This window comes from Kiritimatiellia bacterium, from assembly GCA_018001225.1.
In the GTDB taxonomy this organism is placed as follows: domain Bacteria; phylum Verrucomicrobiota; class Kiritimatiellia; order CAIQIC01; family JAGNIJ01; genus JAGNIJ01.
Map to the genome: position 1 here is coordinate 1 of JAGNIJ010000035.1, position 48,660 is coordinate 48,660.

Annotated in this window: 37 protein-coding genes, 2 pseudogenes and 1 riboswitch; of the genes and pseudogenes, 25 read left to right on the forward strand and 14 right to left on the reverse strand. The window is 67.6% G+C overall.

Annotated elements, in window-relative coordinates; translation table 11 throughout:
- Together KA248_11485 and KA248_11490 are read right to left on the reverse strand one after the other, a co-directional pair.
- A partial coding sequence (locus KA248_11485) for a mevalonate kinase (protein MBP7830530.1) occupies nt 1-818 on the reverse strand: 818 nt, incomplete at its 3' end.
- Nucleotides 815-1,987: a hydroxymethylglutaryl-CoA synthase gene (locus KA248_11490; protein ID MBP7830531.1), complete on the reverse strand. Its 1,173-nt coding sequence runs from the start codon at nt 1,985-1,987 to the stop codon at nt 815-817. The genes KA248_11490 and KA248_11485, both read right to left, overlap by 4 nt.
- A gap of 244 nt (nt 1,988-2,231) precedes the next feature.
- On the opposite strand from KA248_11490, the gene argJ reads away from it, so the two are divergent.
- The 3 genes from argJ to KA248_11505 all read left to right on the forward strand — a co-directional run bounded on the left by argJ (nt 2,232) and on the right by KA248_11505 (nt 5,661).
- On the forward strand, nt 2,232-3,437 hold the full coding sequence (argJ, locus tag KA248_11495; protein MBP7830532.1) for a bifunctional glutamate N-acetyltransferase/amino-acid acetyltransferase ArgJ: 1,206 nt from the start codon (nt 2,232-2,234) through the stop codon (nt 3,435-3,437).
- A 13-nt stretch (nt 3,438-3,450) separates the two neighbouring features.
- Entirely contained in the window at nt 3,451-4,323 is an 873-nt protein-coding gene (argB, locus tag KA248_11500) for an acetylglutamate kinase (protein ID MBP7830533.1), read from the forward strand.
- Between the two features lie 135 nt (nt 4,324-4,458).
- A complete protein-coding gene (locus tag KA248_11505; GenBank protein ID MBP7830534.1) occupies nt 4,459-5,661 on the forward strand; it encodes an aspartate aminotransferase family protein in 1,203 nt (400 codons plus the stop codon).
- A gap of 400 nt (nt 5,662-6,061) precedes the next feature.
- On the opposite strand, the pseudogene KA248_11510 reads toward KA248_11505, so the two are convergent.
- A pseudogene (locus KA248_11510) lies at nt 6,062-6,160 on the reverse strand (M23 family metallopeptidase).
- Nucleotides 6,161-7,136: 976 nt separating this feature from the next.
- Between KA248_11510 and KA248_11515 the strand changes: the two are divergent.
- From KA248_11515 to lysA, 4 genes are all read left to right on the forward strand, one after another.
- Entirely contained in the window at nt 7,137-7,376 is a 240-nt protein-coding gene (locus tag KA248_11515) for an antitoxin VapB family protein (protein ID MBP7830535.1), read from the forward strand.
- Entirely contained in the window at nt 7,364-7,762 is a 399-nt protein-coding gene (locus KA248_11520; GenBank protein ID MBP7830536.1) for a type II toxin-antitoxin system VapC family toxin, read from the forward strand. The genes KA248_11515 and KA248_11520 overlap by 13 nt, the downstream gene beginning before the upstream one ends.
- A 75-nt stretch (nt 7,763-7,837) precedes the next feature.
- Nucleotides 7,838-9,073: an argininosuccinate synthase gene (locus tag KA248_11525; GenBank protein MBP7830537.1), complete on the forward strand. Its 1,236-nt coding sequence runs from the start codon at nt 7,838-7,840 to the stop codon at nt 9,071-9,073.
- A gap of 56 nt (nt 9,074-9,129) precedes the next feature.
- Entirely contained in the window at nt 9,130-10,389 is a 1,260-nt protein-coding gene (gene lysA, locus KA248_11530; protein ID MBP7830538.1) for a diaminopimelate decarboxylase, read from the forward strand.
- A gap of 61 nt (nt 10,390-10,450) precedes the next feature.
- Here the strand turns inward: lysA and KA248_11535 are convergent, their stop codons facing one another.
- Together KA248_11535 and KA248_11540 are read right to left on the reverse strand one after the other, a co-directional pair.
- Nucleotides 10,451-12,079 carry a malonate decarboxylase subunit alpha gene (locus KA248_11535; protein MBP7830539.1) on the reverse strand — a complete coding sequence of 543 codons (1,629 nt, stop codon included), beginning with the start codon at nt 12,077-12,079 and terminating at the stop codon, nt 10,451-10,453.
- Entirely contained in the window at nt 12,076-13,020 is a 945-nt protein-coding gene (locus tag KA248_11540) for a carbon-nitrogen hydrolase family protein (GenBank protein MBP7830540.1), read from the reverse strand. Before KA248_11540 ends, KA248_11535 begins: the two co-directional genes overlap by 4 nt.
- A gap of 130 nt (nt 13,021-13,150) precedes the next feature.
- Between KA248_11540 and KA248_11545 the strand changes: the two genes are divergently transcribed.
- The 7 genes from KA248_11545 (at nt 13,151) to KA248_11575 (ending at nt 22,664) form a co-directional block, all read left to right on the forward strand.
- The gene (locus KA248_11545; protein MBP7830541.1) at nt 13,151-15,382 is read left to right on the forward strand and encodes a redoxin domain-containing protein; all 2,232 of its coding nucleotides are present in this window, start codon (nt 13,151-13,153) and stop codon (nt 15,380-15,382) included.
- A 31-nt stretch (nt 15,383-15,413) separates the two neighbouring features.
- Nucleotides 15,414-16,286: a methylenetetrahydrofolate reductase gene (locus KA248_11550; protein ID MBP7830542.1), complete on the forward strand. Its 873-nt coding sequence runs from the start codon at nt 15,414-15,416 to the stop codon at nt 16,284-16,286.
- A 40-nt stretch (nt 16,287-16,326) separates the two neighbouring features.
- A riboswitch (cobalamin riboswitch) is annotated at nt 16,327-16,513 on the forward strand.
- A gap of 28 nt (nt 16,514-16,541) precedes the next feature.
- The gene (locus KA248_11555; GenBank protein ID MBP7830543.1) at nt 16,542-18,119 is read left to right on the forward strand and encodes a DUF4465 domain-containing protein; all 1,578 of its coding nucleotides are present in this window, start codon (nt 16,542-16,544) and stop codon (nt 18,117-18,119) included.
- The gene (locus KA248_11560) at nt 18,116-18,967 is read left to right on the forward strand and encodes a prepilin-type N-terminal cleavage/methylation domain-containing protein (protein ID MBP7830544.1); all 852 of its coding nucleotides are present in this window, start codon (nt 18,116-18,118) and stop codon (nt 18,965-18,967) included. Before KA248_11555 ends, KA248_11560 begins: the two co-directional genes overlap by 4 nt.
- 271 nt (nt 18,968-19,238) lie before the next feature.
- On the forward strand, nt 19,239-20,348 hold the full coding sequence (locus KA248_11565) for a glycosyltransferase family 4 protein (protein ID MBP7830545.1): 1,110 nt from the start codon (nt 19,239-19,241) through the stop codon (nt 20,346-20,348).
- 46 nt (nt 20,349-20,394) lie between these two features.
- Nucleotides 20,395-21,540, forward strand: a complete 1,146-nt coding sequence (locus tag KA248_11570; GenBank protein MBP7830546.1) for a glycosyltransferase family 4 protein — start codon at nt 20,395-20,397, stop codon at nt 21,538-21,540.
- Nucleotides 21,537-22,664 (forward strand): glycosyltransferase, encoded by a 1,128-nt coding sequence (locus KA248_11575; protein ID MBP7830547.1) that lies wholly within the window; start codon nt 21,537-21,539, stop codon nt 22,662-22,664. Before KA248_11570 ends, KA248_11575 begins: the two co-directional genes overlap by 4 nt.
- On the opposite strand, the gene KA248_11580 is transcribed toward KA248_11575, so the two are convergent.
- Both KA248_11580 and KA248_11585 read right to left on the reverse strand, forming a co-directional pair.
- The gene (locus tag KA248_11580; GenBank protein MBP7830548.1) at nt 22,661-23,470 is read right to left on the reverse strand and encodes a 4-hydroxy-tetrahydrodipicolinate reductase; all 810 of its coding nucleotides are present in this window, start codon (nt 23,468-23,470) and stop codon (nt 22,661-22,663) included. The two genes, KA248_11575 and KA248_11580, sit on opposite strands and share 4 nt — an antisense overlap.
- Nucleotides 23,471-23,564: 94 nt before the next feature.
- Nucleotides 23,565-24,431, reverse strand: coding sequence for a 4-hydroxy-tetrahydrodipicolinate synthase (locus tag KA248_11585; GenBank protein ID MBP7830549.1), 867 nt, complete (start codon nt 24,429-24,431; stop codon nt 23,565-23,567).
- A gap of 192 nt (nt 24,432-24,623) precedes the next feature.
- On the opposite strand from KA248_11585, the gene KA248_11590 reads away from it, so the two are divergent.
- Entirely contained in the window at nt 24,624-26,108 is a 1,485-nt protein-coding gene (locus tag KA248_11590; protein MBP7830550.1) for a pyridoxal-phosphate dependent enzyme, read from the forward strand.
- Nucleotides 26,109-26,237: 129 nt separating this feature from the next.
- Entirely contained in the window at nt 26,238-28,055 is a 1,818-nt protein-coding gene (gene typA, locus KA248_11595) for a translational GTPase TypA (protein ID MBP7830551.1), read from the forward strand.
- A gap of 17 nt (nt 28,056-28,072) precedes the next feature.
- Here typA and KA248_11600 read toward each other — a convergent pair whose 3' ends face one another.
- On the reverse strand, nt 28,073-30,574 hold the full coding sequence (locus KA248_11600; GenBank protein MBP7830552.1) for a hypothetical protein: 2,502 nt from the start codon (nt 30,572-30,574) through the stop codon (nt 28,073-28,075).
- A gap of 214 nt (nt 30,575-30,788) precedes the next feature.
- Here KA248_11600 and KA248_11605 point away from each other — a divergent pair, with 214 nt between their 5' ends.
- From KA248_11605 to KA248_11625, 5 genes are all read left to right on the forward strand, one after another.
- Nucleotides 30,789-32,537 (forward strand): threonine--tRNA ligase, encoded by a 1,749-nt coding sequence (locus KA248_11605; GenBank protein ID MBP7830553.1) that lies wholly within the window; start codon nt 30,789-30,791, stop codon nt 32,535-32,537.
- Between the two features lie 67 nt (nt 32,538-32,604).
- Entirely contained in the window at nt 32,605-33,180 is a 576-nt protein-coding gene (gene infC, locus KA248_11610) for a translation initiation factor IF-3 (protein ID MBP7830554.1), read from the forward strand.
- A gap of 105 nt (nt 33,181-33,285) precedes the next feature.
- Nucleotides 33,286-33,483, forward strand: coding sequence for a 50S ribosomal protein L35 (gene rpmI, locus KA248_11615; protein MBP7830555.1), 198 nt, complete (start codon nt 33,286-33,288; stop codon nt 33,481-33,483).
- An 11-nt stretch (nt 33,484-33,494) separates the two neighbouring features.
- Entirely contained in the window at nt 33,495-33,851 is a 357-nt protein-coding gene (gene rplT / locus KA248_11620; protein ID MBP7830556.1) for a 50S ribosomal protein L20, read from the forward strand.
- Between the two features lie 106 nt (nt 33,852-33,957).
- The gene (locus KA248_11625) at nt 33,958-34,425 is read left to right on the forward strand and encodes a hypothetical protein (GenBank protein MBP7830557.1); all 468 of its coding nucleotides are present in this window, start codon (nt 33,958-33,960) and stop codon (nt 34,423-34,425) included.
- 96 nt (nt 34,426-34,521) lie between these two features.
- Here the strand turns inward: KA248_11625 and KA248_11630 are convergent, their stop codons facing one another.
- Both KA248_11630 and KA248_11635 read right to left on the reverse strand, forming a co-directional pair.
- Complete coding sequence (locus tag KA248_11630; GenBank protein ID MBP7830558.1) at nt 34,522-35,241, reverse strand: YdcF family protein; 720 nt, start codon at nt 35,239-35,241, stop codon at nt 34,522-34,524.
- Entirely contained in the window at nt 35,238-36,704 is a 1,467-nt protein-coding gene (locus KA248_11635; GenBank protein MBP7830559.1) for a trypsin-like peptidase domain-containing protein, read from the reverse strand. The genes KA248_11630 and KA248_11635 overlap by 4 nt, the downstream gene beginning before the upstream one ends.
- A 199-nt stretch (nt 36,705-36,903) precedes the next feature.
- Here KA248_11635 and pheS point away from each other — a divergent pair, with 199 nt between their 5' ends.
- Both pheS and KA248_11645 read left to right on the forward strand, forming a co-directional pair.
- Nucleotides 36,904-37,917, forward strand: coding sequence for a phenylalanine--tRNA ligase subunit alpha (pheS, locus tag KA248_11640; protein ID MBP7830560.1), 1,014 nt, complete (start codon nt 36,904-36,906; stop codon nt 37,915-37,917).
- A gap of 59 nt (nt 37,918-37,976) precedes the next feature.
- The gene (locus KA248_11645; protein MBP7830561.1) at nt 37,977-41,123 is read left to right on the forward strand and encodes a DNRLRE domain-containing protein; all 3,147 of its coding nucleotides are present in this window, start codon (nt 37,977-37,979) and stop codon (nt 41,121-41,123) included.
- Nucleotides 41,124-41,159: 36 nt separating this feature from the next.
- Here KA248_11645 and KA248_11650 read toward each other — a convergent pair whose 3' ends face one another.
- The gene (locus KA248_11650; protein MBP7830562.1) at nt 41,160-42,674 is read right to left on the reverse strand and encodes a response regulator; all 1,515 of its coding nucleotides are present in this window, start codon (nt 42,672-42,674) and stop codon (nt 41,160-41,162) included.
- 144 nt (nt 42,675-42,818) lie between these two features.
- Between KA248_11650 and glmS the strand changes: the two genes are divergently transcribed.
- Nucleotides 42,819-44,660, forward strand: coding sequence for a glutamine--fructose-6-phosphate transaminase (isomerizing) (gene glmS / locus KA248_11655; GenBank protein MBP7830563.1), 1,842 nt, complete (start codon nt 42,819-42,821; stop codon nt 44,658-44,660).
- Nucleotides 44,661-45,012: 352 nt separating this feature from the next.
- On the opposite strand, the pseudogene KA248_11660 reads toward glmS, so the two are convergent.
- From KA248_11660 to KA248_11670, 3 genes and pseudogenes are all read right to left on the reverse strand, one after another.
- A pseudogene (locus KA248_11660) lies at nt 45,013-45,618 on the reverse strand (nucleotidyl transferase AbiEii/AbiGii toxin family protein).
- Between the two features lie 463 nt (nt 45,619-46,081).
- On the reverse strand, nt 46,082-46,300 hold the full coding sequence (locus KA248_11665) for a hypothetical protein (GenBank protein MBP7830564.1): 219 nt from the start codon (nt 46,298-46,300) through the stop codon (nt 46,082-46,084).
- Nucleotides 46,297-47,094 (reverse strand): hypothetical protein, encoded by a 798-nt coding sequence (locus KA248_11670; protein ID MBP7830565.1) that lies wholly within the window; start codon nt 47,092-47,094, stop codon nt 46,297-46,299. Before KA248_11670 ends, KA248_11665 begins: the two co-directional genes overlap by 4 nt.
- 528 nt (nt 47,095-47,622) lie before the next feature.
- Here KA248_11670 and KA248_11675 point away from each other — a divergent pair.
- Nucleotides 47,623-48,660 (forward strand): hypothetical protein (locus KA248_11675; protein MBP7830566.1); only part of this gene is annotated, 1,038 nt, incomplete at its 3' end.

Here is a 48,660-nt window from a genome sequence, read left to right on the forward strand (position 1 = left end):
GGTGCGGGCACGACCCCGATGGCGTTGAGCAGCCGCTGGTTCTCGCGGACGCAGGACTGGATGTCCTTGAGGTTGTTCGTGACGACGGCCTTTTCCATGCTGCGCGTGACGGCCTCGAAGTCGTCCCAGATCCGGCTGTTCGCGTGCCGCGCCCGCACCTGCGCCACGCACTCGCCGGTGGTGCTCGCCGGCGTCCCGGTATTGACCAGGTGCAGTGGCATCCGCGGCAGGGGCAGGGCCTCGGCCTGGCCCTCTTGGAACCGCGCGCAGCCGCCGTTCAGGGAAATGTAGGTGTCCACCCCGCTGGCGTGGCCGTGCTGGAGGTTCTCGGCCTCGAGGCTGTACGCCTGGTACCACTCGGGCCGGAACTCGACGCGGAAATAGTGGCCGATGCTCCGCAGGACGCTCAACACCGTCGCCGCCGACGAGCCCATGCCGCAGCCGATCGGGATATTGGAGTGCAACTGGATCTTCATCCCGCCGGCCACCTTCAGGTGCAGCGCGTCGAGGAGGGTGATGAAGGCGTACTGGAAGAGCTCGATGGGCTTGTGCAGCACGTCGCGGATGCCGAGCTGGCCGTCCAGGAACATCCGGTAGTTCTTCACCATGCGGTCCTTCAGGTCCCGCAGGGCGCGGATGGTGAAGGATTCCATCTGCTGCAGGTCCTGGAGATCGATCGCCACCGTGTCGCCGGCCTCCGCGGACGGGAGCACCACGGCCTGGGCGCAGCGGTCCACGGCCATGGCAATGGCCGGCCGGCCATAAACCACGGCGTGCTCGCCGCTCAAGATCAACTTCCCGGGCGCGATGGCCTTCATAAGACCCTTTCGTACAAACGTTTATGCTGGCTCACCCCGGAAAGCCGGTACGGCCCCGTTCGATACTGGGCGAAGGCGTGGTCGCCGCCGTCCGTGGGAAAGCCCAGTTGAAAGATATCCTCGTACTGGCGATAGGTCAATGGCGTCCTGCCTTCCAGCATCGCCCGATGTGCCGTCGTGAAAAGATGTTGGCCATAGCCCGGCTGCGCGACGCCGCTGAAATACTCGCCCATGCAGCCCGACCCGTAGCTGAAAAGCCCGATCCGCTGGCCGGACAGGTCCTCGCCGGCGTGGTCGAGCAGCGAGGTCAGCCCCTCGTACAGCGACGCCGAGTACGTGTTGCCCGTGATCCGGTTGTACCGCAGCGAATCGCCGATCTCGGTCTCCAACTCCTCGCCGGTCAGTTCCTTGAGCGCCGCGAATTTCGCGAGCCGGATGTGCGCCTTCTCGGCCATGCGCGTGAACGGGAGGTGGTAGCAGTAGCGGGCGATATCGTGAAAGTGCCGGCCGGTGAGCGCGGCGTATTGCTTCCAGCATTCCTCCATCGCGGCCAGGTAGACGCGCATGGAATACTTGCCGTCCACGAGCGCCTCGTCGCGGTAATTCGGCCTCCAGAAATCCATCACGTCCTCGGCATAAAGGCCCGTCTCCGGGTCCAGCGCCAGCACGCGCGGGTTGACCGTGACCAGCAGGGCCACGGCGCCGGCGCCCTGCGTGGGCTCGCCGGGGCTGCGCAGGTCGTAGCGCGCGATGTCGGAGCCGACGATCAGCGCCCTGGTCCCTGGCCGCACCGCCACCGACGCGGCCGCCAGGTGCAGGCCCGCCGTGGCGCCGTAGCAGGCCTGCTTCAACTCGACGGCGCGGCAGCGCGTCGGCAGCTTGAGCAGCCCGTGCAGGAACATCGCAGCCGCCTTGGACTGGTCGATCCCGCTCTCCGTGGCGAACAGGAGGATCTCGATGTTCTCCCGCCCGACATTCTCGAGGATCGGGTGCGCCGCGCTGGCGGCCATGGTCACGATGTCCTCGTCCGGCGGCGGGATGGCCATCTTCTCCTGGCCGATGCCGATGGTGAACTTGTCCGGGTCCACCCCGCGCTCCTTGGCCAGCACGTTCAAGTCGAGGAAATACTGCGGCGTGTAGAAGCTGATGAGATCAATACCGACATTCATGGCGAACCCCAGCGTAATCCTGCAGGGGGGGGCTGGGCAAGCACGCAACGGCTCGCCGGAGGCTCCATGACAAGAACCGAATGCCCTGGAGGGCGAGCGTCCTCGCGAGCCGAAACTCGACCGCGTATGATGCGCCTGGCACGTCTATTCAGACAGCGCCGGGCAAAACGTGTTCACACGATTCGCGTGACGCGCGCCGCGGATGCGATATAGTACTCCCGTTTTTTCGCGAAGGAGCCGGACGATGACGGGAACGAAAAAGATCGTGTGGGCGGACGAGATCGCGCTGCCGCGTGGCTTCCGGGCCTCGGGCGTGGCCGCCGGGCTGAAGAAGGACAACCGGAAGGACATGGCCCTGATCGTGTCCGACCAGCCGGCAGCCGTGGCCGCAACGTTTACGACGAACCAGGTCCAGGCGGCCACCGTCAAACTGTGCCGGGCGCGGCTGGCGGGCCGGATCGGCCGGGGCGTGATCGTCAACAGCGGCAACGCCAACGCCTGCACCGGCGCCCAGGGCCTGCAGGACGCGGAACGAATGGCGCAGTTGACCGGCGAACTGGCCGGAATCCCGCCGGAGCATGTCTTCGTCAGCTCCACCGGCCGGATCGGCGTACAGTTGCCGATGGGCAAGATCGAAGCGGGCATCCGGGCCGCCGTGCCGGCGCTTTCCGCGGAGGGCGGAACCGACGCCTCGCTCGCGATCATGACCACGGACACGCGGCCGAAGCGGGTCACCGCGCGGTTCGACGTGGACGGCAAACCGGTCACGCTGTCCGCGCTCGCGAAGGGCTCGGGCATGATCGAGCCGAACATGGCCACGATGCTGGCCTACCTCCTGACCGACGCGGCGGTCGAGGCCGGAGCGCTGCAGGCCTGCCTCTTCGCGGCCGTCGAGCAGAGCTTCAACCGCGTCACCGTGGACGGCGACCGGAGCACGAACGACACGGTCCTCTTTTTCGCCAACGGCCTGGCGGGCAACCGGCCGCTGGAGCCCGGCCACCCGGACTGGAAAACGTTCGAGCACGCCGTGCGGGAGCTGACGCTGAAGCTGGCGCTCAAGATGGTCGAGGACGGGGAGGGCGTCACGAAGGTCGTTACCGTCAAGGTGCTGGGGGCGAAGACGGCGCAGGACGCCGAGCTGGCCGCGCGGTCGGTGGCGAACTCGCTGCTCGTGAAGACGTCGTGGGCGGGCGAGTACCCGAACTGGGGCCGGGTGATGGACGCGCTGGGCTATTCCCGGGCGCGGGTCGAGGAGGACAAGGTGGATATCACGTACGACCAACTCCCGGCCTGCCGGGGTGGCCTGTACGCCGGGACTCCGATCGACGACCTGAAGCGGATCGTCCGGCAGAAGGCCTTCACGTTGACGATCCATTTGAATCTCGGCACCGGCGAAACCGTGGTTTATACGTGCAACTGCACGGAGGAGTACGTGCGGATCAACATGTAGGAGCGGGGCGGCCATGCAAAAAGTCATCGAGAAAGCGGATGTCCTGATCGAGGCGCTGCCGTACATCCAGCGGTTCCGCGGCGACACGGTGGTCGTGAAGTTCGGCGGGAGCGCGATGGAGGAGCAGGACCAGGTCGAGACCGTGCTCAAGGACATCGCGTTCATGGAGTGCGTCGGGATGCGGCCGGTCGTCGTGCACGGCGGCGGCAAGGCGATCAGCCAACGCATGAAGGACGTCGGGCTGCGCCCGGTGTTCGTCAAGGGCCTGCGGGTGACCGACGCCGCCTCGATCGAGGTCGTGGAGCAGGTGCTCAACAACGAGGTCAATCCCGGCATCGTCCGCACGCTGGAGGAATTCGGCTGCAAGGCGCGCGGGATCCACGGCGAGCATATCCTGTCCGTGGTCAAGCACGCCGGCCACGACAAGGACACGGGCGAGGCGCTGGACTGGGGCTTCGTCGGCGACGTCACGGCCGTCGACGTGGAGCCGGTCAAGGCCTACCTCCAGGCCGACATCGTCCCGGTGATCACGCCCCTGGGGCGCGGCCCGGACGGCAAGCTCTACAACATCAACGCCGACGAGGCCGCGGCGGCGATCGCGGAAAAGATGGCGGCGCGCAAGCTGGTGTTCCTCTCCGACGTGCCCGGCGTGCTGATGAGCCCGGAGGACCCGGAGTCCATCGTGTCCACGCTCAAGTTGAGCGAGGTGGAGGACCTCATCCGGCGCGGCGTGATCAGCGGCGGGATGCTGCCGAAGATCGGCGGCGCGCTCAAGGCGCTCAAGGCCGGCGTGCGCAAGACGCATATCATCGACGCCGCCCTGCCGCACTCTCTGCTGCTGGAGCTTTTCACCGACAAGGGCGTCGGCACCGAGATCCTGCAGTAAGAGGGCTTGCCCGCAGATCACGCCGATTGTCGCAGATTGACTGTTCTGATCTGCGCGTATCTGCGTGCTCTGCGGGTTCTCTTCCGTCAGTTTCCGATTGCATTCCCGGCCCGAAAGTTGTTCCGTATCCGCGCCATGAATACTCAAGAAATCGCCGAACTTCACAAGCAGTACGTCATGCCGACCTACGCGCCGGGCCTCGCGCTCGTGCGGGGCAAGGGCACGCGGGTCTGGGACGCCGAGGGCAAGGAATACCTCGATTTCCTCGGCGGCATCGCCGTCAACGTGCTGGGCCACGCCCACCCGAAGCTGGTCAAGGCCATCCGGCAGCAGGCCGCCCGGCTGATGCACGTCTCGAACCTGTATTTCAACGAGAACCAGCCGCGCCTCGCGAAGGCGCTGTCCGAACGGTCGCTGGGCGGCAAGTGCTTTTTCTGCAACTCGGGCGCGGAGGCCAACGAGGGCATGTTCAAGCTTGCCCGGCTCTGGGGCCACGCCCAGGGACGGTACGAGATCATCGCCATGACCAATTCGTTCCACGGCCGGACGCTCGCCACCGTGGCCGCGACGGGCCAGACGAAGTACCAGAAGGGCTTCGAGCCCATGCCGGCGGGCTTCGTCCACGCCGAGTACAATAACCTCGACGCCGTCCGGGCGGCCGTGACCGACAAGACCGTCGCCATCCTGGTCGAGGCGGTCCAGGGCGAGGGCGGCGTCGTGCCGGCGAAACCGGAGTTCATGGCCGGGCTGCGGGCGCTGTGCGACGAGAAGAACCTGCTGCTGCTCTGCGACGAGGTCCAGTGCGGCGTCGGCCGGACGGGCCAATGGTTCGGCTTCCAGGCCTACGGGATACAGCCGGACGCCTTCTCCGTGGCCAAGGGCCTGGCCGGCGGATTCCCGATCGGCGCGATCGTGGCGGGGCCGAAGCTGTCGGATATCTTCCAACCCGGCAACCACGCCAGCACGTTCGGGGGCAATCCGTTGGCGTGCGCGGCGGCCCTGGCCGTCATCGAAGCCATTGAGGAGGAGAAACTGCTCGAACACGCCGCGCAGATGAGCGAGCTGTTCATGGCCCACCTCCGGAAGATCGCCAAGAAGTTCAAGTTCATCACGGAGGTCCGGGGGCTCGGCCTGATGATCGGCATGGTCCTCGACCGGCCGGCCAAGCCGCTGGAAGTGCTGCTGCGGGACAAGGGCCTGATCGCCATCGCGACGCACGACACGGTCATCCGGTTCCTGCCCCCGCTCAACATCACGGCGGGCCAGGTGCGGAAGGCCGCGCGCATCGTCAAGGCCGCCTGCGCGGAGTGGGCGGCCCGGGACTTCACGGGATGCTGACGCCGGCGTAGCAGTACTTGCTTTTGCCCGAAGCGTTGTATGCGCTGACCCGATAGTAATACGAGTACGATCCCTCTAGCAACCCGGGTTTGATCAGGACGCTGTCGATATACCCGACGCTGCCGGCCGGAAGCGTCGCTATTTTCACCCAGGACAGGGAAACCGCGCCCCCGCGTATGCGCCGCTCCACGAAATATCCCGCCTCGTCGCTGGCGTTGTCGGTCCAACTAAGCCGGATCCGATCGGTCGGCGGCACATACAGGGCGCGCAATCCTGTGGGCGGCGCTGGCACCAGCGAGTCGTTCCAGGGCGGGTTATATTTCCACAGGGAATCGGCGTATCGGGGCCCGCAGGGGCCGGCCCAGGGTTCGGTCAATCCGCCCGTGTAGAAGTTCGTGGCCCAGACCTCAAAATGTAAATGCGGTCCGGTCGAGTTTCCCGCACTGCCAACCTCCGCAATCTTCTGGCCCTGCACCACGGCATCGCCGGCTTTCACGAGGATGGAGTTCTTCTTGAGATGGTCGTAGCGCGTGGCAAAAACGTCCGGCGATTCGTAATGCCGGATGACCACCACGTTGCCGCCGTCAAAGCACCAGAAACAGCAGCAGTCGCCGGTGCTGCAGTAATTGCCCAGTTCCGTGCACACGCGATATCCGTTGGATTCGCCAGCCACGAACCAGCCGGATCCCGGATCCTGGCAATCGGGCTCGCTCGGATCGGGACAGCGGTCGTATTTGCCGTCAAACACCCACAGGACAATGCCATCCGCCGCCGCATACACCGGGACGCCCGCGTCCATTTGAGCCCAGGAGATATTGATGTCGGTTCCCTGGTGGCCTTTATAGCCTGGAACGGAGCAGTCATAGGCCACGCCATTGTTGTCGACGTCGGGCAAGCCAATGTCCGTGATGGCGATATCCTCTCCCGGGATCACGCCGACTGGCCAGATGAGATACTCGGCCCTCGCGAACAGGACAAAAAGGTTCCCGACAAGCAGGAACATCAGGGTCGCATATAACCCGGTGGAGAATCGCTTCATTCCTCAACCTCCTTAAGAAAACTACCCCCGTCGAACCTCCCAGCCTCCATTTCAGCCTGTAACGTACACCGCTGGCCTCCGTAGATTAAGCCGAACCATGGACGATGGGCCGACCAACCTGACTGCGATGTGCCGGAGCAAATGGTCGCTTACTGCGTATCCCCTTTGCTCTAGCGGCGAGACCTCTGCGGCCTTGTGTCGAAGGTGAATCAGTTTGGCCGTCCATATCTCGGGCTTCCCCCGGCCCTTTGCCGCTGGCGCGTCCCCGCGCCAGCGGCAGAAGAGATGCGGCGCGAGCTGGGCGCTGTTCGTTAGCTGCCAATCTGACTCACCCGCCAGACAAGCTGGCGGGGGTTGGGATCATGGGTGGGATCATGGGGACGGACACTATATTTTCATGTTGACATTGCTTGTGTATTCATGTATTCGTGTTAGCATGAAAACGATTACATTGACTGATCCGGCCTATGAGAGGCTGGCTTCGTGGAAAATGAAGCCTAAGGAATCGTTTTCCGCTGTGGTTCTTAAAGTCGTTCCGCAGCGCGGTACGCTAGGGGACATGGTGGAGTTCGCCAAACAGGTGCCCGCGCTGCCGGACGGCTTCTTTGAAGCCGTGAAGGAGGCGCGCGTGGCGGACCATAACCCGGCTTGGGACAAGGATCCGTGGACTGCCTAGCGGATACCACCTTTTTCGTGGACTTGTTCCGGGGCCGCGGCTCATCCGGGCCCGCGGCGAGGTTTGCGGCGGACCATTCGTCCCTGTCGGTGGGCATTCCCTGGATCGTCCGCTATGAATTCCTTCGTGGCGCGCATCTCGCCGGGCAGGATCCCGCCCCGCTCGCGGCGTTCATGGACCGCTATCAGATCGTTTTCCCCGACGTGGAGACGATAGATGCCGCGTGCGCCCTGTATGCGCGGCTGAAAAAGGCCAATCGGTTGATCGGGCCGCACGACCTCTGGATCGCGGCCTCCGCCTTGCGGTTCGGGCTGCCGCTGCTGACGCGGAATCGCGATGAATTCGGGCGCGTGCCGGATCTGAAAGTCATTGATTACAACCGCTAATTAACGCTAATTAACGCGAATGCGGATTCTTCTGGAATTCGCGTTATTTCGCGTCAATTCGCGGTTGCAAATGGAATGGGAGAAGAAGCCATGAAAATCGTTCTCGCATACTCCGGCGGGCTGGACACGTCCGTCATCCTGAAGTGGCTCTCGGAGACCTACCACGCCGAGATCGTCGCCTTCGCGGCGGACATCGGGCAGGAGGAGGAGCTCAAGGGCCTACGGCAGAAGGCGCTCAAGACCGGCGCGAGCAAGATCTACATCGACGACTTGCAGGCCGAGTTCGCGCGCGATTTCATCTTCCCGATGTTCCGCGCGGGCGCGCTCTACGAGAACCAGTACTTCCTCGGCACCTCCATCGCGCGGCCCCTGATCGCCAAGCGCATGGTCGAGATCGCGAAGAAGGAAAAGGCCCAGGCCATCGCCCACGGCGCGACGGGCAAGGGCAACGACCAGGTCCGGTTCGAACTGACCGCCGCCGCGCTCGCGCCCGAGCTGCAGGTGATCGCCCCGTGGCGCGAGGAGCGCTACCGCGAGCAGTTCCCCGGCCGCGCGGAGATGATCCGCTACTGCGAAAAGCACGGCATCCCCGTGCAGGCGACGGCGAAAAAGCCGTACTCGACCGACCGGAACCTGCTCCACATCTCCTACGAGGCCGGCATCCTGGAGGATCCGTGGCTGGACGCGTTTGCGCCGTCGAACAAGGACATGTTCCGCCTCTCCGTCGCGCCCGAGGACGCCCCGGACAAGGCGGAGCTCGTTGCGCTGGATTTCGTCCGCGGCGACTGCGTGGCCGTGAACGGAAAAAAACTCGATCCGCTGGGCGTGATGAAGACGCTCAACCGGATCGGTGGGCGGCACGGGGTGGGGCGGGTGGACCTCGTGGAGAACCGGTTCGTCGGCATGAAGAGCCGCGGCGTCTACGAAACACCCGGCGGCGCGATCCTGCACTTCGCGCACCGGCAGGTCGAGACGCTGACGATGGACCGCGAGGTGATGCACCTGCGCGACTCCCTGATCCCGAAGTACTCCGAGCTGGTGTACTACGGGTTCTGGTTCGCGCCCGAGCGGCTCGCCCTGCAGGCGCTGGTCGAGGAGAGCCAGAAGAACGTCACCGGCACCGTCCGCGTGCGCCTGTACAAGGGCGGGCTCTACGTCGCCGGGCGCAAGAGCCCGGTCAGCCTCTACAACCCGCAGATCGCGACCATGGACGCCGACCCGACCCGCGCCTACAACCAGGGCGACGCGACCGGGTTCATCCGCCTCAACGCGCTGCGGCTGAAGGTGGGGGCCCGCAGATCACGCCGATAGACGCCAATGCCGTTTGAATTGGCCAAGTCGCGCGCCGTTGCGTACAATCACACTCCATGACAAACGCTTTCCCCATGGTTCGCGGGCGGTTGATGGCGGAGGGGGTGCCGGTGGAAGCGTTGGCTTCGCGGTACGGGACGCCGCTGTACGTGTACAGCCGTTCGCATATCGAATCCCAGTTCGCGGCGCTGGCGGAGGCCATGGCGCCGGTCGAGCCGCTGATCTGCTACTCGGTCAAGGTCAACACCAACGCGGCCGTGATCGGGACCTTAGCGGAGCTCGGGGCGGGGGCGGACGTCGTGTCCGGCGGCGAGCTGTACCGCGCGCGCCGCGCGGGCGTGCCGCCGTCGCGCATCGTCTTCGCCGGCGTCGGCAAGACCCGCGAGGAAATCGAGTACGCCCTGCGGGCAGGCATCCTGTTCTTCACGGTGGAATCCGAGCCGGAACTGTACCGGATCGCGGACTGCGCGCGGCGGCTGGGCCGGAAGGCCCGCATCGCGCTGCGCGCGAACCCGGACGTGGACCCGGAGACGCACCACTACATCAGCACGGGCAAGGCGGAAAACAAGTTCGGCCTCGACCTCCGGCGCATCGAGCGGGCCTACCGCCGCGCGGCGGCGCACCCGTCGCTGGAGATCGCCGGGTTGCACATGCACATCGGCTCGCAACTCCTGAACCCCGCGCCGTACGGGCATGCCCTGGAGCGGGTGGCCGATTTGTGCCGCCGCCTGCGCGCCCGCTACCCGACGTTCCGCCATCTCGACCTCGGCGGCGGGCTGGGCATTCAGTACAAGCCGGGCCAGCAGCCTCTGGACCCGGCGCGGTTCGCGAAGACCGTCCTGCCGTTCCTGAAGGAGTCGGGCCTGCGGATCGTCCTGGAGCCGGGCCGGTTTCTCGTCGGCAATGCGGGGCTCCTGGTGATGCGGGTTCAGTACGTGAAGGACGGGCCGTCGAAGAAGTTCATCATCGTGGACGCGGGGATGAACGACCTGATCCGTCCGCCCCTGTACCAGGCCCATCACGAGATTGTCCCCGTCCGCGCCGCGCGGGGGACCGTGCGGGGCGACGTCGTCGGGCCGATCTGCGAGTCCGCCGATTTCCTCGCGCAGGATCGCGAACTGCCGGCCGTACGCGAGGGCGACCTGCTGGCCGTGTTGAGCGCCGGGGCCTACGGGTTCGCAATGGCCTCGAACTACAACAGCCGTCCGCGCCCGGCCGAGGTGATGGTCAAAGGCCGCCGCCATGCCCTTGTCCGCCGGCGCGAGGGCCGGGAAGACCTGGTCCGCGGGGAGCAACTCCCGCGTTGGATGCCGTAAGTGTGGCGCGGCCGTCCCGGCCGTGAGGAAAACGGACGGGACGCCCGTCCCGCTGTTCCCGTCACCCCGTGCAGCCCGGCGGCACCTGGTAGAGGCCTTTTGAGATTTTCACCAGGTCCTGGAGGCTCCGCGCGGCCAGCCGGTCGGGCGTGGCCTGTTCCAGAGACAGGCCCAGGTCTTCCGGCGTTTTCACCACGCCTGCGCGGCGCAGGCGGTCGGCCTGGTCCGCGTGGATCGTCCGGCCCACGGGTGTGTCGCCCGCGACGGCGGCCACGGCCAGCCGGCGCGATTCGAGGTCCGGGGTCTTGTCCAGATAGGCGATGCCGCGCTCGGTGACGATATGCGTGACCTGCTCGCCGGCGATCATCACCGGCGGAAACGCGAAGACGCCCTGCCGGTGCAGTTCCAGCGCGTCGAGCTGCTCGACGAACACCGGGATCTGTTTCTTCTCGCTGACCGTCGGTGTCATCTGCACCACGAGCTTGCGGCCCTGGAACAGGCCGTTCTCCCACCGGCCGGCTTTCGCCACGGCCGGCGGATAGTTCCGCCGGCCCGGCGGCGAGCCGCCCAGGTTCGGCGCGCCGCCGAAGCCCGCGATCATGCCCTTGATCGCGGTCGAGCTGTTGCCGTCGCGATCAATCTGCAGCGTCGCGCCGATGAACAGATCAATCGCATAGAGCCCGGCGATGTGCGCGAAGCAGCGGTTCGAGCGCAGGTGGCCGTCGGGGCCGATGGAGAACACATCGCTCCGCGCCTGCACGTACTTCTCCATGCCCGGCTCGCCGCCGAACGAGAAGACGTGCTCGACGAAGCCCTTCTCGATCGCGGGGATCAGGGTGGGGTGGGGATTGAGCACCCAGTGCGTGCAGCACTTTCCCTTGAGGCCCAGTTCTTTTCCGTACGTCGGGAGCAGCAGTTCGATCGCCGCGGTCGAGTAGCCCAGCCCGTGGTTCAGCGCACGCACGCCGTACTCGGCGTAGATGCCTTTCAGGGTCATCATGGCCATCAGGATCTGCTGGGGCGTGATCTTCGCGGGGTCGCGCGTGAAGAGCGGCTGCAGGTGGTACTCCTCGCCCGTGACGACGATGAAATCCACCCAGCCCGCGGGGATATCCACCCGCGGCAGGCGCTTCAACTGCTTCTTCACTTGCACGATCACGACGCCGGCCTTGAAGTGCGCCGCCTCGGCGATGAGCGCGGTATCCTCGGTGTTGAAGCCGGTGAACAGGTTGCCCTCCGCGTCGCAGGCCTCGGCGACGAGCAGGGCGACCTGGGGGCAGAGGTCCACGACGTAGCGCCCGTAGAGCTCGAGGTAGGTGTGGATCGCGCCGATCTTCACCTTCTTCTCGTCGGCGAGCTGGTAGAGCGCCTTGGACTGCGGGCCGGAGTAGGCGAAGTCCAGCCGCGAGGCGATGCCCTTGCGGAACAGCTCGATATGCTCCGGCAGGGCGACGGTGGACTGGACCATGTGCAGGTCGCGGACGCGGCGCGGGTCGAGCTGGAGCAGTGCGCGCGCCAGGAAATCGGCCTGTTTCTGGTTGTCGCCCTCGATGCACACCCGGTCGCCGCGCTTCAGCACGGCGGCGAGCAGCGCGGCCGCCTTCTCCTTCGGCACCCGCTTGCCTCGCGCGAGCCGGCGGCCGCGGCGGAGGCGCTCGAGGTAATCCTTTTTCCGGCGCTCGAAGTTCATGGTTTCCTCCGGGGCTTGTGGATGCTGTAGCGGCGCGCCGGCTCGAACAGGCTGCGGGCCTGCCGCGAAAGGACCGAGCCGTACGAGGCCACGTTGCGGTCCTCGAGGTGGTCGAAGTGCATGGGCGTGTCGGACCCGATCCCGAGCCGCTTGAGCGGCTCGGGATCGAGCTCGGAATAGATGATCTCCTCCGTGCCGCGGGCGAGGGCGAGGGTCTGGGCGATGGGCGAGACGATCATGCTGTGGCCGAAGTAATTCGTGCCGGCGGCATCGGCGCCCACGGCGTTGACGGCGATCATGTAGACGTGGTTGTCGTACGCGCGCATCTTGTTGGTCAGCTCCCAGATATCGAAGGCGCGCAGCAGGGCCGAGGGGCGGGCGATGATCTGTGCGCCCTTGATGGCCAGGATGCGCGAGACCTCGGGGAAGTCGCCGTCGTAGCAGATCATCATGCCGACCGCCCCGAACTCGGTCGGGATCACGGGATAGCTCACCCCGGGCGTCGTCCAGCCGCCGGCGCCGAGCCGCTCGGCCGGGAAGGGGTGGGTCTTGCGGTACACGCCGGCGACGTCGCCGCGCGCGTCGATGAGGAACGCGCTGTTGTAGATCGTCCGGTGCTCGCGCCCGCGTTCGTAGGTCGGCAGGACGCAGTAGGCGCGTTCCTCGCGGCAGACCTTCCGGATCGGGTCCAGGATCGTGTCGATCCGCGGCGGCAGCAGGACGTGGAAGGCGTCCAGCGGCAGGTTGGGATGAAACCCCGTGGTGATGCTCTCCGGGAACACGACGAGTTTCGCGCCGGTCTCGCGGACGGCGCGGCGGAACCAGGCGATCACTTTCTCGAGATTATAGAGAATGTCGTTGGGCTTCGGCGCGATCTGAACGCCCGCGACGACGACCCTCTTGACCCGGCTTTTCAGCGACGCGCTCTTCCTGCTGGCCATGGCTGCCATCCTTTCCGATTCGGCAAAACGCGGGAATTGTTCCCGATTCGCGGGAATTGTCAGCAACAATATGCAAGCGGTTTTTGCTTCCCCGCCGCGCGCCCCTGCGCTACACGTGCAGGAACGGGAGATGATGACCATGAATCCGCTCAATGCCTTGCTCTGGGTCTTCCTGGCCGGCGGCGCGGCGTCCGGCCCGGCCGGGAGTGCCGTCGAGCCGTCGGGCTTCCACCTGCAGGCCGGTCGGTTCGGCATGCCGGCCGCGTCCCTCCGCGGCTTCGTCTTCGTGGCGGGCGGCTGCTCCGACGACGGGCTCTGCGACGACATCGAAGGCATGGACCCGCGAACGGGCGTGGTGCTGTCCATGGCGCCCTCCGTGCTCCCGCGGTATTTCCACGGCGGCGCGGCGTACAACGACCGGTTCATCCTCGTCGGCGGGGTGCCGGAGGAGGGCGGGGTGACGGGCGAGGTGGAGGAATTCACGCCGGACGGCGAGGGCTCGGTCCGCCGGCTTCCGCCGCTGCCCGTGCCGGTGTCCCGGGCGGGGGTCGCGGTCCACGGGGACCGGCTGTACGTGGTCGGCGGGGAGACGGGCGATCGCACACGCACGGCGAAGGTGCAGATCTTCGATTTCAAGTCCGGGACCTGGTCGGCGGGCGCGGACCTGCCCGTGCCCCGCGAGGGCCTGGTCCTGGAGAAGGACGGCCGGCTCTACGCGCCCGGCGGGTACGACGGGGTCAAGGCCATCACGGATTTCCAGGTGTACGACATCGCCGCCGACCGGTGGGAGCGCCTGACGGACTTGCCGATCAAGATGAGCGCGCACAGCGGCGTGATCGTCGGCGACACGCTCTACACCTTCGGCGACTACGAGGTTCTGAACCGGACCGCCGCCTGCGACCTGAAGACCGGGGAGTGGTCGCTGATCGAGGCCGGCTACCGGTCGAGCCGGCACAATGCGGCCGTGGTGCACAGCAACGAGGTCCTGGTCATCGGCGGCAACTTGAGCCCGAGCGGCCCCTTCGTGAACGGCATCCAGCGATTCCCCGTGGATGCGCTGGCGGCCGCGCCCCGGCGCCCGTGGACGGCGGAGAACGAGCCCAAGCCCGAGCGGGCGCCCGCTCCCGCCGTGAGGGATCGCGAGGAAGCCGAGGCGGCCCCGGCGCCCGTGTCGGCGCCGAAGGGACCGGAACCGTCGGGCTTCGAGCTGTCCGGAAAGCCGGCCCCGGATTTCGAGTTGGAGTTGCTCGACGGCTCCGCGTTCCGCCTGGCCGACCACAAGGACAAGATCGTCGTCCTTGATTTCTGGGCGACCTGGTGCCCGCCGTGCCTGAAGGCCTTGCCGCACATGGCCGCGCTGGCGACCGATTACGAGGGCAAAGACGTCGTGTTCCTCGGCGTCAGCCGCGACCGGCCGGGCGACAAGGATAAGATCGCGCCCCTGCTGGCCGAACACAAGGTCCCGTACCCGACCGGCCTGGACCTTCAGGGGCTTGGCCTGGACTACTCCGTGGCCGGGATCCCGTGCGTCGTGCTGATCGGGCGCGACGGCCGGGTACAGGGCCGGCAGGTCGGTTTCTGGGATGAAGGGCCCGCGGAGTTACGCAGGGCCATCGATCAACTGCTCGCCGGCGAGACCCTGCCCAGCGCCAAGCCGCCGCCCAAGGCCGCCGTGCCGAAGGAGGAGCGGAGCCCCCGCGCGGCGATCCGGAGGAGAGCGATGGAATCGGTGGAGCCGGACGAGCGGTTTTTCACGCTGAAGTGGCGGCGCGAGATCGAGCGGCCCTCGCGGGAGGTCTCGTCGAGGACGCGGCTGGACCTCCATGTGCCGCCCGATCGCCTGGTGGTGGCCTCCGATGACACGCTTCACGTGCTCAAGGCCTCGGACGGCGAAATCCTGCGGACGATCCCGCTGCCCGAGGCGGCCGTGGAGCCGGACGAGATGGACCGGCGCCCGTTCCTGGTGTACCTGCAGGACGGGACCCATAGCGTGGTGGCCGCCGTCCGGACGAAGTACGAGGTGACGGAGACCGGCCCCTCCAGCCGCTCTTTCCGGACCGTGCGAACGGATGTCTTCGGCTTCACGGAATCCGGCGGGACGATCTGGACGAACACGCTGGATGAATCGTCGAGCGTCATGCAGGTCCTGGCGATCCCGGTCGCGGCGGATCGCGATTACCTCCTGGTCGCCGGCTGGAACCAGTTCCTGCTGATCGACCCGAAGGGCGAGATCAAGCTCGACCAGGCCGTGGGCTTCCAGGATCAGTGGACGATCCGGCCCGGCGCGGACGGCAAGCTGGCGGTGGTGATCCGCGGCGACGACGTGGCCGCCTACGAGTGGAACCCGCTGGCCGGCGATTGACCTCCGCCGCAAAACCGCTAGGGTAGGCGCCATGCCGGACCGGACCATCGCCGAATTGCTGCAGCGCGCCTCGCGCCCCTTGCTTTCTTTTGAATTTTTCCCGCCGAAGGATGAGAAGGGGTTGGACACGCTGCGGAAGGCCGCGGGACAGCTCGTCGCCGCGCGCCCGGATTTCGTGACGGTCACCTACGGTGCGGGAGGCTCCACCCGCGAGCGCACGCTGGAGGTGTGCGAACTCCTGCGCGCGATGGGTTTTGCCGTCGTCATGCCGCACCTCACCTGCGTCGGGTCCAGCCGCGCGGAGCTGGTGGAATACGCCGAGGAATTGTACCGCCGCGGCTACCGCAACATTATGACCCTGCGCGGCGACCCGCCGAAGGGCGAGACCCTCTTCCGCGTGGCGAAGGACGGTTTGGCGCACGCCTCCGACCTCGTCGCCCTGCTTAAGGGCCGGCATGCCGATTTCTGCTGCGGGGTGGCGGGTTATCCGGAGAAGCATCCCGAGGCCGCCAGCCTGCCCTCGGATATCGCGAATCTCAAGGCCAAGCTGGCCGCCGGGGGCGACTTCGTCACCACCCAGCTTTTTTTTGAGAACCGTTTTTACGCGGACTATGTCCGGCGCTGCCGGGAGGCGGGCCTCGCGCAGCCAATCCTGCCGGGGATCATGCCGGCGCTTTCGCACAAGCAGATCCAGCGGTTCACGGCGGTCTGCGGCGCGACCTTCCCCGGCCCGCTGGCCACGCAACTGGCCGCGGCGGCGGACGACGCGGCCGCCGCGCAGGTCGGCATGGCCTGGGCGCAGGGACAGGTGGAGCAGTTGCTCCGGGACGGCGTCCCGGGGATTCATCTCTACGTCCTCAACCGCGCCCACGCCGCGCCGCTGATCGCCGCCCTCCGGCGGTGATCGGCGCCCTTGACACGCCGCCTCCCCCGGACGTACCCTGCGCGCAGTTCTTTGCTGAAACCTGTGCGCGGGAAAAGCGAACGGAAGTCCGTGCGAATCGGACGCGGTCGCGCCGCTGTAACCGGCTACAAACCCCGACAGCCACGGAAGGCCACATCTCCTTCCGGAAGGCGGGGCGAGGCCTGATGCCGGGAGCCAGAAGACGAGTTTTTCCCGCTGCCCAAACGCTCCCGCACGAGGAGTGGAAAGGCGTCCGTGAACAACAGTATCGCCCGTGGTCTCCTGGCCGGCCTGATCGCCGGCTTGCCTGTATCCCTGCCCGCCCTCGACGTGGATTTTGGCGATCATCCGCTGCCCCCGCAGTCGTCCTGGAACGGCTCCGATCTCTCCGGCGGGGTCACCAGCCGCACCGTTTTCTTGCGGAACCGCTACGATCCCGCGTGGGGCAACTGGAGCGGGTTTGCGCTCTCCAACATCCACGACACCAATACCGCCGGCTGGCTCAACCAGTATGCCGTCTTCGGCGGCACGGGCATGGGCGGCGCGGGCACGTACGCCGTGGCCTACGACGACACGTACGGGGAGGAGGCGGACATCGTCACGCTGCCGCTCCCCGCCTGGGTGCGCGGTTTCTACGTCAACAACACCACCTACGCCGCCCTGACCATGCGCGACGGAGACGCCTACGGATTCTCTAAAAAATTCGGCGGGGGGACGGGCGACGACCCGGACTGGTTCCAACTCACCGTCACCGGCCGCGACCTCGACGGCCAGGTCGTCGGGGTCACGAATCACTTCCTCGCCGATTATCGGTTCACGAACAACGCGCAGGATTTCATCCAATCCGACTGGCGGTGGGTGGACCTCTCCGCGTTCGGCGCGTCGGTCAAGACCCTCCATTTTTCCCTCTCGTCCAGCGACGCGGGCGCGTGGGGCATGAACACGCCCGCCTATTTCGCGCTGGATAGCCTGGTCTTCACGTATGGCCCCGCCGCCGGCCAGGAGCATTCCCCGGCGATCGGCATGGGCGACCGCCGGATCGTCTCCTGGGCCGGCGGCTGGACTAACTACACGGTGGGGGGCGGTTGCGACCCGGAGTGGCAGATTCCGGCCAACGCCCTGGGCCCGGCCTCGGGCGACTCGTTCGGGATCGTCTGCCTGGGCGACGGCGGCGCCATCACCATGACCTTCGATCTCCCCATCGCGGACGGGCCCGGTCCCGACTTCGCGATTTTCGAGAACGCGTTCGGCGACGATTTCCTGGAACTGGCCTGGGTGGAGGTTTCCAGCGATGGCACGAATTTCTTCCGCTTCGTGAACCATTCCCTCACCGCCAGCGCGGTGCCGTTCTTCGGCGCGAGCATGCAGGCGACCAATCTCGCGGGCCTGGCCGGGAAATACCGGCAGGGCTTCGGCACGCCGTTCGATCTGCGCGAACTGGACGCCGTTTCCCCGCTGCTTGATGTCATGAGCGTGGGTTGGGTGCGCCTCGTGGACATTGTCGGCGACGGCTCCTGCACGGACTCGTTCGGGAACGCCGTCTACGATCCCTATCCCACCGAGAGCTCCGCGGGCTTCGATCTGGACGCCGTGGGCGTGTTGAACTACCGGATGGACTGCGCGCCCGCGGCGCTTTCGCCCGAAGCCCGGCAGTTTGAATGCCTGGCGTTCACGAACTGGCTCTACGAGCTGCAGGCCGCGGACCGGTTGGATGCAGAGGCGTGGGCGACCGTGCTCTCCGTCACTGGCCGTAACGAGCGGGTGTTGCTGGAGGATTCCGGCCCGCCCGCGCCCGGCCGGTTCTATCGCCTCCGGAGGTCGCCCCTGCCGTGAAAAAGGATTTTTCCAATACGCCTTCGCCGGACTTCCGGCAGGCCAGTGTTTGGGAAAAGCATCTCCTTAGCTTTCCAATCATTGGAAAAATGGGTTTTTCCCTGGTCGAGTTGCTGGTGGTGGTCGCTATCCTGCTTGTCCTGGTGGCCGCGCTGGTGCCGTTTGCGGCCCGGAGCATCGAGGCCGGCCGGCGGGCGCAATGCGGCTCGAACCTCCGGCAGCTTTTCCTGGCCAATGCGGCTTACGCGGCGGAGACTGGAAGTTATGTGGCGGCGGCGCCGGACATCATGGGCCCCAACCGCCGGCGCTGGCACGGGGTCCGGTCCGGCGGATCGGGCGCGTTCGACGGGACGCTCGGGCCGCTGGCGCGGTTCCTGGAGGACGGGCGGGTGCGTCGATGCCCCTCGTTCCCGGACTACCGGTGGGACGCGGCGGCCAACGCGTTCGAGGCGGCGTGCGGCGGATACGGCTACAACGATCGCGGGGTGGGTTCGCGGGTGTATCTCCTGGGATACGCGGCGGTCGCGATGCGGCAGGGCATGCCGCCCGGGGCGATTCGAAGCCCGGCGCACACGGTGATGTTCGCCGACGCGGCGTTCGGCCAGCCGTACGACGACCCGCGTTACTTCATCGAGTACTCCTTCGCGGAGGCCTACTACTTCGTGGGGCGCTCCTCCGGGCAGTTGTACGGGCCCTCGCGCCCGTCCGTCCATTTCCGGCACGGGGGCCGCGCGGGCGTGGCCTGGTGCGACGGGCATGTAAGCTGGGAGGCGCAGTCGCTGGGGAATCCCGCCTCCGGCCTGGGCTGGTTCGGCCCGGCGGACAATTCGCTCTTTGACCCCTTCTGATCGGCCCTAGCGGGTTTCTCGGTCCGTACAGCGGATTCCACACATTGCAAGGTGTGGAATAGCTTTCCAGCCCGATAAAATCCGCCGCATGATGTACATTAGGCCTGATAACAAATAGTGAAATCGTGATTCCTCCGTATCACCCATTCCACACATTGCAAGGTGTGGAATGGGGTTCCGGACACGGTGTGTCGGCGGCGGAAGGATTCGCCGTGCTGTCTCGCGGCCGTGCTTGACGCTGCGATTCCATGTGCGTCATGATCTCCGCCACATGATGAAAGTATGCGTGGATATCCAGGCGGCCGTTGCGCAGCGGGCCGGCGTGGGCCGCTATGCTAAATCCCTCGTCGAGCATCTCGGCCCGCTGGCCGGGAATGACGAGTTGTCGCTTTTCTATTTCGATTTCAAGGGAAGAGGAGATCCGTTTCCCGTGCCGAACGCGACACGGAAGGCGGTCCGCTGGTGCCCCGGGAGGCTCGTCCAGCAGGCGTGGAAGCGACTGGGGTGGCCCCCCTTCGACTGGTTCGCCGGCCGCGCGGAGGTCTACCACTTTCCCAATTTCATCATCCCGCCCCTGGCGCGCGGAAAGGCCGTCGTGACGATTCACGACCTCGCCTTCAAGCGGTTCCCGGAGACCACCGAGCGGCGCAACCTGGACCACCTGACTTCGCAAATCGGGAAGACCGTCGCACGGGCCGACGCCATCATCGCGGTCTCGGCCTTTGTGGCCCGCGAAATCCACGAACTGCTCGGGGTTCCCGCGTCGCGGATTTTTGCCATCCCGTCCGGAATGGCCGGCGCCTGGGCGGCGCCCTCCGCCGACTCCGTGACCGCGATGCGGCGCGAGTTTGGACTCGACCGCCCGTACCTGCTGACCGTCGGGACGCTCGAACCCCGCAAGAACGTCGCGTTTCTCGTGGAGGTTTTTGAGCGGATGAAGTTCGACGGCGACCTGGTGATCGCCGGGGCCCCGGGCTGGAAATACGAACCCATCCTCGATCGCATCCGGCGATCGGCCCGCGCGCCGCGCCTCCGGCACCTGCGTTACGTGGCGGAAAAGCACCTGGCTGCCCTCTATGCCGGCGCCGAGCTTTTTGTCTTCCCGTCGCTGTACGAAGGCTTCGGCTTTACTCCGCTGGAGGCCATGGCCTGCGGCGTTCCCGTCCTGGCCGCCGCCACGGGCTCCCTGCCGGAGGTCCTTGGCGTCGCGGCGGAAATTGTGCCCGGTTACGATGCCGCGGATTGGGCGGACCGGGCGGATCGTCTGTTGACTGATACCGCCCGCCGCGCGGAGTTGAAGGAACGGGGATTCCTGCAGGCGCGCCGCTTCAGCTGGGACGAAACGGCCCGGAAGACCTGGCAGGTATACCGCGGACTGTAGTCTTCCCTTTGCCGAGCGTTTTCTGTATGTCGGGAACCGGTGATTTATGCGCATTGGACTGGACGCGCGGTGGATTTTCCCGGAATTGAGCGGGATCGGGACCTACACGACGGAACTGATCCGCGAATTCGCCCGCCTGGAGACGGGGCACGAATTCGTGCTCATCTTCCGCGACCCGGCGATCCGCGACCGGGTCTGGAGCGCCGCGGGCCTGGAGGGGCATCCGCGCTTTCGCGGGCACATGGTTCCGTGGGGGGTGTTTTCCCCGTGGAGCCAACTGCGGCTGCCCGCCGTACTCCGCCGGCTGGAGATCGATGTCTTCCACTCGCCCAACTACATGATCCCGTTCCGGGCGTTTCCCCGGAACCGCGCGCACGCGGTGAAATGCGTCGCCACCATCCATGACCTGATCCCGTTGCTGTTTCCCGAGCATACGCCCCGGGCGCTGAAGACCCGGCTGTTCCCGCTCTTCAGGCGGGTGATGTTCGAGGTCGGCGCGCGGGCGGATGCCATCCTGACCGTCAGCGAGACCTCGCGCGCGGATATCCTGCGGAGCCTGCGCATCCCGGGCGAACGCGAAGGGCGCGTGCGCGCCGTGTACAACGGCGTGGCCCCGGAATACCGCCCCGCGTCCCGCCGGCCCGCGCCGCACAAAACCCTCCTCTGCGTCGGCCGCTTCGATCCCTATAAAAATGTCGGGGGGCTCCTGGAGGCCTTTGCCCGCCTCCGCGCTCGCGGCGGGCCGGACGTGCGGCTGCGGATCATCGGCCCGCCCGACCCGCGCTATCCCGAGGCGCCGCGCAAGGCGCGGGAACTCGGCCTGGAAGGCGCGGTGGAATGGGGCGGTTACGCCGGCGGGGCGGACCTGTTGGACGCGTACCAGCAGGCGGACGTCTTTGCGCTGCTGTCGCACTACGAGGGCTTCGGCCTGACCGTGCTCGAGGCGATGGCCTGCGGCACGCCCGTCGTGTGCAGCGATATCGGCGCGCTGCGCGAGGTGGCCGGCGACGCGGCGCGGCGGGTGGACCCCTGCGATCCGGAGGCCGTGGCGGACGCCTTGGGGCGGGTCATGACGGAGCCCGGCGTAGCGGAGGAGATGAGGCGCAAGGGCCTGGCGCGCGCGCGGGAATTCACCTGGGCGCGGACGGCCGCCGAGACCCTCCGCGTTTACGAGGAGGTCGCCCGGTCGTGAGCATGACCTCCCCCGTGGTTTTTCCGCCCGGTTGGCGCGACCTGCGTGTCGTGCTTTCCCACGACTGGCTCAACGGCATGCGCGGCGGCGAGCGGGTGCTGGAGTGGCTGTGCCGGGGCTTCCCCGGCGCGCCCGTCTACACGCTGCTCTGCAAGCCGGACGCGCTGTCCGACGTTATCCGCGCCCACCCCCTTCGCGCGAGCTGGCTGCAGCGCGTGCCCGGCATCCAGCGATGGTACCGGTATTTCCTGCCGCTGTTTCCGGGCGCCATCGAGCGCCTGCGCGCGCCGGACGCCGACCTGCTCGTCAGCACGAGCCACTGCGTGGCCAAGGGCTTGGTCCCGCCGGCCGGGGCCAAGCACCTGTGCTATTGCTTCACGCCGATGCGGTATGCCTGGGTGTTTTACGAGGAGTACTTCGGCGGCAGCCGGTGGAAGCGAAAGCTGCTGGAGCCGCGCCTCGCGAAACTGCGCGACTGGGACCGTCGCGCGTCGGACCGCGTGAACCGCTTCGTCACCTTGAGCCGGCACGTCCAGGACCGCATCCACCGCTTCTACGGCCGCGAATCGACCGTGGTCTACCCGCCGGCGGACACCGGCTTTTTCACGCCGGCCGCCGTCGAGCCCGGCGGCTTTGACCTGGTGGTTTCCGCCCTGGTGCCCTACAAGTGCCTCGATCTCGCCGTGCGCGCCTACACGCGGCTGGGGTATCCCCTCAAGATCGTCGGCACGGGCACGGAGTTCAACCGCCTGCGCCGGCTGGCGGGACCGTCCATCCAGTTCCTCGGTTGGCGCCCGGACGAGGAGGTTCGCGACCTGTACCGCCGCTGCCGGTTCCTGGTGTTCCCGGGCGAGGAGGATTTCGGCATCGTCCCGGTAGAGGCCCAGGCCTGCGGGCGGCCGGTGATCGCCTTCGCGCGCGGCGGGGCGCTGGAAACCGTGCGGGAGAACGTCACGGGCTTTTTCTTCAAGGAGCAGGCCGACGCCGCCCTTCTGGCCGCCGTCGAGGAAGCCGCCGCGCGCCGGTGGGATCCGGCCGCGATCCGCGCGCACGCGGAGCAGTTCTCCCCGCAGGCGTTCCTGGACGGGATGGATCGCGAGATCCGGCGCTGCCTGTCCGACTAAACGCCCAGCACGTCGCGCATGGAGTAGAGGCCCGGGGCCCGGCCCGCGAGCCACGCCGCCGCGCGCAGCGCGCCTCGGGCGAACGCCTCGCGGCTCGTCGCGCGGTGCGAAAGCTCGATGCATTCCCCGTCCGCCGCGAACAGGACCGTGTGGTCGCCCACGATGTCCCCGCCGCGCACGGCGTGGAACCCGATCTGCTCCGCCGGCCGCTCGCCGACCAGGCCGCTGCGCCCGTCCACGGCGGTCTTCTTCAGATCCCAGCCGTAGCCGGCCGCCGCGGCCTCGCCGAGGCCGAGGGCCGTGCCGCTCGGCGAGTCCTTTTTCTTCCGGTGGTGCCGCTCGATGATCTCGATGTCGTAGCCCTTGCCCTTGAGCGTCTCCGCGGCCTTCCGGACGAGGGCGAACAGGAGGTTCATGCCGAGGCTCATGTTGGGCGAGACGACGACGGGAATCCTCCGCGCCGCCTCCTCGACGGCTTTCTTCTCCTCGGTGCCCAAGCCGGTCGTGCCGATAACCAGGCCCTTGCCGGAGGCCGCGACGCGCGGGGCGTTGCCCGCGGTCCCGTGGTGCGCGCTGAAATCGATGACCGCATCGCAGCCCGGCAGCAGGGCCGCCAGGTCGGACGTGATCTTGATGCCGAGTTCACCGACGCCGGCGGCGAGGCCCGCGTCCTTGTCGCGATCCGGGCAGTCCCAGAGATCCACCGCGCCGAAAAGCTTCAGCCCCGGCTCCGCGCCGCCTTGCAGCAGGCGGATCATGATCTTGCCCATCCGTCCGCCGGCACCCACGATGACCACGTTACTCATAATGCCTCGGAGTTTTTTAACCACAGAGGACACGGAGGTCACGGAGGGGATAACCTCCGTGTCCTCTGCGCCCTCTGTGGTTCAATCTTCTTTCTTACAGCAGCTTCAACTGCTTCAAGGTTTCCCGCAGCGTCGCCTTGACCTTGTCCGACGTCTCGCACAGCGGCAGGCGGTAGGTTTCCTCGCACTGGCCCATCATGGCCAGGGCGGCCTTGACGGGGATGGGGTTCGTGTCGAGGAACAGGTCCGTGAACAGCCGGTAGTGCTGCCGGTGCAGCCGGCGCGCGGTCTCCCAGTCGCCCCGGAGCGCGGCGTGGACCATGTCCGCGACCGCCTTCGGCGCGACGTTGGAGGCGACGCTGATCACCCCGTGCCCGCCCACGACCATCATGGGCAGGGTGAGCGAGTCATCGCCCGAGAGCACGGTCAGGTTGCAGCGCCCTGCGATCTGGCTGACCCGGTCCACGCTGCCGCCCGCCTCCTTGATGGCGACGATCTTCGGGTGCTTCGCCAGTTCGACGACGGTGTCCACCGGGATCTCGCGGCCGGTCCGGCCGGGGATGTTGTAGAGCACCGTCGGCAAGCCGAGGTCGGCGACGGCCGTGAAATGTTTGATCAGCCCGGCCACGCTGGGCTTGTTGTAGTAGGGGGTCACCTGCAGCGTCCCGTCGGCGCCCGCGCCGATGGCGTGCCGGGTCAGCTCCAGCGCCTCGGCGGTGGAGTTGGCGCCCGTGCCCGCGATGACCTTGAGGCGGCCGGCGCCGGCCTGGATGCAGGTCTCGATCACCTTCTCGTGCTCCGCGAAATCGAGCGTCGGCGATTCGCCGGTCGTGCCGACGGGGACGATCCCGTCCACGCCGCCGGCGACCTGGCGCTCGATCAGGCCGCGGAGCTTCCCGTAATCCACGCCGCCGTCGCGTCCGAACGGCGTGACAATGGCTGTATAGGCGCCTTCAAACATAACATCCTCGTTGGTTGTCCGTCCCCGGGGGCGGTCCTTCCGCCGCCGGGGGTTGGTATAGTAGCAGGGGCGCGGCCCCCGGCAAGCGCGGAAAAGCCGGCCTATCCCGTGATGGACAAGCGGGGGGCAAGGGGCTACTGTGTCCGGTTGCCGCGCGAGGGGTGGGGCCTGAATGCCGCGGCGGAGAGAAACATGAAAATCATCGAATCCATCAACCGCGACGTTTTGAAGAAGTCCGTGCAGCGCGCCCGCGAACGCGGCGTCATCCTGCCGACCTTCGCGCAGCAGAGGAATCCGAACCTTGTGCCGCAGAAGATCGTGGACCGGCTTAAGAATATCGGGTTATGGGACATCAATCCCCTGAACCTTTTCCGTATCACGTGGAAGAACGAGCCGAAGGCGAAAGGCGGCGGGTTCGGCGAGGGCAACTGGGTCGAGTTCCCGCCGGAACTGACCGGCGTGCCGGCGAAGATCGTCGGGTTGGCGGGCAAGTTCTTCCCGACGGGCGCGCACAAGGTGGGCGCGGCATACGGTTGCCTGGTACCGCGACTGGTCTCCGGCAACTTCGACCCGACGACGCAGAAGGCCGTCTGGCCGTCCACGGGCAACTACTGCCGCGGCGGCGCCTACGACTGCGCGCTGCTGGGCTGCCCGGCGGTCGCGATCCTGCCGGAGGGCATGAGCCGCGAGCGCTTCGAGTGGCTGAAGCAGATCGGCACGGACGAGATCATCGCGACCCCCGGCACGGAATCCAACGTGAAGGAAATCTACGACAAGTGCTGGGAGCTGCGCCGCGAGCGCGGCGGCAAGATCGTGATCTTCAACCAGTTCGAGGAGTTCGGCAACTCGATCTGGCACTACAACATGACCGGCGGCGTGATCGAGGAGATTTACCAGAAGCACTACCGCACCGGCCGTAGCCGGCTGGCGGCGTACATCAGCGCCACGGGCTCGGCGGGGACGATCGCCGCGGGCGATTTCCTGCGCACGAAGCACCCGTTCCTGCGCGTGGTCGCCACCGAGGCGCTCCAGTGCCCGACGCTCTTCCAGTACGGGTTCGGCGCGCACCGGATCGAGGGCATCGGCGACAAGCACGTGCCGTGGATCCACAACGTGCGCAACACGGACGCCGTGGCGGCGATCGACGACGAGCAGGTGATGCAGATCCTGCGCCTGTTCAACGAGGCGGCGGGTCTGAAGTTCCTCGAGCAGCGCGGCGTGAAGCGCGGGGTGCTGGAGCGCCTGTCGTGGCTGGGCATCTCGTGCATCTGCAACCTCGTCGCGGCCATCAAGACGGCGAAGTACTACGACATGGGCCCGAACGACGTGATCTTTACGCCGCTGACGGATTCCATGGAGCTGTATGCCTCGCGGAAGCAGGAGATGGAGGAGCAGCACGGGAAATACGACGCGGTCAAGGCGGCGGTGCACTATGCCCGCTACCTGGAGGGCGCCGGCGTCGATTACTTCCGCGAGCTGACCTACTTCGACCGCAAGGCGCTGCACAACTTCAAGTACTTCACCTGGGTCGAGCAGCAAGGCCGGGACTCCGACGAGCTGCGCCGGCTGTGGGACGACGACTTCTGGAAGGAGCTCTTCGCCCAGGCGCAGGTGGACGAGTGGGACCGGCTCATCACCGAGTTCAACGACGCCACGGGCGTACTGAAGGCGATGTAGGGAATACGGCTCGCGGGGACGCTCGCCCTCCAATCCTCTCCCGCTCATGGAGGGCGAGCCTCCGGCGAGCCGTATGATCCGCATTCCGATTGTGTTTCCCCGCGAATCGCGTAGAGTGTCCCGCCTTTCATGAGCATCGCCATTCGAAATATCGGCATCATCGCCCACGTGGACCACGGCAAGACCACGCTGGTGGACGGCCTGCTGCGCCAGGCGGGGACCTTCCGCGACAACGAGGAGCTCGTCGAGCGGGTCATGGACTCGATGGACCTCGAGCGCGAGAAGGGGATCACCATCAAGGCCAAGAACGCCTCGATCGAGTGGGGCGGGGCGACGATCAACATCGTGGACACGCCCGGCCACGCGGACTTCGGCGGCGAGGTGGAACGCATCCTGACCATGGTGGACGGTGTGCTGCTGCTCGTGGACGCGGCCGAGGGCACGCAGGCCCAGACCCGCTTCGTCCTGCGCAAGGCGATCGAGCAGGGGCTGGCCGTCGTCGTCGTGCTCAACAAGGTGGACCGCCCGAACGCGAACGTCGCGCGCGTCCACGACCAGGTGCTGGAGCTCCTCCTCGAGCTGCACGCCAGCGAGTCCCAGTTCCACGCCCCCTTCCTCTATGCCAGCGCGCGCGACGGCTACGCCGTGCGCGACCTGGCGGACGAGCGGAAGGACATGACCCCGCTGTTCGAGACCATCTTGAGCCACATCCCCGCGCCGAAGGCCGACCCGGACGCGCCCTTCCGCATGGTGATCAGCAACCTCGACTGGAGCGACTACATCGGGCGCATCGCCATCGGCAAGGTGCTGGCCGGCTCGGCGAAGATGGGCGATTCGCTGGTGTGCATCCACAAGGACGGGAAGCGCGAGCGCGCGGCGATCACGCGGGTGATGACCTTCCGGGGCTTGAAGACGTCGGAGTCCGCGGTCGCCGTCGCGGGGTCGATCGTCGGCCTGGCGGGTTTCGAGGACGCGCACATCGGCGAGACGGTTTGCGACTCCGAGGAGCGCGAGCCCGAGCCGGTCCGGCAGATCGACCCGCCGACCATCCAGATGCAGTTCGGCGTCAACGACGGCCCGCTCTCCGGCCGCGAGGGCCGCTACCTGACCGCGCGGCACCTGCGCGAGCGCCTGGTCAAGGAGACCCGGCTGAACGTCTCGATCGAGCTGTACGACACGGAGCAGCCGAACTTCTTCGGCGTCCGGGCGCGCGGCGCGCTGCAGATCGCGATCCTCGCCGAGACGATGCGGCGCGAGGGCTACGAGCTGCTGGTCTCCCGCCCGGAGGTGATCTACCGCGAGGAGGGCGGCGTCCGGCAGGAGCCCTACGAGACCCTGTGGATCGAGACGCCCGACGACATCCTCGGCGACCTGCTGCAGCATCTCGCGGGCCGCCGGGCGATGGTGACGAAGATGGAGCACCACCCGCACGGCGTGCAGATCGAGGCCGAGGCGCCGACGCGCGGGCTGATCGGGCTCGAGAGCGCGCTGGCCAACCTGACGAGCGGCCGGGCGGTGATGAGCCGGCTGTTCAAGGGCTACGGGCCGGTCACCGGCGACATCCGCGCGCGCGGCGCGGGCGTGCTGGTATCCATGGAGGGCGGCGTGGCGACCTCGTACGCGCTGGACACGCTGCAGCTGCGCGGCCGGATGTTCATCGGGCCGGGCGAACAGGTCTACGAGGGCATGATCGTCGGCGACAGCGCCCGCAGCGGCGACCTTCCGGTGAATCCGACGCGGACCAAGCACCTGACGAACATCCGGGCGGCGGGCAAGGATGACGCGATCATCCTCGAGCCGCCCGTCGAACTGACGATCGAGAAGGCCATCGAGTTCATCGCCGCGGACGAGTACGTCGAGGTCACGCCGGGGCACATCCGGCTGCGCAAGAAGATACTCAACTCCATCCAGCGCAAGCGGGCCGGGCGGGCGGCGGCCGAGCTGTAGCGCGAAGGCCGCTCCGGCTATGGACCGGCGAGCGGCTCCGGGTTGCAGCGCAGGCGATAGAAGATGCCGGTGCCCGGGGTCACGGTATCCACCCAGTTGCTCTCCGGCCCGGTCGGGATGAACCGGTGCTGTTCGGTCCAGGCCCCGGGATCCGTCAAGGTCCGGGCGCGTTCCACGAGCGTGGTGGAATCCAGGATCAGGCGGGCCATGTCCACGCGGACCTGGCCGCTGCTTTCCCGGATGGCTGAAAACTCGGGCTCGGGATCCCAGGCCTCGCGGTAGAACAGGTAGGCCTTGCGGCCCTCCTGGACGTCCGTGCCGACGATCGCGTAGTCGTCCGAGAGGTCGCACCGCGAGCCGAACGCCTCGCTGGCCTCGAGGTCGCCGCCCTGCAGCCGGGCGAGCAGGTTCCAGTTGGTGCCGTCCTGCTTGAAGATGTACGCGCGGCTCGCCGGCGTGCCGTTGGCGCAGGCGAGGAGGTAGGGCTTCTTCAGCGCCACGGCGGAGCCGAAGTAGCCGTTTGTGAACGGTTCGGGCGCCGGGATGCGCAGTTTCTCCGTCCAGGTCGCTCCCGTGCGCTGGAAGAGATGGACAGCGCCGAACTGGTTGGTCGGCGCGTCTTCGGTGGGCGCGCCGCAGGCCGCCCAGTCGTCGTCGATGTCCACGGCCGAGCCGAGTTGCATGAAGAACGACGGCGCGGCCGCCGCGATGCGCTGCTCGAAGTTCCAGTTGGTGCCGTCGGTCGCGTAGATGTACGCCGCGCCGGCGCCCAGGTGCGGGCCCTCGTACTCGTTCGGCGCGCCGAAGATGGCCCGCGTGCCGTCGAAGCCGATGTCCCAGCCGAACTGGCCCGTGTCCATGGCAGGATCGGGCAGGGTGGGGCCTTCCACCCAGTTCGTGCCCGCGCGGCGGTACGTCACGACCTTGCCGTCCGCGCTGTCGAAGAACGGAGCCCCCACCAGCACCTGCCGCCCGTCGGTCTCGATGGCGGCGCCGAACTCCTGGTCGGCTTCCTCGCCGGAATCCGTCAGCTTGGCCTGCTGGAGCCAGTTGGTGCCGTCGAACCAGTACACGTAGGCGGCGCCCACCTTGCCGCCCGCGCCGTTGGTCGCGCCCTTCGCGCCGACGGCGGCGTAGTCGCCGGCCAGGGCCGCGCCCGAGCCGAAGTCCATGCCGTTCGTGTCGTCGCCGGGGATCAGTTGCGTGTCCGAGAGCCAGTACTGGCCGGTGTGGACGAAAACCCCCGCGTAGCCCCAATCCTGCGGCACGCTGCCCCCTTCCGCGCCGACGAGGGCCCGCTCGCCGTCCACCGCGACGCCCGAGCCGATGGACCTCAGGCCCCTGGAGGTCGCGATCCGCCCGCTCTGGCGATTGCGGTCCTGCACCGGCAGCATCCAGGCCGCGCCGGCGTTTTCGCCGAGCGCATCGTCGTCGTCATGTCCGGTCAGGATGTTCCAGCGGTGTACCGCCAGGCGCGTGTCGGAGAGGTTCCAGTCGTCGGCGGAACTACCCACATAGATTTGCTTGAGCCAGTTGGTGCCGCTGCGCTTCCAGAGGATGGCGTGCTCGCCGCCGCCGACGACGGCGTAGGGATCGGTCAGGGCGACATCCTCGCCGTAGAAGTCAAACCGGCCGTAGATATCCGGCAACCCGGTGTGGAGCAGCCAGCCCGCGCCGTCCAGCCGGTACAGGTAAGCTCCCTGGAATCCGTCGTGGCGGAGCCCGACGATCGCCCAGCCGCCGCTGATGTCCACCGCGCCGCCGAAGAAGTCGTTCAGGTCGTCGTCGGGACTGTTCAGCACCGCCACCTCGCTCCACACGGTTCCGCTGCGATGGAAAAGGTAGGCGCCGCCCGTGAAGTTGCTGCGGCCGGTGGCCCCGACGATGGCGTACGGATCGTCGATCGCGACGGCGTGGCCGAACCAGTCCCCGTTGGCCCCGTCGGACGGCGTGAGCGTGGCCTCGGGAGCCCACAGCAGGCCGGTCCGTTTGAACACATGCGCCGCGCCCGTGCCGACGCCCGCGGCGTTGGTGCCCAGGCGGGCGCCGACGATGGCGTAATCGCCGTCGATATCTGCGGCCTCGCCGAACGACGAGAACTGGCCGCCGTCGGTGAGCGCGGCCTGTTCCGTCCACGTCGTACCGGAGCGAACGAAGACGTAGGCCTTGCCGGCGAAGTCGGGAAAGATCGGACGGGTGGCCCCGACGATGGCCGAATCGCCCGAAAGGGCCACGGCCTGGCCGAAGCCGTCGTTGGGCGCGCCGTCCGACGCCGCCACGCGGTCGCGCTCGACCCAGTTCGTGCCGTCCCACTGGTGGAAATAGGCCGCCCCCGCGTTTTCGGCCTGCTTGTGCGCCCCGACGACGGCCCACTCGCCGTCCACGTCCACGTCGCAGCCGAAATTATCGTTGGTCGTGCCGTTCGAGGCCGTGATTTTTTCCTTGTAGCGCCAGTCCACGGCGGCCGCGAAGCTCGCGCACAGCAGAAAGACCAGTCCCGCGATCCCAAGTCTGTTCATGCCGACCCCCTCCTTTTTCTTTCAGCAGGGCCTTTCCGGCCCGGTGGAAAAAACCGCCTGCCCGCACTCCTCTTGACGGCACCTTGGCAAAAAGAGGGGAGGGAGTCAAATCCCGGGTGAGGCGGGCAGCTCGGACGGCGGGTTGACAGGCCCGGGCCGCATCGGGTAAGTTGCGCCGTGTACTGCGGTAAAGAAAGGAATGAATCGAGCCTGAATGAAGGATGAGAGTCTGTCCCCCCTGGACACCATGCGCCACAGCGCGGCGCATGTCATGGCGGCGGCGGTGTGCCGCCTTTTCGAAAACGTCCAGCTCGATATCGGTCCCGCCACCGACGACGGTTTCTACTACGACTTCGACCTCCCGCACCGCCTTGCGCCCGAGGACTTTCCGCGGATCGAGGAGGAGATGCGGAAGATCATCGCGGAGAACCATGCCTTCGAGCGCCTCGAGGTCTCGCGCGCCGAGGCCGAGCGCCTGATCCGGGAGCGCGGCCAGCACTACAAGGTCGAGCGCCTCGCGGATATCCCCGAGGGCCAGCCGATCACGTTTTTCCGGAGCGGCGACTTCATCGACCTCTGCCGCGGCCCGCACCTGCCCTCGACCGGCGGGATCAAGGCCATCAAGCTGCTTTCCGTCGCGGGCTCGTACTACCGCGGCCGCGAGACCAACCCGATGCTCCAGCGCCTGTACGGCACGGCGTTCGAGACGGAAAAGAACCTGGAATTCTATCTCAAGCAGATCGAGGAGGCCAAGCGCCGCGACCACCGCGTGCTCGGCCGGGACCTGGACCTGTTCAGCATGCAGGAGGCGGTCGGGCCGGGCCTGATCCACTGGCACCCGCGCGGGGCGCGCATCCGTTCGATCATCGAGGAGTTCTGGAGGCAGGAGCATTTCCGGAACGGCTACGACCTGCTCTACACGCCGCACATCGGCCGCAGCGGGCTGTGGGAGACCTCCGGGCACCTCGGGTTCTACCGCGAGAGCATGTACGCGCCGATGAAGATCGACGAGGTCGAGTACTTCATCAAGCCGATGAACTGCCCGTTCCACATCCAGATCTACAAGACGCACAAGCGCTCGTACCGCGACCTGCCGCTGCGCTGGGCGGAGCTGGGCACGGTCTACCGCTACGAGAAGGCCGGCGTGCTCGCCGGGCTCTTCCGCGTCCGCGGCTTCACCCAGGACGACGCGCACATCTATTGCACGCCCGACCAGGTCGAGGCCGAGGTCCTGCGGGCCATGCAGTTCGCCATCCGCATGTGGAAGACCTTCGGGTTCTCCTCGATGTCGGCGTACCTCTCGACGCGGCCGGACAAGGCCGTCGGCGAGCCGGAGCGCTGGGAGCAGGCGACGCGCTCGCTGGAGCAGGCGCTGAAGGAGGCCGGCGTCCCGTACGAGGTGGACCCCGGCGGCGGGGCGTTCTATGGGCCGAAGATCGACATGCGCGTCAAGGACGCCATCGGCCGCGAGTGGCAGATGAGCACGATCCAGTTCGACTTCAACCTGCCCGAGCGGTTCGACATGGCCTACACGGGCGCGGACGGCAAGGACCATCGGCCCTACATGGTCCACCGCGCGCTCTTCGGCAGCATCGAGCGGTTCTTCGGTATCCTGACCGAGCACTATGCCGGGGCGTTTCCGCTCTGGCTGGCGCCCGAGCAGGCGCGCGTGCTGCCGCTGACGGACAAGCAGACGGACTACGCCCGCTCGGTGGCCGTCGCGCTGCGCGACGCGGGCTTCCGCGTCGGCCTGGACGAGCGGCCGGAGAAGCTGGGCGCGCGCATCCGCGACGCGCAGTTGATGAAGATTCCCTACATGCTCGTCGCCGGCGGCCGGGAGGCCGAGGCGAAGACCGTCGCGGTGCGGAGCCGGACGGAGGGCGACCGCGGGGCGGTGGACCTCCCCGCGCTGATCGCGATGTGGAAGGCCGAGGAGGACAGCCGGGGCCCGGCCCCGGGGTGAGCGAAGCACAGGCGCGGAGAAACAACCAGGGGCCCGGCGGGGCCCCGTTAAAACGCAGGAGGCCGCTATTCAGACATTCGTTCGCGTAAACAACCGGATCCGGGTGCCCGAGGTGCGGTGCATCGGGCCGGACGGCCAGCAAATCGGCGTCATCACCACCCGCGAGGCCTTGGAACGGGCGTCCCGGGAAGGCATGGACCTGGTGGAGATCTCGCCCAACGCGCAGCCGCCCGTCTGCCGGATCATGGACTACGGCAAGTACAAGTACGAGCAGGAGAAGAAGGACAAGCAGGCGCGCCGCCACCAGTCGGCGACCCGGGTCAAGGAAATCCAGTTCCACCCGAACGTCGGCGACCACGACTACCAGACCAAGGTGCGCCACACCCGCGAATTCCTCCAGGAGGGCCACCGCGTGAAGATCGGCCTGTTCTTCCGCGGACGCGAACGCGCCCACGAGGAGATCGGGTTCAACGTGATGAACCGGGTCCTGAAGGATTGCCAGGACCTCGGGACGCCGGAGCAGATGCCCCGCTTCATCGGCCGGGCCATCTTCATGCTCCTGTGCCCGAAGCCCGGGGCCAAACCCCGGGGCGCGGAGGCCAAGCCGGCCCCCGCGGCGCTGGCGGTTTCGCCCGCACAATAGGACTGGACTCCCGGATCGTTCTCGCGTATAAACCCCCGCTTTCCTGCTTGGAAGCGCCGGGGACGGAAGGGCGCGCGCGCCGGGCGGACGAACATCGAGGGTATTATGGCCGGAAAATATAAAACCAGGAAGGCCGTCGCGAAGCGGTTTCGCAAGACCGCGGGCGGCGTCATCAAGCACGCGTGCGGCAGCCGGAGCCACCTGCTCGGCCACAAGAGCCGCAAGCGCAAGCGCCAGTTGCGCGCCGGGAGCACCGTCTCGAGCGCCGACTACGGCCGGATCAGCCGCAGCCTGCCTCTCTAAGGAGAACGACCATGTCCAGAGCCACGAACGCGCCGGCCTCGCGCCGGAGAAGGAAACGCCGCCTGGGTCTAGCCAAGGGATTTTACGGCGGGCGCAGCAAGCGCTTCCGCATGGCCACCGAGGCCGTGGACCGCGCCATGGTCCAGGCCACCAAGCACCGCAAGCTCCGCAAGCGCGAATTCCGCAACCTGTGGATCGTCCGCCTGTCCGCGGCCTGCCGCGAACTCGGGATGACCTACAGCCGGTTCATCGAGGGCGTCACCAAGGCCGGCATCCGGCTCAACCGAAAGATGCTCTCCGAGATCGCCATCCGCGACCCGGACGGGTTTGCCTCCATCGTGGACATGGCCAAGAAGCAGTTGGCCTGATCCCGGAACGGCTCGCGGGAAAAAGGCTCGCGGGGACGCTCGCCCTCCATCTAACATTGAATAGCGAACTGGAGGGCGAGCGTCCCCGCGAGCCGAAGAACCAAGCATGAGCCCGGGCCATCCTGAACGGCATCACCCGGTGCATCCGCCGCCCGTGGAGCGGCACAACATCCCGGTTATTCTGTTCCTGACGTTGGCCGTGAAGCCCCGCGGCCCGCACCTAGCCCATGGGGCCTTCCACGACGCCTTCCTGGCCGGCGTCCGTGCGGCCAACGCATGGAGCGTCGGATTCTATGTGATCATGCCCGATCACCTTCACTTGTTCTGTACCCCCGCGACGATACCTTCCATTGGAATCAAGCCGTGGTCGTCCTACTTGAAGCGCTGTATTACCGGGAGCCTGGAGGCTCGCAGGTGGAGGTGGCAAGCCGATGGATGGGATACGCAGATGCGAAGCCGCGAGCACTACGAGGAGAAAAGGGCCTATGTTCGCATGAATCCCGTGCGCGCCGGGTTGGTGGAGCGGCCGGAGCTATGGCCCTGGCAGGGCGAGTTGAGCGAGATCCGGTGGTGATGGGCGGCTCGCGTACGGCTCGCGGGGACGCTCGCCCTCCATCTAACATTGAATAGCGAACTGGAGGGCGAGCGTCCCCGCGAGCCGAAGGAGCGGTCAGATCCAACCCTTCGCCCAGTAATATGCCAGCGCGGCCAGTTCGCGAAGCGACCGGCCAAGGTACCCGAGCTGGTTCCAGAATTCGTATCGCAGCGGCGAGTCGCTCTCGATGTGCACGGGCAGCCGCGCCTCGCCGCCCAGTTCTTCCCGGCCGTAGGCCAGGGCCGAATCGAGCGATTCGCCGTAGACGGCCGAGCCGGCGATGGCCGTGAGCCCCGCCCTTCGAAACGCCGCCAGGCTGCGCCTCAAGTGCTCCGGCGAGGTCACCAGCAGCACGGGAACGTCGGGCGGGTCCTCCTCCAGCAGGCGCCGCACGTTCAGCGCCTGCTCGCGCGTGTTCCGGCCTTCGGGCTCGATGAGGATGCGTTCGGCCGCGATCCCGCGTAAAACCAGTTCGGCCTGCATGCGGCCCGTACCGCTGGACGCGAATTCGCCCTCGACCGGCAGGGCCAGAATCACCGCCGCGCCGGGGAAGCGCCGGGCCTCCTCCGCGGCCCGGTAGGTGCGCATCAACCCCGACTCGCTCGGGATGCCGCCGCCGCCCAGGACCACGATGTACCGCGGGTCGGCGGCCAGCGTGAACTCGTCGGACCCCAGCCAGCGATAGCAGCGCCACGGCAGCGACGTGAATCCCAGCAGCAACACGGCCCAGGCCGCCGCGCCCGGCCCCGCCAGCGCCGCAAACAGGACCCGCCGAAACCGGGGAGCGGAGATCATGGGGCCGGCGTCGCCAGGTCCAGGGACCGGTCCTGCGGGATCCGGTAGGTTTCCAGTATCCGCGGGCCGGTCCGCTCCGCCTGCTCCCGGTCCAGCACGAGCTTCTGGCCCCACTCGTTCTCCAGGACGATGAACGGATCGTCCGCCGCGCCCTCGATCCGCCCGATCAGGTGCTTCAGGTTCCGGACCTTCTCGCCGTTGACCGTTTCGACGGTCCACGACGACACGGTGTGGTAGCCCTCGTTGACATCCGCGGCCAGGACGCGCAGCGCGAGCACGACCTCGTCCTGCTCGGGGGTCACCATGTTGAAGCCCAGGCGGGCCACAAGGTCGCGCGGGGCCTTCTCGTACCAGTTGCCGCCCCACGCCTGCAGCAGGTTGACCGTCAGCGGGCTGAACACGATGCCGCCGTAGATGTAGTAGGTGGGCAGGATGTCGTACTGGTCGAGCGGCACGAGCCAGTCCTGCTCCATGCGGCTGGTCAGCCGGACCTGCACGGGCAGGACCTCCCCGTCCCGCAGGATTTCCAGGTTGGCGGTTTCCTCGAGCTGGTGCTGCTGGATCCAGTAGGACACGCTCGTCCGCTCGCGCGGGCGGTATTCGACCGTCCCGTCGTTGGCGATGGCGTGGCCGTCCACCGAGAGCAGCACGTCGCCCTCGCGCAGGAGGGCCTCCGTCGGCGAGCCGTGGGCGATCCGGACGATCAGGACGCCCGTCCGGTCGTCCGGCAGCTTGTACTTCTTCCGCAGGCCGGGATTCTCCATGTCCTCCAGCATCAGGCCGAGGCTGGGGATCCCGTCGCGCCGCCCGTCCTCCAGATCCCGGAGGAGGTGCTGGATGACGGGGGCGGGGACAAGGTACCCGATGTTGTCGGCCTGCCGCATGGCCTGCATGGCCACGCCCACGATCCGGCCGTCCACGACCGCCGGGCCGCCGCTGTTGCCGGGGTTGATCGCCGCGTCGATCTGGATGGCCAGCAGGTTGCAGGAGCTGTGCGTGTAGTTCTGGTGCTCGATGCGCGAGACCACGCCTTTCGTGATGCTCAACGTGTCGCCGCCCATCGGGAACCCGTAGACCAGCACCTCCTGCTGCGTCCGCGGCAGCTCGCCGAACTCCAGCGGCTCGACCCCCTCGAAGAACGCGGGATCATCCACGGCCAGCAGCGCCAGGTCCGCGTCGTGGGCCACCGCCAGGACGCGGGCGACGTAGCGCCGGGCCTCGCCGTTCCGCCGGACCTGGATGAACGTCTGGTCGCCGACGACGTGCGCGTTGGTCAGGATCCGCTTGCCCGGGATCACGCAGCCCGAGCCGGTGGAGGAGAACGGCCCGCGCATGCTCCACGGGTTGAAGTAGTCCGGCGTGTTGTGCACCGTGTAGATCTTCACGATCGAGTCGCGCACGTCGCGGGCGGCGGCGGAGGCGGCGAGCACGAGGAACAGCAGGAGGCGGAGGCCACGCTTCATGGGGGTCCTTTTCGGGTTTCTGTTTTAGTCCGCGGATCGCGCGTCGGCGTTCATTATGGCGCGCCCGGCGGTTTTTTCCAATGTTTGGAAAAAAATACTGCTTTTTTCCCAAACATTGGAAAAAATGGGCGAAATTTTTCCAATGTTTGGAAAAATCGGCAAAAAAATTTCCAATGCTTGGAAAAACGGGGCGGACGGCATGACGATCGAAGAAATCAGGAAGATCCGGGACGAGGCGCTGGCGGACGCGGACGCCGCGGCGGACGCCGCCGCCGTCGAGGCGGTGCGCATCAAGTATCTCGGGCGGAAGGGGCTCCTGCCGAGGGTCATGGAGAGCCTCAAGGACCTCGCCCCGGCCGACCGCCCGGAGGCGGGCAAGCTCTCGAACGAGCTCAAGAACGGCCTGGCCGCCCGGCTCGAGGCGCGCAAGCAGTCGCTGCAGCAGGCCGCCCCCGTCCGCGCCGCGGGGCTGGACTGGTCGCTGCCCGGCCGGTGGCGCGGGCTGGGCTCCCGGCATCCCGTCAGCCTCGTCATCGCGCGGGCCGCGGAGATCTTCCGCTCGCTCGGATTCACCGTCGCCGACGGGCCGGACGTGGAGACCGAGTATTACAACTTCGACGCGCTCAACACGCCGGGCGACCACCCGGCGCGCGACTCGCAGGACACGTTCTATTTCTCCTCCGGCCAGCTGCTGCGCACGCAGACCTCGCCCGTGCAGATCCGCGTGATGGAGAAGCAGAAGCCGCCGGTCCGGATCATCGCGCCCGGCCGGTGCTACCGCCGCGACACGACGGACGCGACGCACAGCGCCAATTTCCACCAGATCGAGGGGCTGTACGTGGACCGGAATGTTTCCATGGCCGACCTCAAGGGCGACCTGACGCACTTCGCCCGGCAGATGATGGGGCCGGACGTGCGCGTGCGGTTCCGGCCGCATTTCTTCCCGTTCACCGAGCCGAGCGTCGAGTACGACTTCTCGTGCCACGTCTGCGGCGGGAAGGGCTGCCGGGTGTGCAAGGACAGCGGCTGGATCGAGATCTCCGGCGCCGGCATGGTCAATCCCAAGGTCTTCCGCGCGGTCGGGTACGACCCGGACGAGGTCTCCGGCTACGCCTTCGGCATGGGCGTCGAGCGCATCGCGATGATCCTCTACGGCATCCCGGACATCCGGATGCTCTACGACAACGACGTCCGGTTCCTGGCCCAGTTCTAAACCGCTTTGGCTTGACGCGCCCTCCCGGCGGGGGGATAAAAACGGCTGGGGAGGGCGTCATGTGTTCACGAAACGTCATCCGCTGGTTCGCCATCGCCGGGGTCTGCGCGGCTGTCGGGTTCCCCGCCTTCGCCGCCCGGCTGATCCTGCAGCAGGGCCTCAACGGGTACGCGGGCTCGGGCGACACGTGGCTGGACGAGAGCGCGACGCGCGACAACTACGGCGGCGACTCCAAGCTGACGGTGAAATACAACAGCGGGCCCAAGTCGGATTGCGCCCTGGTCCGGTTCACCCTGCCGGCGGTGTCCCATGACGCCGTGTCGTCGGCGATCCTGGAGCTGTTCTACGTGGAGGCGGTCAGCATGGTCTCGGGGAACGCCATGGGGCTCAAGCCCTATCGCGTGAACGCGGGCCGGAACTGGTTCGAGAACACGCGGAACGGCCAGTCGGGCGAGGGGGCCAGTTGGCGCTATTTCGGCCGGGACGAAGTGGAGACGAATAAGTGGACGTCTGAAGACGGCGGGTGGCAGGACAAAACCGACGACGGCAACAGCAGCAACCTGATCAAGGAAGCCGGGGGCAGCGTGCCGGGCGCGATCGAGCCGAACCACTGGGTGCCGTTCGAGGTCCGGCGGAGCGTGACCAACTGGCTGGGCGGCGCGCCGAACAACGGGCTCGTCGTGTTTTCATGCAGCTTCGAGGGGAGCGGGTACGTCGTTTCCGGCGAGTTTGCCTCCCGCGAAACCAACAGCGCGGCGCTCCGGCCGAAGTTGAGCCTCCAGTACCAGGGCGCGCAGATCGCCTGGACGGGCAAGGTCAGCGGCGCGTGGGACACGGCGGCGACGAACTGGTCCGTCGGCGGCTGGCCGGGGCAGTACGATAACGGGGATCACGTCCGCTTCACCGATGCGACGGCCCAGACCAACATCGCGATGGCCGCCGGGCTGACGCCCGCCTCGGTGACGGTCAGCAACGTCGCCCGGTCGTTCGCGTTTTCCGGCGGCCCGCTCGGCGGGACCGGCCTCGTGCTCAAGGCCGGGGCGGGGATGCTGACCTTGGCCGCGAGCAACTCGTACGGCGGGCCGACCCTCGTCGTCGGCGGGATCCTGGTCGCGGCCAGCAACGGCGCCCTGGGCTCGGTGGCGGCGGGGACGGCCGTGGGCAGCGGCGCGGTCCTGCGGCTGCAGGGCAGCGTCTCCTATGCGGCGCCCGAGCCCCTGGACCTGGCGGGGACCCTGGAAGGAATCACGGGCAGCAACACCTGGGCCGGACCGGTATCGCTGACGGGGCCGGCCACGTTGAGCGCGACACCGTTTGCGACGTTACACGTGGAAGGCTCCATCGGCGGGGCGGAGGGCGTGGTGATCTCCGGGGGCGGCGTGGTTTCCATCGGCGGAACGGGGAGCAGCAGCTACGCCGGCACCACCGCCGTCCATTCGGGGACCCTGAATCTCGGGCGCGGCACCGGGCCGGCCGTCCCGGGCGCGCTGGTAATCGGCGGGGAGGAGGCGGCCACCGCGCGGGTGGGGTGGATGAACCAGTTGGCGGCGACGAATCCCGTTCGGGTGCGGGAATTCGGCGTCCTGGATCTGAACAGCTTCGGGCTATTCAACCCGCTCGGGCAGCTTCGCTGGCGCGGCGGGGCCGTCAGTTCCGGGAACGGGCCCATGAATCTGGTCACCGACGTCGTCGCCGAAGCGTCGGCGGAGTCCGCGGGGCTGGCGGGCTTCGTGAGCCTGGGCGCGACCGACCGGGTGTTCCAAGTCGAAAATGGAGTGGCGGAGAACGACATGGTCGTGACGGCCATGCTGAACGCTGGAGGAATCCATAAAATGGGCGCCGGGCGTCTTTGGCTGGACACCAACAACAGCTTTGAGTCACCCATGCGGATCGCGGAGGGCGAGATCATATCGGGGGCGGATCAGGCGTTAGGGCTGGGCCCGGTGTTCCTGGGCGAGGGGAGCGCCGTCGCCGCGGGGCTCTACCTGGGCGGGAACAACCGGTTGACCAACAGCCTGGAAATCTCGGCGGGCGACCGGACCCTGGGCACGCTGTCCGGCGTCGCGACGGGGGCCTGGGCCGGGCCGGTGGCCCTGGCCGGGCCGCTGACGTTGAAGGCGGCCGCGGCCAGCCGGCTGGTGATCGAGCAGGGCGTGGCGGGCGCCGCGGGATCGGTGACGGTGACAGGCGGCGGCGTGGTGGAGTTGCACGGAGCCGGGACCTATACCGGCGGGGCCACCGTGATAGGCGGCACGTTACGGGCCTGCAGCGGCTCGGGATCGGCCACGGGCGATGGGGCGGTTCAAATCCAGGCCGGCGGCACATTGGGGGGGACGGGCTGCGTGCAGGGGCCCGTCACGCTGACCGTGGGCGCCACGTTGGACCCGGGTGGCTCGGCCGGCCTGCTGGCGATCAGCAACCGCGTCGCGCTGGGCGACGGCAGCCGGTTTAGGGTGGACGCGGACGGGGGCGGGTATGATGCCGTGGATCTCCGGCGGGGCGGGGCGCTCGATCTGGCGCCGGCCGCGCAACTGCTCGTGTCGGGAACGCTTTCGGGGACGGACACCTGCGCGATCGTTCGCGGGGCGACGCGGGTTGACGGGACCTTTTTGGGGCTGCCCTCCGGGACGGCGCTGCCGCCGCCCAACGAAAACTGGTTCATTCATTATACGCCCGCGGGCATCTACCTGGGCCGGAATCCCAATCCCCTGTGGTATTTCCGGGGATGGGCCCACGAGGGGCAGGCGCTGTTGAGTTGGCGGACGCCGGTCGAACTGGATGTCCTGGGCTATGACCTGTACCGCGACGAGGGCGGCGCGTGGGTGAAGGTCAACGTCGATCCGATCCCGCCGGGGGATCCGAACGGCGCGGCGTATGTGTTCGCGGACCCCGCGATGGGCCCCGGCATGTCGGGTCGCTACCGGCTGGTCGAGCTGCACGAAGGCGGCCTGTCGAACGAACTGGTGGACTGCACGCGCGAGTTCACGGAGCTGGCCTTCACGGCGGGCCCGCGGCCGGCCGGCGGCGGGCTGGAGCTACGGTGGCGAAGCCGCGAGGACGAGACGTACTGGCTGGAGCGGGCGGCCGATCCCGCGGGCGACTATGTCCCGGTGGCCGGCCCTCTGCCCGCGACGCCGGGGGAAAACACGTACACCAATCCGCCCGACGCCTTCCGCGGCTTCTATCGCGCGGTGATGCACCCGTAGGCCCGCCCGCGCCGAGGTCCGGATGCGGAGGATCGCTCACGCCTTTTTCTGGTCGAGCGCGTCGCGGACGGCCTGGGTCAGGGTGCGCTGGGTGAACGGCTTGGTGAGAAACTGGGCGCCCGTGATGCGGATGAGCCGTTCGGCCGTCTTCTGCGTGAACCCGGAGACCAGCAGCACGGGGATGCCGGGCTTGATCCGGTGAATCTCCCGGTACACGTCCTCGCCGTTGACGAAGGGCATGACGACGTCGAGCAGCACGAGGTCGATCTCCGCGTGGTGCTGCTTGAAATGCTCGATGGCTTCCTCCCCGCCGGGCGCGGCCCAGACCGTGTAGCCGGCGCGCTGGAGGATGCGCTGCGCGATGCTCAAGGCCAGCGGGTCGTCGTCCACCGCCAGGATGCGTTCCGTACCCGTGGGGCCGGGCCCTTCTTCCCCCGTGCCGGCGACCGGCATGGCCGGGGCCTCGACGGTCGGCAGGTAGAGCTTGAAGCAGGCGCCCCGGCCCGGCTCCGACTCCAGGGTGATCCACCCGCCCATGGCCCGTATGGCATGCCGGACCACGGTCAGCCCCATCCCCGTGGCCGCCTTGCGGGTGGTAAAAAAGGGCTCGAACACGCGGTCCCGGATCTCCGGCGGGATGCCCGCGCCGGTGTCCGAAACCGACACCACCAGGTACGATCCCGGGCGCCTCTCGGAATGCGCCTGGACCTCGGCGGCGTCCAGACGGACCGGCTCCACCCCGATCGTCAGCCGGCCGCCCTCCGGCATGGCGTCCCGCGCGTTCATGCAGAGATTGATCAGGGCCCGGTCCAGGACCGCCCGGTCGCCCCGCACGCGGGGCAAGGCCGTCTTTTCGGGGATGGTCAGGGTGATGGGCCGGGGCAGCGTCTTCTTCTGCAGGGCGACGATGTCGGCGAGGACCTCCTGGATATCGATCTCCTCCGCGATCGGGGTGGTGTGGCGGGCGACCGCCAGCAGGCGGGCCGTCAGGTCGTTCGCCGTCTGGGCGGCCTGCTGGATCCGCGCCACGTCGGCCTGGAGTTCCGGGCTGGGCATCTGGTCCCGGAGCAGGGAGGCATAGGCCATGATGATGGTCAGGAGGTTCTTGAACTCGTGGGCGATGCCGCCGGAGAGGTGCTCGACCAACTCCATCTGCTGCGCCTGCATCAGTTGCTTCACCAGCAGGCGCTCCCGGGTTACATCGCGGGCGACGAGGATGTCGGCCAGCGGGCGATTCCCGGAGTCCAGCAGCCGCGCGGCCCGAACGTCGAGCAGACGGGGCAGTCCGGCGGCCGGGCGGCTGGTCGCCTCGCCGGCCCACTGTCCATTCTTTTCCAGGGCCTCCAGGATGGCGTCGAACGACGCCTCGCCGTCCGGTTTCAGGTGCGGGGCCAGCGCCCGCAGTTCCCGCACGGCGCCGGGCGGCAGCCCCAGCAAGTGGTCCATCGAAGGCGTGGTGAAAAGGATCCGGCCGCGGCTATCGGCGATCAGGAGGCCGTCGTTGATGAAGTCCAGCGCCTCCGAGCTGCTTTGGTTGCGGTCAAGGGTCATGGGTGCCGGGCCCGCAAAGTGAGGAAGAGTTAACCCAGCACGGCGGCAAAGTCAAACACGCCGCGGGATGGACGCTTGCGGAGCCGGGGCGGTTGCCGTATGTATTCATCCCGGCGGCCGGACGCCGCCGGATCGGAGGCCCCAATGTGCGGCATCGTGGGATATGTCGGTCGCCGGGACGCCGTCCCGCTGCTGGTGGACGGCCTGAAGCGCCTCGAGTACCGGGGCTACGACTCCGCCGGCATCGCGGTGATGAGCGGGGGCCGGCTGGAGATCCGCAAGTGCGTGGGCCGTCTTGCCTCGCTCGAGGAGAGCCTGGCCCGGCAGCCCCTCGCCGGTGCCCCCGGCATCGGCCACACGCGCTGGGCCACGCACGGCGAGCCCTCCGAGATCAACTCCCATCCCCACACCGATTCCACCGGCCGGATCGCCGTCGTCCACAACGGCATCATCGAGAACTTCGAGTCGCTGCGCCAGGACCTGGAGAAGAAGGGGCACCCCTTCCGCTCCGAGACGGACACGGAGGTCGTCCCTCACCTGATCGAGCAGGAGTTGAGGGACGGGGCGCGCGACCTGCCCGAGGCGATCCGCCGCGCGCTGGCCAAGGCGCGCGGCGCGTACGCGCTGGGCATCCTCTCGCTCGACGAACCGGACACGATCTACGCCGCCCGCCTCGGCAGCCCGCTGATCGTCGGCGTGGGCGACGACGGGCAGTTCATCGCCAGCGACGTGCCCGCGATTCTCAACCAGACCCGCAAGGTCATCTACCTCGACGACGGCGAGTTGGCCATCCTGAAGGCCGGCGGCGTGCGCGTGATGAAGCTCGACGGCACGGAGGTCAAGCCCGACATCTGCGAGGTCAAGCTCCAGGCCGAGGCCGCCGAGCGGGCCGGGTTCGAGACCTTCATGCGCAAGGAGATCCACGAGCAGCCCCGCGTCCTGCGCTCGCTGCTGGACAAGCACACGAAGGGCGCCGCGGCGGTCGCCCTCCAGGACGTCGGCTTCGATGACGCGCAGTGGAGGGCCGTCCGGCGCATCATCATCATCAGTTGCGGCACGGCCTACTACGCCGGCAGCTACGGACGGCTCATCATCGAGGCGCTGACCGGCCTGCCGGTGGAGATCGAGCTCGGTAGCGAGTTCCGCTACCGGGACGCCAAGCTCACGCCCGACATGCTCGTCGTGTCCGTGTCGCAGTCCGGCGAGACGGCCGACACGCTGGCCTCGATCCGCAAGGCGCGCCGGGCGGGTTGCAAGGCGCTGGCCATCTGCAACACGCCGGGCAGCAGCCTGGCGCGCGAAAGCGACGTCGTCTTCCACACGGAGGCCGGCCCCGAGATCGGCGTGGCCTCGACCAAGGCCTACACGGCCCAGCTCATGGCCTTCGCGCTGCTCGCGATCCATCTCGGCCGCCTGCGCGGCGAGCTGACGGGGGAGCAGGAGGCCGAACTCGTGCGCGACCTGCACGCCGTGCCCGACGCGATCCACTACGTCCTCGCGCGCGGCGAGGAGATCCGCGCGATCGCCCAGAAACACTGCGACGGGCCCAGCGCCCTGTACCTGGGCCGGAAGTTCAATTACCCGACGGCGCTTGAAGGCGCCCTGAAAAACAAGGAGATCTCCTACCAGCACGCCGAGGGCTACGCCGCGGGCGAGATGAAGCACGGCCCGATCGCCCTGATCAACGAGTACCTGCCCGTCGTGTGCCTCTGCACGAAGACCCGCGACGAGGTCTACGAGAAGATGATCTCCAACATGAAGGAGGTCGAGGCGCGGCACGGCCGGATCATCGGCGTCGCCAACAACGGCGACGACACCGTCCTGAAGCTGGCCGAGGACATCATCTTCGTGCCGCAGGTCCGGGACGAGTTCTCGCCGATGGTCAACGTCGTCGCCCTGCAGTTGCTCGCCTACTTCGCCGCCCAGGCGCGCGGCACGGACATCGACAAGCCCCGCAACCTCGCCAAGAGCGTGACGGTGGAGTGACGCGCAGGGCCGGCTGTCTTTGTCCGCCGTGGCCAGTCGGGAGGGGCGGGGGCGCTCCGTTTTGGAATCTTGCTGGCCCCTCATTTTTCTGTGGAATCGGGCTCGCCTCGTTCCTTTCTTGCTGTGGAAGCCGCGCAGGGTTTCAAGCCATGCGACGCAGAAGAGAAAGGAGCGCATATGAGCACGGCCGTGGGCTGATGGGGGGCGGCAAGGGCCGGGCCGGAAATTCGGCCGCGGGCCCTTGTCGTCCCGGACCCGCCAAATTCAAATCAGCGCGAGCAAGGCGAGGCGACGCTGGGGGATCGCGATCCGCCCCGTGAGCGGGGCGCCGGCAGCGGCGACGCTCGACGCGTCAGGCGCGATGGCCGAACTCTTCGCAGGCGCGCCGGAGGGCATCGTCAAGATCGCGGCAGCGGTTGAATCCGCGCGAGGTAATGAGAGCGAGCGCCCGGCGGGCGGCATCCAGATCGGACATGCGCGCGGCCTGGATCAGTTGGCGCAGGTCAGCGGCGTCCTGCGGGCGGGTGCGGTCGTCGCGCGCGAGGACCTTGAGCGCAATGAGGTGGTGAAGCCGGGCGACCGGGACCGTGCAGAGGGGAAACACCGGCAAACGTTCCGCATCCCTGCATATCTCGTGTTCAATGCCCGAGGACGCAAACAGCAGGTCGAGCATCAGGCCCGCGGCCGGATCTTCCGCGGGCGCAAGACGAGCGGTCGCCAACCGATGCGTCGTTTCCTGTTCGACACTGGCCAGAGCCCTTTACCCCGCGGATTGAAGGTCGTAGACCATCGCTTCCGCAGTGGCATTGTCCGGAACCGCCAGGGCCAAGCCCACATCGCGGGTAAAACGCGGCTCCGTGCGGACGGAAACGGCAAGGCCGCCGACAAGGGCCCAAGGCTGGCCGCGCTCATCGAACAAGGCCGCGACCCGCGCAAGGACCTCTTCGAGCCTCGTCATGGCGCTCCTGTTCGAACACGAACGGAGCCGGCCACATCTCCCGGAACCGGCTCATCTTGACGGCAGAGCCAGCGTCCAAACCTGGCGGAGATTTCCATCTCACTCTCCCGCGAGTGGCGCCGGCGGAGGTTCTGGCGCATGAGCGCCAGGCCGACATCCACCAGCACGGCCACCGTCGCCGCGTTGCTCGCGTATCCACCCCTGCCATCCATACCCGCATAATAACATGGAAGCCTGCCGCTTTCAATGCTTTAGCCACAGCCCGAAGGGAGACGCCGGGAGCGCAATTCAAGCGTAACCTGTCTTATACCAGGTACGGGTGAGAGGCGGTACGAACGGCGTCGCAAGCTTGCCCGCCGTAGCCCTTGCGCGAAGGCGGGAGCTCCGCCCTCCAGTGGCAGGAATCATGGAGGGGCGAGCTCCTGCGAGCCCGAAATCTACCCGCATTCACCCGGATTTGGTATCAGTCCGGCTTGTACGGGGGGCGGTGTTCCGCGACACGGGCCGCGGGGACCTCGGGCTCGCGAACAAAGACGCCGTGCGAGTAGGAGTGCTCGTCGGCCGGATTCGTGATTTGCGCCTGTTCCAGCCATTGATCCCAACAGGCGAAGAGTTCCTCCTCGGACAGATGGCGCAGATCGAGGTCTTCTTCGCTCAAGAACTCGTCTCGCGGGCCTTTCATGGAGGCCCCCCTGCCGGCTCATAGGGGAGAACGCCTTCCGCCCGTGCCGCCATGACCTCGTGGGCCTCCCGGAGGGGCAAGCCGGCGATTTTCTCCGCCACGCCCGGCCAGAGGCGCGCCCACGGTTCGGCGGCCTGCATGTAGCGCTGGAGGCGTTTCTCGTTGGCATGCATCAATGCCCTTCGCTCGGCATCCAGGGCGGCCTCGAGCTCTTCGCCGCCGCGCGTCGCCGCCGCCAGCGCCGGCCGGCGCGGGGCGAGTTCTCGAAAGAGCGCCGGGTGTTCGGCGGCCAGGGTCAGGATGTCGCGCGCGCTCCGGGAAACCAGTAGCTGGTCCGCCGGATCGGCCAGCAACCGGGCCAGTTCCCCGATGACGGCGTAGTCCTTCTCCCTGTTTGTTTTCTTCAGTTCCGCCAGATCGCGCGCCTTCACGAACGGGATGTCCCGGCCCTCCTGCTCGCGCCATAGAGCCTCCAGGTTCTCGGGAGACAGTCGCGGGGGGCGGGTCACGAAATCGGTTCGAACGCGCAGGGGGCCCTGGCGGAACTCGAAATGCGAGCTCCAGCCGCCGCGCAACCAGCGGAGATCCATCGGGGCCCCGAAGCGATACCGGCCTCCCCGCTCGGCCAGGACGGCCAATACGTGGCGCAAGGCCTCGTCCTCCTCGCGGAGTATCCAGTCGCCGTCCTTGCTCATGATGGCCAGCCGATGCAGCACGACGGCCTGTCCGCTGCTCAACACCGCCCGCAGCCGGCCGTCGTTGAAGGCGCGTGTAAGTTCCACGTAGATGCTCATACCGGTCACACTGTAGCAGCCAACCCGGCGCGCGACCAGCGCGGGATGCCTGGGCCTGCTTTCGGCCAGGACTGATTCATGAGAACGGTGAATCCTCGATCCGTGAAGGGAATGCGATTTTTCTCAATGGGACTCACCTCGCGAAACGTGGGGGTCCGGAATCCGCGGAGCCAACGGCCCCGCGACCGGGGGCGGTCGCGGGCTACGCCGAGTACCGCATCCGCGGCGTCCGTGTAGCGCGGCCTCGCCCTCGAGGCCCGCGCATGCCCTGGTGTGCGCGCGCCTTGTTCTTCCATGGTTGAAACGGGTTACGATCCTTTATGAATCAGTCCTGGCTTTCGGCGGCCGGAACCGACCGCGCTCCACCCCTCGGGGCGTGGGCCTCCGCCGCCGGATATCCGGCTTTCAGAAAGTGCTGGCCAGGCGACGGGGCGGGGCATATAAAGATCGGAATGAGGTCGCGCCCCGGGAGAGGGCGGCATCCCGAAAGGACGGATGCGAAGAACGTCGTGCCAGGGATGGGCTTTTGTGTGTCTGCTGCTCTCGTGGTCTGCCCAGGCCCAGTGGCGAACACAATCGGTTGACCTGCAGCCCGGCTGGAACGCCGTCTATCTCGAAGTCCAACCGGAGCCGCGGCTGCTGGACGAGGTGTTCACGAACCGGGCGGTCGAGAGCGTGTGGAAGTGGGACCGGCGGTTCAGCCACATCGAGTTCACGACCGACCCCTACACGCTGGAGCCCGAGGATCCCCACTGGCTGGTCTGGCTGCCGGCGGACGATGCGCGCCGGTTCCTGTCGCGGCTGTTCACGCTGCAAGGGGGGCAGGCCTACCTGGTGAAGGTGCCGACCAACGCGGCGGGGTACACGCTGCCGGTCAAGGGCCGCGTGATCGTGCCGTTAACGGACTGGTACGCGCATGGCCTGAACCTGGTGGGGTTCCCGGTGCACCCGAACAACCCGCCGACGTTTTCGTCCTTCTTCGCCTTCACGGAGGAGGTGGACACGACGCGGGGGGTGAACAACAAGCTGTTCAGCATCAACAGCGCGGGGCGGGGGGTGACGATCGTGCAGCCGAACCGGGAGACGGTGGCGGCGGGAAAGGCGTACTGGGTCGGGTGCGACAGCGATCCGAAGTATGCCGGCCCGCTGGTCGCGGCGCCGTCCGGGGTGGGCGCGGTGGATTTCGGGTCGCACGTGGTGCAGCAGGAGTTGACGATCCGGAACCTCGGGCCGACCTCGATGGCGGTGCGGGTGACACAGGAGGCGTCGGAGGAAGAGACGGAGGGGTTCCCGGAACTGGCCGGGCCGGTGCCGCTTTCGTATCAGGCCCGCAACGCGAGCAACCAGTGGGAATGGGTCGAATTTCCCGTGGGCGGGCTGTCGCAAGCCGTGGCGGCGGGCGGGGCGTGGACGATCTACCTCGGGGTGCGACGCCAGGATTTTGCGCCGTACGTGCCGGTGGGGACGAACGGGGCGCTGTACCAAAGCCTTCTCAAGGTTGAAGACACGGCGCAGAGCCTGCTGGTGCGGGTGCCGGTGACGGCGGAGAAGCCGGCCGGCCTGCTG

Bases quoted from the DNA above. Each gene is read 5' to 3' on its own strand.
- KA248_11490 (MBP7830531.1), bottom strand. From the start codon at position 1,987: ATGAATGTCGGTATTGATCTCATCAGCTTCTACACGCCGCAGTATTTC.
- argJ (MBP7830532.1), top strand. From the start codon at position 2,232: ATGACGGGAACGAAAAAGATCGTGTGGGCGGACGAGATCGCGCTGCCG.
- argB (MBP7830533.1), top strand. From the start codon at position 3,451: ATGCAAAAAGTCATCGAGAAAGCGGATGTCCTGATCGAGGCGCTGCCG.
- KA248_11505 (MBP7830534.1), top strand. From the start codon at position 4,459: ATGAATACTCAAGAAATCGCCGAACTTCACAAGCAGTACGTCATGCCG.
- KA248_11515 (MBP7830535.1), top strand. From the start codon at position 7,137: ATGAAAACGATTACATTGACTGATCCGGCCTATGAGAGGCTGGCTTCG.
- KA248_11525 (MBP7830537.1), top strand. From the start codon at position 7,838: ATGGGAGAAGAAGCCATGAAAATCGTTCTCGCATACTCCGGCGGGCTG.
- lysA (MBP7830538.1), top strand. From the start codon at position 9,130: ATGACAAACGCTTTCCCCATGGTTCGCGGGCGGTTGATGGCGGAGGGG.
- KA248_11535 (MBP7830539.1), bottom strand. From the start codon at position 12,079: ATGAACTTCGAGCGCCGGAAAAAGGATTACCTCGAGCGCCTCCGCCGC.
- KA248_11540 (MBP7830540.1), bottom strand. From the start codon at position 13,020: ATGGCCAGCAGGAAGAGCGCGTCGCTGAAAAGCCGGGTCAAGAGGGTC.
- KA248_11545 (MBP7830541.1), top strand. From the start codon at position 13,151: ATGATGACCATGAATCCGCTCAATGCCTTGCTCTGGGTCTTCCTGGCC.
- KA248_11550 (MBP7830542.1), top strand. From the start codon at position 15,414: ATGCCGGACCGGACCATCGCCGAATTGCTGCAGCGCGCCTCGCGCCCC.
- KA248_11565 (MBP7830545.1), top strand. From the start codon at position 19,239: ATGATGAAAGTATGCGTGGATATCCAGGCGGCCGTTGCGCAGCGGGCC.
- KA248_11570 (MBP7830546.1), top strand. From the start codon at position 20,395: ATGCGCATTGGACTGGACGCGCGGTGGATTTTCCCGGAATTGAGCGGG.
- KA248_11580 (MBP7830548.1), bottom strand. From the start codon at position 23,470: ATGAGTAACGTGGTCATCGTGGGTGCCGGCGGACGGATGGGCAAGATC.
- KA248_11585 (MBP7830549.1), bottom strand. From the start codon at position 24,431: ATGTTTGAAGGCGCCTATACAGCCATTGTCACGCCGTTCGGACGCGAC.
- KA248_11590 (MBP7830550.1), top strand. From the start codon at position 24,624: ATGAAAATCATCGAATCCATCAACCGCGACGTTTTGAAGAAGTCCGTG.
- typA (MBP7830551.1), top strand. From the start codon at position 26,238: ATGAGCATCGCCATTCGAAATATCGGCATCATCGCCCACGTGGACCAC.
- KA248_11600 (MBP7830552.1), bottom strand. From the start codon at position 30,574: ATGAACAGACTTGGGATCGCGGGACTGGTCTTTCTGCTGTGCGCGAGC.
- KA248_11605 (MBP7830553.1), top strand. From the start codon at position 30,789: ATGAAGGATGAGAGTCTGTCCCCCCTGGACACCATGCGCCACAGCGCG.
- rpmI (MBP7830555.1), top strand. From the start codon at position 33,286: ATGGCCGGAAAATATAAAACCAGGAAGGCCGTCGCGAAGCGGTTTCGC.
- rplT (MBP7830556.1), top strand. From the start codon at position 33,495: ATGTCCAGAGCCACGAACGCGCCGGCCTCGCGCCGGAGAAGGAAACGC.
- KA248_11625 (MBP7830557.1), top strand. From the start codon at position 33,958: ATGAGCCCGGGCCATCCTGAACGGCATCACCCGGTGCATCCGCCGCCC.
- KA248_11630 (MBP7830558.1), bottom strand. From the start codon at position 35,241: ATGATCTCCGCTCCCCGGTTTCGGCGGGTCCTGTTTGCGGCGCTGGCG.
- KA248_11635 (MBP7830559.1), bottom strand. From the start codon at position 36,704: ATGAAGCGTGGCCTCCGCCTCCTGCTGTTCCTCGTGCTCGCCGCCTCC.
- pheS (MBP7830560.1), top strand. From the start codon at position 36,904: ATGACGATCGAAGAAATCAGGAAGATCCGGGACGAGGCGCTGGCGGAC.
- KA248_11645 (MBP7830561.1), top strand. From the start codon at position 37,977: ATGTGTTCACGAAACGTCATCCGCTGGTTCGCCATCGCCGGGGTCTGC.
- KA248_11650 (MBP7830562.1), bottom strand. From the start codon at position 42,674: ATGACCCTTGACCGCAACCAAAGCAGCTCGGAGGCGCTGGACTTCATC.
- glmS (MBP7830563.1), top strand. From the start codon at position 42,819: ATGTGCGGCATCGTGGGATATGTCGGTCGCCGGGACGCCGTCCCGCTG.
- KA248_11665 (MBP7830564.1), bottom strand. From the start codon at position 46,300: ATGAAAGGCCCGCGAGACGAGTTCTTGAGCGAAGAAGACCTCGATCTG.
- KA248_11670 (MBP7830565.1), bottom strand. From the start codon at position 47,094: ATGAGCATCTACGTGGAACTTACACGCGCCTTCAACGACGGCCGGCTG.